Genomic DNA, 54,881 nt, shown 5'->3' with positions numbered 1-54,881 from the left:
ACCTCGATGGGGGTGCCGTCCGCCCGAACAGCGCCTGTCATGCCGTGACCTCTTTCCGCGTCTCCTGCGCCGGAACCTCGGGCGCGCCGTCGTCCTCGTCGTCCGTTCCCGGCAGCACCGGGAGCGTGAAGTAGATCGACGTGCCTTCCTCGACCTCGAGGTCCAGCCAGATCCGTCCGCCATGATATTCGACGATCTTCTTGACGATCGCCAGTCCGATGCCGGTGCCCTCGTACGCGTCCCGGGCGTGCAGGCGCTGGAAGATCACGAAGACCTTGTCGGCGAACTCGGCCTCGATGCCGATGCCGTTGTCCCGTACGTTGATCCGCCATTCCTTGCCGTCCCGCTCGGCGCTCACCTTGATCACCGGCGGCACGTCGGGGCGGCGGAATTTCAGCGAGTTGCCGATCAGGTTGACGAAGAGCGTGGTGAGCAGCGGCTCCTCGCCCTCGACGATGGGCAGGTCGGTCCAGACGATCTCGGCGTCCTCGCCGGCCCGGGCCTCGAGCTGCGATTTCACCTCGGGCAGGACCCGGCCCAGGTCGACGTCGGTGAAGCCGGCGGTGAGGCGGCCGATGCGCGAGAAGGCGAGCAGGTCGTTGATCAGGCGCTGCATGCGCTGCGCGCCGTCGACGGCGAAGGCGATGTATTGGTCGGCGCGCTCGTCGAGCTGGCCCGAGTAGCGGCGCTGGAGCAGCTGGCAGAAGCTGGCGACCTTGCGCAGCGGCTCCTGGAGGTCGTGCGAGGCGACGTACGCGAACTGCTCGAGGTCGCGGTTGGAGCGGGTCAGCTCCTCGGCCTGGATCTTGAGTTGATCGTTGATCCACTCGATCTGGCTGCGGGCCTCGCGGACCTCGGCCAGCTCGGCCGCGATCTTCTGCCGCATGCCGTCGACGTCCTCGGCCAGGCTGGCCAGCTCGGGCGAGCCGGTGCTGACGATGTGCTTGTCGTAGTCGCCGTCGGCCACCTGGCGGACCTGACCGGCCAGCTCGACCACGGGCCGGGTGACCAGGCGGTCGAGCAGCAGCAGGAGCGCGGCGCCGGCCAGGATGATGATCGCCGCGGCGGCGATCTGGATCGCCACCATGCTCTGGCTCGAGTCCTTGGCCGCGGTGGCCGAGCGCTGGCGCAGCACCTGGATGTCGTCCTGCATGGTGGCGATCGACGCCCGCAACTGGTCGAACTGTGTCGTCGAGGCCGCGTTGATCTTCTCCTGGCCCGCGTCGGCGCCACCGGTCTCGATCGCCTGGATGACCGGGAGGGCGATCTCGTCGTGCCACGTCTGGGCGCGCTGAAGCACCACCTGCAGCGACTCGCGGATGGCGGTGTCGTCGGAGTGCAGATAGCCCTCGAGGCGGGCGACCAGCCGCTGCTCGTCGGCCACGCCGGTCGTGTACGGCTCGAGGTTGGCCTTGTCGCCGGTGATCGCGTAACCGCGGATGCCGGTCTCCTGATCGACGTACGCCGTGTTCAGCGCCTCGCCGGCCGCGCGCATCGGGCTGGCCCGGTTGAGCACGTCGTCGAGCTGGCGGTTGTTCTCCGTCGCGGTGACCGCGGCCAGCACGGCCAGCCCGGAGAGCAGGATGCCGACCGCGATGCAGAGGGCGACGACCCGGCGCCGCAACGTCCAGGTACGCACGCTCAAGACGCTCACCGCCCACTCCCCTGCGAGATCAGCAACATCGCCACGTCGTCGGCCAGCGGGCCGCCGTTGGCCTGCTCGGCCCGGCCCACCAGCCACGCCGGGAGCGCGGGGAGCGGCACCTGCCGGGCCGCGTCCTCGTCGAGCAGGCCACAGAGCCCCTCCACGTCGAGCCGCTCGTTCCCGGCGCCGGTGTGGCCCTCGATCAGGCCGTCGGTGTACATCAGCAAGGACCAGTCATCTCCGGAGAACTCGATCTCGGTCGCGGGCGTCGGCCGGGGGCTCACGCCGAGGACGATCCCGGTGCGGGCGTTCACCGGAACGGCCCGCCCGCCCGAGAGCAGCACCGGCGGCGGATGGCCGGCCAGCCGCACCACGGCCTTGTTGCGGGAGAGGTCGAGGGTCACCGCGGCGCAGGTGGCAAAGACCTCACGGGCCCGCCGCTCGCTCATCAGCACCTGCTCCAGCGAGGCCAGGATCTGATCGTCCGGCACGCCGGCCAGCACGAGCGCCCGCCACGCGACCCGGAGCTCGACGCCGAGGGCGGCCTCGTCGACACCGTGCCCGCAGACGTCGCCCACGATCACCTGAAGCTTGTCGGCGCCGACCTGCACGACGTCGAAGAAGTCGCCGCCGAGCAGGCCCATGGCCCGCCCGGAGCGGTAGAAGGTGTGCACCGAGACCTGGTCGGTCGACATGAGCGGCTGGGGCAGCAGACCGCGCTCGAGGCGGGCCGACTCGGCCTGGCGCAACTCCACCTCGCGCAGCCGCTGCGCGTTCTCGTCGGCGCGCTTGCGCTCGACCGCGTACCGCAGGGCGCGGGTCAGCAGGACACCGTCGACCTGGCCCTTGACCAGGTAGTCCTGGGCGCCCTCGGCCACCGAGGCGACACCCAGGTGCTCGTCGGAGCGGCCGGTGAGCACGCAGACCGCGGCGCTGCCGGCCACGGCCAGCAGCTTGCGCAGGCCGTCGATGCCCTCGGCGTCGGGCAGGCCCAGGTCGAGCAGCACGCACTGGACGCCGCGGAGCATGCCGCGGGCCTCGCGCAGGCTGGTCGCCACCCGCAGGTCGAACGGGGCCTCGGCCTCGTCCAGCAGCTCACGCACCAGGAAGGCGTCGCCCTCGTCGTCCTCGACCAGCAGGATGCGCAGGCGCTCCTGAGGCACGGGACTGCTGGTGCGGGCGCGCGGCGCGACGGACCGCTCAGTCATGCCCCACCCCGATCGTTCCCTCCCCGCGCCGACCCGCTGATCGTGTACCACCGGATGGCCGGGCACAACACCGAGGAGGTCTCACATGGCCTCCTCGGCCGCCACGCGCCGGGCGTGGTGGGCGATGACCTCACCAAGGATGCCATGGAGCCGTCCGCACTCCCGGCAGTGCAGGTTCTCGTCGAGCCGGCGGCTGCCGCACTCGACGCAGGTGCCCCGGTCGTCGGGATCGCGATAGGCCTCGAGCGCCCGGCACATGGCACGGATCACGTGATCGCCGACCGTGAAGGTGGCCTCGCCGAGCGCGGTGCGCACGCCGACCACGGCGACCGGCGCGGTCCCCGGCTGAGGGTCATAGGGTGCGACCCGGTCGATGAACTCCGCGACGACGGCGGCGGGGTCGAACGGCGTGCTCACCCCGACAACGCTAGGCCACGCCCCAAACGATCTTCCCACTAGGCGGTGCCGTGCTCAGGCGTTTGCTAGGTGTGTTCCCATTCAAGCGGTAGTGCGCACGGCCGATAGCCATGACCCTGCGCTATTAGAGTGATCTGACCGACGATCTTGGCCATCCTCCGCCGCACCCAGGCGGCATCCCGGTGAATGTTGCCCCGTGACTAGCATTGCTTAATGACTAGTGGCATCATCCTGGCATGACGTGGAAGCCGGACAGCGAGAAGGTGCTGGTGTCGCACACCGGTCACCGGCTCGTGCGCCGGACCGCGTTCAAGTTCGCTCTCGACCTGACCGATGAGCAGGAGAGCCGGTGCCGGCAGTACGCGGGTGCGGCCCGGTTGGCGTACAACCACCACATCGGCCGGGTGAAGGCGAATCTCGGCCAGCGGGCGGCGGAACTGTCCTACGGCATGACGGCTACGGAGATGACGCCGGCGGTGTCCTGGTCGAAGGTGGCGTTCATCAACGAGATGAACGCGTGGAAGAACGGCAAGGCACCGGATAGCCCCACCAGCGACGGCACCGGCGAGCGTGGGCTGCTGTGGCGTGACTCGGTCTGCGCCGATGTGTTCGAGTGTGCCAGTGTGGACGCGGCCGAATCGCTCGGAAATTGGAAGTCGTCGAAGGCCGGGCGGCGTAAAGGCCGCAAGGTCGGGTTTCCGAAGTTCCGGGCCAAGCGCAAGGACAAGCCCCGCTTCCGGCTCCGATCGAAGAGCAAGCCGGGTGAGACGGCACCGGTGCGGGTGACCGGGCCGAAGCGCATCCGTTTCTCCAAGCTAGGTGAGATGCGCGTTCACGGCTGTACGAAACGGCTGCGCCGCATGATCACTCAGGGCCGGTTCCATGTGTACTCGGTGTCGTTCTCCTGTGAGGGGGGCCGATGGTGGGCCTCGGTCGAGGGTGTCGCCGCGGTTTTCAACCGGGCTCGGCGCACCGCCCGGCCGATGGCCGGGGTGGTCCGCTGGGACAAGCCTGCCGGCCTGGACCGGGGCGTGAAGGACCTGGCTGTGATCGCTGACGTCGAGGGGAACGTGCTGCACGTCGAGAGCGGGGTGAAAGCTCTTGCAGCAGCGCTGACCCGGCTCAGGGCCGCGAACAAAACCCTGGCGAGAACCAAACCGGGATCATCCGGCCGGGCGAAAGCTAAACAGCGCCTTACGAGGATCCACGCCTGGATCGCACAACTGCGAGCGCACAGCTTGCACCAGTTGTCGTGGTGGCTCAGTCACCACCTGTCGGCCCTGACCATGGAGACGCTGAACATCACCGGTATGGCAGGCTTGCGATCCCTCGCCCGGCGTGTCGCCGATCAGGCGATGGGCCAACTTGGCACTCAGATCCGGTATAAAGCCGACTGGTACGGGCTGGACCTGGTTGACGCGGACCGTTGGTATCCGTCGAGTAAGACGTGCTCGGGCTGCGGCCGGATCAAGCGGGATCTGCGGCTGTCCGAACGTGCCTACCGGTGCCCGATTGCCAACGGCGGTTGCGGCCTGGTCCTTGATCGGGACGTTAACGCCGCGATCAACGTGGCCCGGTGGCCGGCCAAAAGACCACCTCAGCCAATCCGGGCCGGGGCATAGCAGGAAGCAGACAGCACCCGCATGCGGCGGGGAAGAGCCGATCGTCACCCATATAGCCACGCAGCCAGCGTGAGTCCGGGCCCTGGGTCGGAACCGGTAGAAGACCAACCCCAGGGCGGGACGGCGGCCGGACGGTCAACAAGCACCCGTGCGCATCATGCGCCGCGGTCAAGGAAGACCGGTGTGAACCGGAAGGACCACACGCAGTTAGATGTCACCCATGCGTGCACCCGCCCTCGCCGATCCCGCTCGCCGGGCATCGGCCGCCGTGATCGCGATCGTCGTGTTCGTGCTGGCCGGCTTCGCGGCGGCCCGGGCGGTGCGGCCGCCCGAAGCGCGGTCCGCGTCGGCGCCGGCCGGGGAGTTCAGCGCCGGCCGGGCGTTCCAGCAGGTCGAGATCATGGCCACCAAGCCTCACCCGGTCGGCAGCGCCGCCCAGGACGAGGTGCGCGAGCGCCTGCTGACCACCCTGCGGGAGCTGGGGCTCACGCCCGAGGTGCAGGACACGGTCTCGGTGCAGGGGGCCGGGCTCTCCTCCAGCGCGGGAGGGACGAGCTTCGCCCATGTACGCAACGTGGTCGCGGTGATCCCCGGAACGGCCTCCACCGGGCGGCTCTTCCTGGTCGCGCACTACGACTCGGTGCAGACCGGGCCGGGCGGCAACGACGACGCGGCCGGCACCTCGGCCATCCTCGAGACGGCCCGCGCCCTGATGGCCGGGCCGCGGCCGCGCAACGACGTCGTGCTGGTGCTGACCGACGGCGAGGAGGCCTGCCTGTGCGGGGCCAAGGCGTTCGTCGATCAGCATCCGCTGGCCCGTGACGGCGGCATCGTGCTCAACCTGGAGGCCCGCGGCAGCTCGGGCCCGGCCATCATGTTCGAGACCACCGACCAGAACAGCCGGCTGGTCGACGTCTACGGCACGGCGCCGCGCCCGGTCGGCACGTCGTTCGCGGTGGAGATCTACCGCCTGATGCCGAACGACACCGACTTCACCGCCTTCAAGGACGCCGGCTTCGCCGGACTGAACGCGGCCTACATCGACGGCGCCGCCATCTATCACGCCCCGACCGACGTGCCCGGCGCGATGGATCAGGACAGCCTGCAGCATCACGGCGACAACACCCTCGCTCTCGTCCGTGAGCTGGGCGATCGCGACCTCACCACGCTGGGCAGCGGCCAGGACGCCACCTACTTCCCGGTGCCGGGCCTGCTCGTGCGCTACCCCGGCGCCCTGGTCTGGCCGCTGGCCGTGCTGGCGCTGCTGGCGGTGGGCGCCCTGGCCTGGCTGGCCCGCCGCCGCGGGCTGATCACCGGTCGCCGGCTGGCCGCCTCGGCCGGGCTCACGCTGATCCCGCTGCTGCTGGCGCCGCTGCTGGCCCAGGTCCTCTGGTGGCTGCTCACGCTGATCCGGCCCGGCTACGCCGAGCTGCCGATCGATCCGTACCGCCCGGGCTGGTACCGGCTGGCCGTCGTGGCCCTGACCGCGGCCGTGCTGTTCGCCTGGTTCGCCCTGTTCCGGCGAAAGGTGGGCCCGGCCGCGCTGTCGATCGCCGGGCTGGCCTGGCTGGCCGTGCTCGGGGTGGTGCTCGCCGCCGTCACGCCCGGGGGTTCCTACCTGGCCGCGCTGCCCGCCCTGGCCGGGGCGATCGCGGGGCTGGTCGCGGTCTACGCCCGGCCCTGGCTCCAGGTGCTGGCGGTGACCGCGGGCGGGGTGGTCGCGGTGGTGATCCTGCTGCCCACGGTGGTCATGCTCTTCCCGGCGCTCGGCCTGCGGCTGGGCGCGGCCGGCGCCTTCCTCGCCGTGCTGCTCGGACTGGCCCTGCTGCCGGTGATCGACCTGATCCACCCGGTTCCCGGCGGCCGCCGGGGTGTCGAGGCGGCCCGCGACCGGCGGCTGGGCGCGCTGCCTACCGTGGCCGCCGCCCTGGCCGTGATCGTCTTCACCGTGGTCGGCCTGTCGGTCGACCGGTTCGACGCCGAACATCCGGCGCCGACCCAGCTCATGTACGCCATGGACGCCGACACCAACACCGCCCGGTGGATCAGCGACGAGCCGAAGACACAGGAATGGACGAGTCAGTACGTCTCCGGTGACCTTCACCGGGTCGACGACACGCTGCCGTCGTTCGGCGCCGAGGAAGTGCGCACCGGCCCGGCCCAGCCGGCTTCGCTGCCCGCGCCGAAACTCACCCTCACCGGCGACACCCGATCGGGCGACCAGCGCGTGATCAAGCTCCGCCTGGAGCCGCAGCGGCAGGCCCGGCTCGTCACCCTGCACGTCGGCGCGGACACCCCGGTGGTCTCGGCCGCCGTCGAGGGCCGGCCGGTGCCGATCGACAAGCCGGCCTCCGACGGGCCGTGGGGCTTCGGTTTCGTCTTCCACGCCCCGCCCACCGAGGGCGGGGTCGAGGTCACGATGACCGTGCGGGCCGCCGGCCCCATCAAGTTCCGCGCGATGGACGGCAGCGACGGCCTGACCGCCCTGCCCGGCTTCCAAACCCGGCCGGCCGAGGTCGGCGCGGTCGGCTCACACACCAGCGAGCTGCTCGCAGTGGCGAAGACCTATACGTTGTGACCATGGAGATCGTCCCGTCCGGGCCGGCGGACGCCGCTGAGCTGCGCAAGGTGTACACGGAAGCGTTCCGGGAGCAGTGGCGCGACGACACGCTGCCCACGCATGCGGCCCGGGCCGGCTTCAAGTGCCGGGCCGCCTGGGACGGCGACGAGATGGTCGGCTTCACCTACGGATATACGGGCGACTTCGGCCAGTGGTGGACCGACCACATCGCCGCGCGGGTGTCGCCCGAGCTGTCCCGGGAGTGGCTCGGCGGGCATTTCGAGCTCGTCGAGCTGGCCGTGCTGCCCTCCCACGAGCGGCGGGGCCTCGGCACCGCCCTGCACGACGCGCTGCTGGACGGGCTGCCGCACCGGGTCGCCCTGCTCACCGCCACCGACGACGAGAACGCGCCGGCCCGGCGGCTCTATGACCGCAAGGGCTGGCGCGTCCTGGCCGGCGAGGTCTTCGACGGGGCGGTGCTCATGGGGCTGACCCTGCGTTAGCGGCCCCGGCCGCGACGGCCGGTGGGCGCGTCGTGGCGGAAGTGCACGAAGAGCCGGCCCCAGTTGTCGCCGTCCTTCTCCACCCGGTGGTAGAGCTGCTTGATCTCTTTCTGGTCGAGGAATCGGAGCACCTTTTTCTTCAGCGCCCCGCTCCCCTTGCCCGGGATGATCTCGACCATGGCGGCCTTCTTCTGGATGGCCTCGTCGATGACGCCGCGCAGCGCGCGGTCGATCTCGTTGCCCTTGTTGAAGATGTCGTGCAGGTCGAGCTTCAGCTTCACGTCGAAGATCCTATTTCTCGGGGCCGGACTTGCCGAGCCATTGCTCCACCCGGCCCACGGCCTCGGCGTAGTCGGACTGCTGCTTCATCGCGGCGGCCAGCCGCAGGTGGGGCAGGGCCTCACGAAAGCGGCCGGCCCTCTCCAGGGTCCGGCCGAGCACGTGGTGCGCGTAGTGATCCGATGGATCATGCTCCACGAGCTCTCTGAGCTGCTTCTCCGCCCCGTTCAGCTGGGCCGAGTTGAAATAGGCCCGGGCGAGCAGAAGACGTACGGCCGAATTGTGCGGCTCGGCCTCGACTATCGGCTCGAGCAGGCGCGCGGCCCCGAGCGGGTCGCCGGACTCGAAGTAGAAGGTCGCCTTGCGGTAGTCCTCCAGAAGATCCACGTCCCACGCTCCTCTGCGCACGCGCCTTCATCAACGCTTGCACAACACAGGCCGAACGGCGAGTGTTCCGATGATCCAAGCTTCCCGACAAAACGGCGCATATAGCAACTCAGCCGTCAGACAATGCCTGCGTGGGGGACTTTCCGAGTCAGTTCGTGTCCGCGCCGGCCCGTCCACGATTCGGGCGGCTCAAGGCGATCGTCGTGGGTGTCTTCGCGATCTCCATGTGCCTGCTGCTGGCCGGCGGCACCTCGACGCCGGCGGTGAACTCGCCCGCGTTCCTGATCTCCGGGATGCGGGAGATCCCCTCCCCGCCGTCGGGCAGCTCGTGGGCGCCGGCCCCGCGCGAGGCCGGCGGCCTGCGGATGGTCGCCGGCGCGGACGGGCAGGCCTTCCAGCTGCATACCGCGGGCGGCGACCGCACCTTCCTGCCCGGTGTCGACCTGAGCGACACCACTCCCGGCCATTTGCCCGGCGATCCGGCCATCTCGGCCGCGCAGTACCGGGCCTGGTTCGCGGCGATGGGCTGGCTCGGCATCCGGGTGGTCCGCATCTACAAGATCCATCCGCCGGCCTTCTACGAGCAGCTGGCCGCGTACAACCAGGACAACCCGGAGCGGCCGCTCTACCTGGTGCAGGGCGTGTCGATGACCGACGAGTCGTACATCGGCAAGAAGAACCTCTTCGACGCCCGGGTGACCACGACGTTCCGGCAGGAGCTGGAGGCCGCGGCCCGGGCCGTCTCGGGCGACTTCAGCCGCTCGACCCGGCCCGGCCGGCCCGGTGGCGTCTGGAACACCGACGTCACGCCCTGGCTGATCGGCTGGATCATCGGGGCCGAGCTCGACCCGCGGGCCGGCGCCGCCTCCGACCAGCGCAACGCCTCGGTGAAGCGGTACGCCGGCAAGTACTTCCGGAACACGCCGAAGTCGACGCCGACCGAGCGCTGGTTCGCGGCCCGGATGGACGAGCTGGCCGGATATGTGGCCAAGAAGGGCGTGAGCCAGCCGATCGCCTTCGTCAACTGGGCCACCACCGACCCGCTGCGGCATCCGGCCGAGCCGCTCGACCAGGAGGACCTGCTCCAGATCGACGCCAACCACGTGCTGCCGACGGCGGACTGGCCGGCCGGCACCTTCGCCAGCTACCACGCGTACCCGTACTATCCGGACTTCCTGCGCTACGAGCCCGATCTCAACAATTTCGAGTACGACGGGCAGGCCGATCCGTACGCGGGATATGTGACAGCGCTGCGCAAGCACCACACGACGATGCCGACCATGATCACCGAGTTCGGCGTGCCGTCGTCGATCGGCTCGGCCCACACCGGGCCACTGGGCCGCTCGCAGGGCGACCACAGCGAGCAGGAGGCGATGCGGATCAGCGCCGGCCTGCTGCGGATGATGAAGAACCAGGGCCTGGCGGGCGGTTTCCTGTTCGGCTGGATGGACGAGTGGTACCGCTACACCTGGAACACCGTCGGGCACCAGGACGGCGCGCGCCGCCAGCTGTGGCACGACCCGCTCACCAACGAGCAGCACTTCGGGGTGCTCGCGATGGATCCGGCCGGAGCGCGGGACGCGGCCGAGCAGCGACTGCTCGACAGCGGCGACGCCTGGCCGGCGCGCGAGGTCAAGGCCACGACCGACGAGGCGTACGTGACCCTGGACGTCAAGCTCGCGAAGTCGCCACCGGGATCGATGATCGTCGGGTTCGACGTGCTCGACGCCATCACCGGGCCGCCGATGGCCGGCAGCACCGACCGGCGCCCGGACGCGGTCTTCGCGCTCAACCTGGTCGGTCACACCGGGCAGGCCTATCTGCGCGACCAGCTCGACCCGCTGAAGCTGGACTTCGCCGTGCCGGACTCGGCACGCGGGCCGGCGCCGCAGGGCTGGAAGCCGTTCGAGCTGATCACCAACCGGGCCCACACCGTGCCGACGACCAAGGCCAAGCAGCCGATCGAGCTCCAGAACGCGGGGCTGCTCGTGCACGGCAGCTGGGACCCGTCGGACGAGAAGGCGGACAGCCGGGCGCTGTGGCACCTCGACGACGACCGGCTCACCGTTCGCGTGCCGTGGGCGATGCTCGGTTTCGCCGACCCGTCCACGCGCCGTGTCGCCGTACCCGAGAAGGGGAATTTGACCTTGGAGACCAGCCCGGGAGTGACCGTGTCGCTGACGGCGTCGGGCACCGAACAGGCGATCGGGCAGGTCAAGTGGCCGAACTGGAATCGGCCGAACTACACGGAGCGGTTGAAGCAGGGCGCGTCGCAGCTGCGCGACGCGGCGTTGTCGGCGACGAACGGCTGACCAGCAGCATCGACAGGCCGGCGGCGACCATCAGGGCACCGATCGCCACGAGCAGCAGCGTGGGGTTCCCGGCCGTCCGCCGGGCCGGACGACCCGCGCCCCAGCAGTAGACCTCGCCGCTCTCGGTCAGCGCGCACGTCCGGTCCCCGTCGGCCACGAGCTGGACCACCCGCTGGTGGAGACCGACCTCGACGACGTCGTCGCCTTCGCCGGCGGCCGACGCGGGCGCCGCCGACAGGGTGAGCGCCGCGGCGACGGCCAAGATCACAAGTATCCGTCGCATGCAACCATTATGGGCGTTTTATACGCTTTCGGGGGCCTTCGACACGCCTCGACCGGCCGCGGCGACCTCGGCCAGCACGGGAGTGGCGGTGATGGTGTCGGCCGCGGTCACCGTCGCGTAGCCGGCCACCTCGCTCGCGGCGTACCGTGTGGTGCCGAGCGTGGTCGGCCCGAACGCCGCGGTCAGCGCCAGAGCCGTGCCGAGGGCCAGGAAACCGGTGCGCCGCTGCCATCCGAGGTGCTTCATCGTCTGCGTCATGAGGACCACGATCTAGGCGTACGGTGTCTGTCGGCTGTGCGAAATTCATGCGTTTCCTGTGGGTACGGGTCACAGGTGGTACACAGGAATCAGAAAGCCGGCGCAAAGCGTGGCCCGCGAAAGTAGGGGCATGACGATGGCGAACGCAGATTCCAGCACCGAGCTCCGGCGTCCCGACGGCAGCCCCGTCCGGGTTCTCGTGGTCGACGACGAGCCGACCCTGGCCGAGTTGCTCTCGATGGCGCTGCGCTACGAGGGCTGGGACGTCAAAAGCGCCGGCGACGGGCTCTCCGCCGTCCGGACCGCCCGCGACTTCCGCCCGGACGCCGTCGTCCTCGACATGATGCTGCCCGACATCGACGGGCTCGAAGTCCTGCGCCGGCTGCGCGGCGAGTCGCCCGAGGTGCCGGTGCTCTTCCTGACGGCCAAGGACGCGGTCGAGGACCGGATCACCGGGCTCACGGCCGGCGGCGACGACTACGTGACCAAGCCGTTCAGCCTGGAAGAGGTGGTCGCCCGCCTGCGCGGGCTGATGCGGCGGATGGGTCACTCGCCGATGCGTACGGACTCGCAGCTGATCGTCGGCGACCTCTCGCTGGACGAGGACAGCCACGAGGTGCGGCGCGGCGGCGACCTGATCACGCTGACCGCGACGGAGTTCGAGCTGCTGCGCTATCTGATGCGCAACCCGCGGCGGGTGCTGAGCAAGAGCCAGATCCTCGACCGGGTCTGGAACTACGACTTCGGTGGCCAGGCCAACGTGGTCGAGCTCTACATCTCGTACCTCCGCAAGAAGATCGACGCGGGCCGCTCACCGATGATCCACACCATGCGCGGAGCCGGGTATGTCCTCAAGCCCGCGGACTGAGCATCCTGCTCGCTGGCGTAGTCCCCGGGGCTGGCCGCTGCGCACCCGGATCGTCGCCATCATCATCACGCTGCTCACGATCCTGGGTCTCGCGGTCGGCACCACGGCGTACGTCTTCCTGCACGACCAGCTCTACAGCCAGGTCGACACCAAACTCGAAGGCACGAACAGCCAGTTCCGGGCCAAGCCCAACAACGGGAACTTCGACCCGGACAGGTTCAACGACCGCAGTACGCCATACCCCGGCCAGGAGTCCGGCTCGATCACCGTCTACTACGAGGACGGCGAGTTCACCTACGGTGGCAAGGTCCTCGCCGGCCGGGACTCGAACGGCATCCCCAGCATCTCCTGGGACCCTCTGAGTGATGCCGCGATTAAGGAGCTCAAATCGGTCGCGGTCGGCGACAAGGTCAACATCGACGTCGACGGGCAGGGGTCCTTCCGCGCCACCGCCAGCGTGGAGCCCGACGGCGCCGTCCGGGTCACCGCGCTGTCGCTCAAGACGGTCAACGACACGCTGCTGCGGATCGCGCTGGTCACCGCCGGGGCCATCCTCATCGCGATCGGCGTGGCCGGGTGGGCGGGTGCGTTCATCGTCAGACGCACCCTCGCGCCGCTCGACCGCGTCGCCGCCACCGCGACCAAGGTCTCCGAGCTCAAGCTCGACCGCGGCCAGGTCGAGCTGGCCCAGCGCGTCCCCGAGCAGGACACCGACCCGCGCACCGAGGTGGGCCAGGTCGGCGCCGCCCTCAACCAGATGCTCGACCACGTCGGCAACGCCCTGGAGGCGCGGCACGCCAGCGAGATGCAGGTGCGGCAGTTCGTCGCCGACGCCAGCCACGAGCTGCGCACGCCGCTGGCCGCCATCCGCGGCTACGCCGAGCTCAGCCGCCGCAGTCGCGCCCCGATCTCCGAGGAGATCTCGCACGTGCTCAACCGGGTCGAGTCCGAGGCCAAGCGGATGACCCTGCTGGTCGAGGACCTGCTGCTGCTGGCCCGCCTCGACGCCGGCCGCCCGCTCGCGCACGACCCGGTCGACCTCACCATGCTCGTGGTCGACACGGTCAGCGACGCGCACGCCGCCGGTCCCGGGCACTACTGGCAGCTCGACCTGCCCGAGGAGCCGGTCATCGTCTACGGCGACGGCGCCCGCCTGCACCAGGTGCTGGCCAACCTGCTGGCCAACGCGCGCACCCACACGCCTGAGGGCACGGCCGTCACCGTGGCCGTCACCACCATGCCCAACGCGGCCGTGATCCACGTGATCGACAGCGGGCCCGGCATTCCGGCCGAGCTCCAGCCGCACATCTTCGAGCGGTTCGCCCGCGGCGACAGCTCACGCTCGCGGGCCGCCGGCAGCACCGGGCTGGGCCTGTCGATCGTGCACGCGGTCGTGACGGCCCACCGGGGCAAGGTGGCCGTGCAGAGCGAGCCCGGCCGCACGGTGTTCAGCGTCATGCTCCCGTACGACGCGCCCCAGCCCGCCGTCCCACCTGCTGAGCAGCAGTTCGCTCAACTGCCCAGCTGACGCGCTATGCTGTCCGACGTGTCTCGTTGGTATTCGTGGTTTATGGGGCCGGCTCCCGCCGGTGCCTCAGCCATGCACTGAGACACCACGCCAGAGCCGGCCCGGGCAGCGACTTGACGTCGCTGCCTTTTTGTTTGCCGCCGGCTCGCTCCTGGGCCGGCCCCCGCTTCCGCCGCCTAGGAGAAAACATGACTGCCCCCGAGGTTCAGCGCGTCCGCGACCAGCGCATCGAGAAGGTCGTCCCGCTGATGAGCCCGGCGCTGCTGCACCACGAGCTGCCGCTGACGTCCGACCTGCACGACACCGTGCTGGCCGGCCGCAAGCAGGTCGAGGACGTGCTGAACCACCGAGATCCGCGCCTGCTGGTCGTGGTCGGCCCGTGCTCGGTGCACGACCCGGCCGCGGCCGGCGAATACGCGTCGCTGTTGGAGAAGGAAGCGCAACGGCTCAGCGACGACCTGCTGATCGTGATGCGGGTCTACTTCGAAAAGCCGCGCTCGACCGTCGGCTGGAAGGGCCTGATCAACGACCCGGCCCTGGACGGCACCGGCGACGTCGGCACCGGCCTGCGGATCGCCCGGCGGCTGCTGCTGGAGATCGTGGGCCGCGGCCTGCCGACCGCCGTCGAGTTCCTCGACCCGATCACCCCGCAGTACTACGCGGACACCGTCGCGTGGGGTGCGATCGGCGCCCGTACGGTCGAATCGCAGGTCCACCGCCAGCTCGCGTCGGGCCTGTCCATGCCGATCGGCATGAAGAACCGCCCCGACGGCAGCATCGCCACCGCGATCGAGGCCATCCAGGCGGCCGAGGTGCCGCACGTCTTCCCCGGCATCGACTACTCGGGCACGCCGGCCATCCTGCACACGACCGGCAACCCGGACACCCACCTGGTGCTGCGCGGCGGCGGCGGAAAGCCCAACTACAGCGCGGCCGATGTCGCCCACTCCCTGGAGCTGCTGCGCGCGGCCGGCCTGCCCGAGCGCCTGGTGATCGACTGCTCGCACGGCAACAGCGGCAAGGACCACCTGCGCCAGCCCGTCGTGGCCGAGGACGTCGCCGGTCAGATGGAGGCGGGCCAGCGCGGTATCAGCGGCGTGATGCTGGAGAGCTTCCTCGTTCCGGGCCGCCAGAACCTCGGCGGCGAGCTGACGTACGGCCAGTCGGTCACCGACGCGTGCATGGGCTGGGAGCCGACCGTGGGTGTGCTCGAGCGCCTCGCCGCCGCCTCCGCCAAGCGCCGGGCCGCCTGACACTCACAGGCGCCTTACAGGAAGGACATAAGGGCGCGACAGGGGCAGCGTCGACAGTGGCGAGGTATTGATCCTCCTTCCGTGGAGAGCCTCGATGACTTCGACGTTGCCCATCCCGCCGACGGTGGCGCCGCAGCCCCCGCCTTTGCAAGAAAGGTCCCGCCTCCGGCGGGTCTACCTCGGCCCGAACGGCGACCCGATCTGGGCGCGGCCCTCCCTGCTCGGCCTGCTGCTGGTCACCGGCGTCCTCTACATCTGGGGCCTCGGCAAGAACGGCTGGGGGAATGCGTTCTACTCGGCCGCCGTGCAGGCCGGCACCAAGAGCTGGGAAGCGTTCTTCTTCGGCTCCTCCGACGCCGCCAACTCGATCACGGTCGACAAGACGCCGGGATCGCTGTGGTTCATGGAGATCTCGGCCCGGATCTTCGGTGTGAACTCGTGGAGCATCATGGTTCCGCAGGCGCTGATGGGCGTGGCCAGCGTCGCGCTGGTCTACGCCACGGTGAAGCGCTGGTACGGACCGGCGGCCGGCCTGATCGGCGGCGTGGTGCTCGCCTTCACCCCGATCGCGGCGCTGATGTTCCGCTTCAACAACCCCGACGCCATGCTGGTGCTCTGCATGGTGGCCGGCGCGTACGCGACCGTACGGGCGATCGAGAACGGCTCCACGAAGTGGCTGATGCTCGCGGGCGTCTTCGTCGGCTTCGGCTTCCTGGCCAAGATGCTCCAGGCGCTGCTGGTGGTCCCGGCCTACGGCCTGGCCTACCTGATCGCGGGCCCGCCCAAGCTGGGCAAGCGCCTCTGGCAGCTGCTGGCCGCGGTCGGCGCACTGGTCGTCTCGGCCGGTTGGTACATCGCGATCGTCGAACTGGTGCCGGCCTCGCACCGGCCGTACATCGGCGGCTCGCAGAACAACAGCATCCTGGAGCTCGCCCTCGGCTACAACGGCCTGGGCCGGCTCAACGGTGACGAGACCGGCAGCGTCGGCGGCGGCGGTGGCGGCATGGGCGGCGGCGGGATGTGGGGCGAGACCGGCATCCTGCGCATGTTCGACAGCTCGCAGGGCGGTCAGATCTCCTGGCTGCTGCCGGCGGCGCTGATCGCGCTGGTGGCCGGCCTGGTCATCACGGCCCGCCGTCCGCGCACCGACCGGCAGCGCGCGGGCCTGATCGTGTGGGGCACCTGGCTGCTGGTCACGGGCCTGGTCTTCAGCTTCATGCAGGGCATCTTCCACGCCTACTACACGGTCGCCCTGGCGCCGGCGATCGGCGCGGTGATCGGCATGGGCGTGGCGCTGCTCTGGAAGCACCGCGCGAACGCGATCGCGACGATCACCCTGGCGGCGACGGTCGCGGTGAGTGCCTGGTGGTCCTTCCACCTGCTGTCGCGCAGCGCCGACTTCCTGCCCTGGCTGCGGTGGGTGGTCCTGATCGGCGGCCTGGCCGGTGCGGTGGCGCTGCTCGCGGCCCTGCGCCTGCCGGCGCGGATCGCCGCTCTGGCGGCCGGTGTCTCTCTGGCCGCGGTGCTGGCCGGCCCGGCGGCGTACGCGGTGCAGACGGCCTCGACCGCACACACGGGTTCCATTCCGTCGGCCGGCCCGTCCACCGGTTTCGGCGGCTTCGGCGGCGGCGGTCGCGGCGGCCGTGGCGGCTTCCCCGGCGGCGGCCAGGGCGGTTTCCCCGGCGGCGGTTTCCCGGGCAACGGCAACGGCACTGGCGGTACGGGCAATGGCGGCACCGCCCAGGGCGGCTTCCCCGGCTTCCCGGGCGGCGGCGGTTTCGGCGGCCAGAACGGCACCGGCCAAAACGGCACCGGCAATGGCGGCACCACCGGCAATGGCGGCACCGGAAACGGCGGCGCGCAGGGCGGGTTCCCCGGTGGCGGCAACGGCGGTGGGATGCGCGGCGGCGGTGGCGGCATGGGCGGCCTGCTCGACGCGGCGACGGTCAGCGACGAGATGAAGGCGCTGCTCGAGGCCGACGCCGACAAGTACACCTGGGTGGCGGCCGCGGTCGGCTCGCAGAGCGCCTCCGGCTACCAGCTGGCCACCGGCGATCCCGTGATGGCGGTCGGCGGCTTCAACGGCACCGACCCGTCCCCCACGCTGGCGCAGTTCCAGCAGTACGTGGCCGAAGGCAAAATCCACTACTTCATCGGCGGCGGCGGTTTCGGCGGCCGGGGCGGCAGCTCCAGCGGCAGCAACTACTCCTCGCAGATCTCCGAGTGGGTAGCGGCCAACTACACGGCCAAGACCGTGGGCAGCACGACGGTCTACGACCTGACCCAGCCCACCACCTCCACCACTGCTTGATCCAACCCCGGAAGGACGGGCGGCTCCCCCTCGCGGGGAGTCGCCCGTTCCCTTTTGGACTTCGGTCTTTCCGACTCACAGTGCTGCCACAGGAACGGCACAAAGGGCGCTCAGCCGCCACGATCATGGTTGTCGGCATGAGCCTTTCGACGCAGCCCTCGCCTGACGCAGCCACGACCCACGTCGATGCTCCGGTGCTCGACGTCGTCGTTCCGGTCTACAACGAAGAGGTCGACCTCGGGCCGTGTGTGCAGCGCCTGCACGCCTACCTGCGCGCCTACTTCCCGTACCGCTTCCGGATCACGATCGCCGACAACGCGAGCACCGACTCGACGGCCGACGTGGCGCAGTGGCTGTCGACGGAGCTGCCCGAGGTGCGCTGGGTGCACCTGCCGGAGAAGGGCCGGGGCCGAGCACTCAAGTACGTGTGGACCCATTCCGACGCGTCGGTGCTCGCCTACATGGACGTCGACCTCTCGACCGACCTGGGCGCGCTGCTGCCGCTGGTCGCCCCGCTGATCAGCGGCCACTCCGACCTGGCGATCGGCTCGCGGCTGGCCCGCGGCTCGCGAGTGGTGCGCGGGGCGAAGCGGGAGTTCATCTCCCGCAGCTACAACCTCATCCTGCGCGGCACCCTGTCGGCGCGCTTCTCCGACGCGCAGTGCGGCTTCAAGGCGATCCGCGGCGACGTCGCCGAGCGGCTGCTGCCGATGGTCGAGGACACCGGCTGGTTCTTCGACACCGAGATGCTGGTGCTGGCCGAGCGGGCCGGCCTGCGCATCCACGAGGTGCCGGTGGACTGGGTGGACGATCCGGACAGCCGGGTCGACATCGTCTCGACGGCGATGGCCGACCTGAAGGGCATCGTCCGCCTGCTGCGCGCTTTCGGCTCGGGCAAGCTGCCCCTGGCCACCCTGCGCGAGCAGCTCGGCCGCAACCCGCTCCCGGTCGAGGGCGTGCCCACCGGACTGACCGGCCAGCTCGTCCGCTTCGCGGGCGTGGGCGTGGCCAGCACCCTCGCCTACCTGGCCCTTTACGCCGTCCTGCGCACTTTCGCCGGCCCACAGTGGGCGAACTTCGTCGCCCTGCTGGTCACCGCCGTCGCGAACACGGCCGTCAACCGCCGCCTGACCTTCGGCGTCCGCGGCAACGACGGCGCCTGGCGCCACCAGGCCCAGGGCCTGATCGTCTTCGGCGTGGGCCTCCTGCTGACCAGCGGCTCCCTGGCCCTGCTGAACACCGCGGCACCCGGCCACTCGAAGCCGCTGGAGCTCTTCGCCCTGATCGTGGCCAACCTGCTGGCCACAGCGGTCCGCTTCCTGATGCTGCGCGTCTGGGTCTTCCGCTCCCGAGCCCGGGCCTGAGGACCTGCCGGCCGGGCCGTCAGATCGGGGGCAGGCGGCGGTGGCGTGGTTTCCGCTGGGTGATGGCGGCGATGACGACCGTCGTCGCGAAGACGGCGGCGACCGCGGCGCCGATCCACCAGCCGAGGACGCCGAGGGTGATGGCGGCAATCCACACGACCACCGCGGTGAGGATCAAGGTCAGGGGTGGTCGTCTCGACCGCGGCGGGTCGAGCTGCCCGCTGCTCATGCGGGCGCAGAACTCCGGATCATCCTGGTGCAGCTGGCGCTCCAACTGCGCCAGTCGACGGCTGTCTTCCCTGCTCAACATGACGCCACCTCCGCCTCGGCCAGCGGCCCTGATCGAACGGCACGCACTCCGATCAATGCCATTGTTACTCAGATGTTGCCTTCCGGATACCTCTTGATTCTGGCGCGCCCCGCTGATCCGCATATGACCAGGCCAAAGAGATCCAATAAGGCACTCGCGCGCCGCCGGAAGACCGAGATCCGGGAGCCCGAACCCACGACGTGGGATCACTCGAAGGCGACGGTCGCTTCGGGAACCTCGCGGGCGCGAGCCACCTCGGCCGACTCGGCCTCGATCTGCCTGCGGCGGCCGGCCGGCAGTTTGCCGAACGCCGTGACCGTGAGGTCGACCCGTTTGCGGCCGGCGAGTTTGGCCCGCCAGACGCCGGCGATCTCACCGTCGATCAGGATCGCGCCCGGGTTGCCGAGACGGCGCCACACTTCCTTCTGCTGGTCGCGGTCGGGCACGAGCACATCACGGTCGCGGGACTGGAGCAGCGCGTCCATCGCCGGGACGAAGCGGACACCCTCGGGCCGCGACGCTCCGGCGAGATCGTCGGCGGCGCCGGCGGGCAGCCACTTCCTCTTACCGTCCACGGTGACCTCGGCCAGCCGCTTCACCGGCCAGGCCGATTTCATCTCGGCCGTCGAACTGCCCAGATATTTACCGACCTCGAGCGGCGTCGCCGGGCCCAGGAACCGCAGGTAGGTCAGGATCAGATCGCCGATGCCCTCGTTCTCCTCGGGGCGCGGCGGCGCCGACGGGATCGGGCCGAGCGTCGCGTCCTTGCCCCGCGACTGCACCTCGACGCCGCCGGGCAGACCGGAATGCTGCCAGACGTTGCCCGCGATGTGTCGCGCCTGGCAGCTGCGGCACTCGTAGGTCAGCGCGCGCGGCACCCGTTTGCTGACCTCGGTGCTCACGTCGCCGCGCGGCATCGACTCGTGGACCACCTCGCGGAACGCGTCGGCGGTGGCCCGGAAGGCCTCGAGGCCCAGCTTCATGCCGTCGGGGATCTGGCCGCTCTGTATGCGTGAGGTCGCGTCGGCGTCGCTGATCGGCCACAACTGTTTGACCAGGGCCGCCAGGTCGGCGCGGCGATGCAGATGAGGGGCGCCGCGGGCGGCCCACACGGTGATCAGCCGGTCGTCGGTGAGCGGGCCGCTGGTGCGCGCGGCCAGCGCGACCCGGGCCGAGCCGGGCGTGTATTCCTGCACGCCGAGGTCGAGGACGGGCAGGTCGGCCGGGCGCATCTCGACACGCTCGGCCAGACCGAGAGCGGCGATGCGGTAGGCCATCACCTGTGCACGATCGACGCTGACCATGGCGAACCTCCAGGAAGCTCAGGTGCGACGACCGTACCGCCGGGCTGCGACATTTTTGAGCCGTTCGCGGCGGGTGCCGGCCTGCCCTTCGACGAGTTCCCAGGTGTCGAGGCGGCTGGAGCCGTACGGGCCCTCTTGAAGGATCGGCGGTTCTCCGGTCAGCCGATAGCCGCAGCGCTGGGCCACGGCGGTGCTGGCGGTGTTGCGCGGGTCGATGCGCAGCAGCAGCCTGCTCAAGTTGAGCGTGCTGCGTGCGTACGACGAAAGCAATGAGAGGGACCCCGACGCCAGCCCGCGCCGGCGATGATGCTTGCCCACCAAATAGCCCAGCTCAGCCTCTTTGAGGCCGAGGTCGACGCCGAAGAGCAGGACCTCGCCGAGCGGCCGTCCGCCGTCGGCGGTGATCGCCAGCTGGATGCGCGAACCGCCGACGCGGCCCTGGTGGGAGCGTTTGAGATAGGCGATGCCGGCCTCGACGTCGAACGGTGACGGCATCGGTGTCCACCGGGCGATCTCGGGCTCGTCGAGCATCTCGATCAGGTCGTCCAGGTCGTCGGAACGCCATTCGCGCAGCACGATGCCGTCTCCCGTCAAGGTGAGCGGGTAGGGAAGACGGCCGGCCATGATTTCGATCCTGCCCGTAAGGGGCCGGTTGCAGCCAGTCTCGATCCATATCTGGCTCATGAGTGATTGCTCATGTCGCGAACGCTGGCGGATCTTGTGGAGATGTGGTGTGCGTCGTCGTTTCCGGCCCCGCACCCCTCTAGCGTCAAGATCATGAAAGCGATACGCGCCTGGCTGCTCGTCTTCGTCATCGGCCTGGTGCTGAGCGGGGTGACGGCGTTCCCGCTGGTCACCGAGGTCCGCGTGCTCACTGACGTGCTGCACGCGGTGCCGGCGCCGGACGCCCTGGTCGCGTGGATCGACCGGGTGCGCGAAGGGCTCGAGGCGACCGGGACGAATTACCCCTTCATCGCGTACGGGACGGACTGGCTCGCCTTCGCCCATCTGATGATCGCCATCGCGTTCTGGGGACCGTGGCGCGATCCGGTCCGCAACATCTGGGTGATCGAGTGGGGCATGATCTGCTGCCTCGCGATCATCCCGCTCGCCCTGATCGCCGGGCCGATCCGTGAGCTGCCGTGGTGGTGGTTACTCATCGACATGTCGTTCGGCGTCTTCGGGATCATCCCGCTGATCGTCGTGCGACGGCTGATCAAGCGGATGGCCACGGATTCTGCACGCTCAGTGCCCAATGTGGACGTTGGCGTGTGAGGTGATCTCCGAAGTCGTACGGTAATCATCGTGGACGCTACTTCGGCCCGGCGCGGGGAGACGTACGGCGGGCGGTCGCGCGCGCAACGTGCCTCCGACCGCCGGGAGCGGATCGTGGCGTCGGCGGTGCACCTGTTCGGCACGCGCGACTACGACGACGTGACGGTCACCGACGTCTGCTCCAGGGCGAAAGTCTCCAAACGGTACTTCTACGAGCATTTCCGCGACCGCGAGGACCTGGTGATCAAGGTGCAGCGGGAACGGAACGAGTGGCTGCTGCGCGAGGTCGCGGCGGCCGCCCCACCGAGCCCGGCCGGCTTGGCCGACGTGTTCCGCCCGGCGCTGCGCACGCTGGTCGGCCTGCTGCGCGACAACCCGGAGACCGCTCACGTCATCTACATCAACGCGCCGCGGATGGAGACCCGCCGGCGCGGGGTGCTGCACGAGGACGCCCACTTCGTCGGGCTCATGCTGCGCCCGCTGATGACCCCGAAGGACCAGGTGGCGTACGACCGGACGCTGCTGGCCCTGGTCGCCGGCGTCAGCGAGGTGATCATCGACTGGCTCACCCACGGCATGCCCGGCGACCCGGACCAGCTCGCCGACCACTTGACCACCATCGCGGTGGCGCTGGCGGGAAGCCTTTAGAGCGTCCGGCTTTCGTGTCAGCTCGGCTTGCGGCCGACGATGACGGTGCGGGTGGTGCGGACGACCAGGTCGTCGCGGGTCTTGACGCCGGCCACGATCGCTTCCAGGGCTTTGAGGTCGTCGGCGGAGAGGCGGTCTTCCAGGCGCTGAAGGCCGCGGCCCAGGGAGATCTCGGCGTAGCGGCCGGCGGCGGCGGGCAGGGGCGGGCGCAGGTCGATGTCGAAGCGGCGGTCGGCCTCGACGGTGAAGCCGGCCTCGGCCAGCAGGGCCGGCCAGTCGGCGTGCATGTGCAGGCCGTGCTCGGCGCGCATCTTGTCGAGCTCGGCGCTGAGGCGGCCCTCCAGCTCGGCCTCGGGCCCTTCGGGCAGGAAGCTCGGGAACGACTCGAGCTCGGCGACCACGAGGTGACCGCCGGGACGCAGCGCTGCGAGGGCCTGCCGCAGTCCGCGGACCGGGTCGGCCAGGTGGTGCATGGAGGCCGAGGCCCAGATCAGGTCGGCCGGGCCGAGGTCGGGCCAAGGCTGGTCGAGGTCGGCCCGGACGGTACGGATGCGGCTGTCACTGGCCTGGATGTGGGCGAGCATCTCGTCGTCCATGTCGACGGCGACCACCTCGGCCCCGGGCAGGGCCCGCAGGAGCGCGCGGCTGCCCACGCCGGTGCCCGCGCCCAGGTCAATGATCTTCGGCCGGGCCGGGGCCAGCGAGCCGACCCAGGCGATGACCTCGTCGTGATAGTCGCGCAGCACCTCGGCGTCGAGGTCGAGCAGCTCAGCGAAAGCGGTATGTGCCATGTCTCGAAGGTAGCCGCTCCTTGCGTCTGCGACATAGCATCTTGCGTATGACGCAAGACGGTGAGCTGGACGCTCTGGTCCGGCAGCGCATCCGCGGCCTGCGGATCGCCCGCGGCTGGTCCCTCGACGAGCTGGCGGCCCGCTGCTACCTGAGCCCGTCCACGCTCAGCCGCATCGAGACCGGTCACCGGCGGATCGCCCTCGACCAGCTGGCCCCGATCGCCCGTGCCCTGAGCATCACCCTCGACCAGCTCGTCGAGTCGGGCGCCGACGACGACGTGGTGATCCGCCCTCACCGCGACGAGACCCGCGGCATCACCACCTGGTTGCTCTCGCACGAGAGCAACCAGACGGTGGCCAAGCTGCGGGTCACCCGCACCATGCCGAAGGACCTCCGCGTCCACCCCGGCCGCGACTGGTTCACCGTGCTCTCCGGCACGATCATCCTGCGCCTGGGCGAACGCACCATCACCGTCCGAGCCGGCGAGGCCGCCTCGTTCTCGACGATGGTCCCCCACGCCTTCGGCGCGCTGGACGGCCCCGCCGAGGTCCTGTGCGTCCTCGACCACGAGGGCGAGCGCTCCCACCTCCTCGATCACCATGAGCACCACTGAGACCACCGCGCCTCGGTGACCTAGGCGGCCTCGGTCTCGGGCCGCGTGCGGCTGTCCGCCCGGGGACCGCGGGTGGAGATCTCGATGCCCGTGGCGCGGAGGCGCTCCACGAGGGCGTCGCCCAGGGCGGTGGCCGGGGTCAGGACGCCGCCCTCGCCCTCCGGCCGGTCGACGGCCAGAGCCAGGGCGCTCTCGCCCAGCATGATCGCCGTGCCGCCGTAGCCGGGATCGCTGTGAGCGCGGAACCGGGCCGTGTAGTGAGCGCCGGTCGTCGTGCGGGCGAAGACGTCGCAGGTGAAGTGGCCTTCTTCCGAGGACGGCCCCTCCCCCGGCTTCGGCAGCACCCGGTCGATCACATATCGGGTCGGCGGCAGCATCAGCCCGGCCACGAGGGCCCCGAAGCCCACCTTGACCCCGTTCGCGACCACCGGCGACAAGAGCGGTGAGGCTCCCACGCTCATCAGCTCCCGGTAGCGGAACCCGCGCCCGTACGCGAACCCCCGCAACGCGTTGGTGCGCCGCACGACCCGCGTGTTGTAGGACGCCATGAAGAACGGCGCGAGCGTGCCCCGCAGCGAGGGGTGCACCCGGTCGCCCCGCACGGTGGCGACGTCGGACTGCCGGCCGAGGTCGGGCTCGGCCGCCCGGTCCGGGCTCAGCGAGTACGGGCTGGCCGCGATCCGCCTCTTCGCCGGATCCCGCTTGATCGTGTCGAGCTGGTGCCGCAGCGAGTCGATCGTGCCGCCGCTGACACCGCCGCGGAAGCTCGTCACGACCATCGCGGTGTCGGTGAGCTCACCCGCGCCATCGGCCCGAACAGCCTCGTTCACCACGTGCACCCCGAGGTCGGACGGGATCGAGTCGAACCCGCACGAATGCACGATCCGGGCTCCCGTGCCACGAGCCACCTCGTGGTTGTCGTCAATGCTCTGACGTGCGAAAAGAACCTCCCCGGTCAGGTCGAGATAGTCGGTTCCGGCCTTGGCGCAGGCGTCCACCAATGGCTTGCCGTATTTCGCGTACGGCCCCACGGTCGTGACGAGAACCCGCGTCGCTTGCGCGACCTGGGCCACCGCTTCGGCGTCGCCGGCGTCCGCGACCAGGATCGGCCAATCGACGCCGAGCCGGCGTTTCACGGCTTCGAGTTTGCTTTCGGAGCGCCCGGCCAGCGCGATCCGAAGGCCATCGGGGGAATGCTCGGCCAGATGCCGCGCCACCAGCACACCGACGAAGCCGGAAGCGCCGTAGACGACGATGTCGTGCTCGGTCATGGTTGCCAATTCTCCAACAAGCCCCCTGAATGCGCGCGACACGATAACGTCGGTCTCGCCTATTCCTATAAGAATCCGGCTGGCGCCCTTTCACGGGCGCCGCCGGTCCGTGCGGGCGGAACGCCGAATCCTGCCGCTGCCCGGCGGAACACATCATTACGGCATGGAGCGGGGGACCCGAGTTCTTCGGCGCTTTGGCGCGCCTCGGGGTGAAGCCGCGCACGCGCGGCCGGGCACCTCAGCCCGAACCCGACAGCTGACCTCGTAGGCGTGGAGGGTTCTCTGTCATGGCACACATGTGCAAACCTGCCCGCGTAACCCTGGGCCTGGCCGCCGCAGCTGCCACTCTGGCCGCCCCTGTTACCCCGGCACTCGCTTCACCCTCACCGGTCACGCTGGCGAAGGGCGGCTCCGTCAACTGGGACGCCATCGCCGAGTGCGAGTCCGGCGGCAACTGGGGCATCAACACCGGCAACGGCTACTACGGCGGCCTGCAATTCAGCCGCAGCACCTGGCGCTCGCACGGCGGCCACCGTTTTGCTCGCACCGCCGACCAGGCATCACGCGCGGAACAAATCCAAATCGCCGAGCTGGTACGCCGTTCCCAAGGCCTGGGCGCGTGGCCGACTTGCGGCCGAAAAGCTTCTTCTACCCGGCAATATCGGGGCACAAACACAGCCGGTCTCGCGATCACTCGCAAATCCACTGCCAAGGCTCCTTCCACAGCGTCATCCACAGGTCGTTACTACGTAGTGCGGCCCGGCGACACCCTCGCCTCAATCGCCGCCAAGGCGAACGTGGAAGGCGGCTGGCGAGCCCTATATCGCCTGAACCGTGCCGCTTTGAACAGCCCGCACCGCATCTTCCCGGGCCAGCCGCTGGCGCTGTAAAAGAGTCGTCCCCAGCGCCGGCGATCTGACGGAATGCCTGATTGCCGGCGCTGGGCTCACGACCGCGGGGTCTGGAATTCCGGCTGGTCGAGAACGCGCAGCCAGCTGCCATCGGGCTGGCGGCGAACCACCTGCGCCCGGGCGCCGGAACCGTCTCGGGGTGGCGTCGAGGTCAGAGCCAGATCGCCGCTCAGCAGGGTGGGCAGCGGCTCCTCGGGCTCGACGGCGGGCATATGCGGCAGCGCCTCCTCCCACATGCGCCGGATCGCGGCACGGCCGACGGTCTGGCGGCCAGGCGGGTACGCCATCACGGCGTCCTCCTCGTAGAGCAGGGCGAGACCCTCGGCGTCTTTGGCGTTGGCGCGGTCGACGAACAGGCGGGTCAGGTCTTCGGGGCGCTGGGCCTTCTCTCGTTCGGTCATGCGTTCAGCCTTCTCGGGGCGGGATGAGAAGTCCAACTCATGGTTTTCATGAGAGCTAGAATCCGCAATTATGGAGCTGCGGCAGCTGGAATACTTCGTCACGGTCGCCGAGGAGGCCAACTTCACCCGGGCCGCGGAGAAGGTGCACATCAGCCAGTCCGGGGTGAGCGCGCAGGTCAAGGCGCTGGAGCACGAGCTCGGGGCGGAGCTGTTCGACCGCTCGGGGCGGGTCGCCCGGCTCACCGAGGCGGGGCTGGCCGCGCTTCCGTACGCCCAAGCCGCCCTGGACGCCGCAGCCGACCTGCGCCAGGCCGTCGACGAGGTGAAGGGCCTGGTTCGCGGCCACGTGACGGTCGGGATGGTGACCGGCTGCGAGGTCACGCCGCTGTTCGCGGGGATCGCCGGCTTCCACGGCGAGCACCCGGGCATCGAGATCGAGCTGACCGAGAGCGACTCCGCCGACCTGGTCGCCGGCGTCCGGACCGGTGCGATCGACATCGCCCTCGTCGGCGTCGCCGGAGAGCCGCCCGAGCACCTGGTCGCCCACATCATCGTCAGTGAAGGGCTGGTCGCGCTCTTTCCCGAAGGCGAGGCGAGCGATCGCATCTGTTTGGCCGACCTCATGGCGTACCCCATAGTCACGCTGCCGCCAGGCACCGGAATCCGAGCCGTTCTCGACGAAGCCTGTGTGGCGGCCAGGTTGATCCCCGACGTCGCGCTGGTCGCGTCGGCGCCCGGGACCGTCGTCGAGCTCGCGTCGCGCGGCATGGGGGTGGCCGTGCTGAGCGAGTCCATGGCGACCGCGTTTCCGCACCTCAAAGCCGTGCCGATCGATGACGTACGGATACCGGCGCTCCTCGCCCTGGTGTGGCGAAAACGGACGAGCGTAGCGCTGGCCGCGCTGCTTCCGCACCTCCAGCGCGCTTTCGCTGTGGACAACCACGCCCCTGTGGATAACCAGGAGACCTTGTCAGCCGAGCTGGATAACGTCTCCGCATGACTCAGACACCGCTTCGGCAAAGGCTCCGAGAGGCACTTCCGGCCGCGATGAAGGCACGCGATCGCCCAGCTGTCACGGCTCTGCGGGCGACGCTGGCGGCGATCGACAACGCCGAGGCCGTCACGACCGAGGGAGGTCCGCCCGAGAGCCTGGCCATCGAGACCCTGCCCGTGGGCGTCGGCGCGACCGAGGTCGCCCGCCGGGTGCTGACCGAGGAGGACGTGCGGCGGATCGTTCGAGCGGAGGCGGACGATCGGGAGCGCGCCGCGACCGAATACGTGGAGCTGGGCCGTCCCGAGCGGGCCGAACAGCTACGTGCGGAGGCCGGCGCCCTGCTCGCCCACCTCTGAAAAGGCCTGGATGCGCGCCGCGGGCACGCGCAGTGCCGCCAACTGCCCCGACGCCGAGTCCACCATGGACTGGGGACCCGAGATGTAGAAGTCGTGATGTGACCAGGGGCCGTGCGCGGAGACGGCCTCCGCGATGTCCGCCGTGGTGCGCACGATCGTCAGCCAGGGATGGCGATCGGCGAGCCGGTCCAGCGACCAGCGGTCGTAGAAAGCGCCGTCGTCCCGCTCCGCGCGGAACAGATGGATCCACCTTGTGCGGTTGTACCTTGACAATTCATCGATGAGCGCCTTGGCCGGCGCCAGCCCCGTGCTGCCCGTGATGAAGACCAGATCTCTTCGGGAGTACGGGTTGAGCACCATCGAGCCGCGCGGCGTGCCCAGCCTGAGCGTGTCGCCGGGCTTGAGCCTTTCGACCAGGGCGGCCGACACGCCGGCGGGCGATCCGGCGCGCACGTGGAACTCGAGCACCCGGTCGCGTCGTGGAGCGTTCGCCATGGAGAACGGCGACGTCTGCCACGGCCGGTACGGGCACTCGATCTCCACGTGCTGACCGGCCCGGAACGGGAGCGCCCGGCGGGTGCGGCACGTGAAGACCACGACATCGGAACCGCGGCGCTCGTGGGTGAGCACTTCCGCGGGCCACCACTGTGCGGCCGTCACACCGGAAGCGTCACTGATCGTTTGCCCCGGCGCGACGGACAGGGAGTGCGAAACGCGAGACCCTATGCGGCCAGGTCGGACAATTCCACGTTCGGGGAGGCCAGCCGGGCCCGGTCGACAGTGGCGCCCGACCGGATCAGCGCGTCGATCTGGTCGGACACGTCCCAGATGTTGACGTTCATGCCCGCGGCGACCTTGCCGTCGACCAGCCAGAACGCGATGAACTCGCGGCCGGCGAGGTCGCCGCGCACCACCACCTCGGCGTCGGCCGGCGCGGAGCCGGTGTATTCCATGCCGAGGTCGTACTGGTCGGTGAAGAAGAACGGCAGCCGGTCGTAGACGACGTCCTCGCCGAGCATGGCCCGGGCCGCGACCGGGCCGCTGCGGATCGCCGTGTCCCAGTGCTCGACGCGGATGCGGCGGCCCAGCAGCGGGTGGTCGATGTTGGCGATGTCGCCGGCCGCGAAGATGGCGGGGTCGCTGGTGGTCAGCTTCGACGAGACCAGCACGCCGTTGTCGACGGCGAGGCCGGCGTCGGCGGCGAGCGCGACGTTCGGGGTCACGCCGATGCCGGCCACGACCACGTCGGCCGGCAGGGTGGTGCCGTCGGCCAGGCGGACGCCGTCGGCCGTCACCTCGGTGACGTGGGTGTTCATGCGCAGGTCGGTGCCGTTCGCCCGGTGCAGGTCGGCGAAGACCTGGGCGATCCGGTCGCCGAGGATGTGTTGCAGGGGCAGGGCCGACGTGCCGACGACGGTGACCTGCGCGCCTCGGCTCCGCGCGGCGGCGGCGACCTCGAGGCCGATCCAGCCGGCGCCGACGACCACGAGGCGGGTGTCCTTGGTGACGGCCTCGTCGATGCGGTGCGAGTCGGCCAGCGTACGCAGCAGGAGGGCTCGCTCGCCGCCCGGCACGTCGAGCCGTCGTGGGGACGAGCCGGTGGCCAGGAGCAGTTTCTCGTAGTCGACCTCGTCGCCGTTGTCGAGCCGCACCGACTTGGTGGCGCGGTCGAGTGCGGTCGCGGTGACGCCCAGGCGCAGGTCGACGTCGTGCTCGGCGTACCACTCGGTGGAGTGGACGAAGACGCTCTCCGGCTCGTCGTTGCCGAGCAGCAGGCCTTTGGAGAGCGGCGGACGTTCGTACGGCCGGACGGTCTCCGCGCCGATCAGCGTGACCGGGCCCTCGAAGCCGGACTCCCGCAGGGTCTCCACCGCCTTGGCGCCGGCCAGGCCGCCGCCCACCACGACATACGTCATGGCCCCATCATTCACCCGATCGGCGGCCCCGCCTATGACGCGAGACTCGGCCGCGAAAATTTTGCCGAACCGCTTGGCACTCGCCGGGTGACAGTGCTAAAAAATGTCTTGTCGGTGCTGCTCACGAGCTCACCGGCCTCGGCAGAACTGATCTGAGCCGAGCGCCACGCGCTCGCCGGACTGGCCGGCGAGCCATCTGTAGGAGGTGGTTTTCCGTGGTGCTGACTTTCGATCCCTTCCGCGAGTTCGACCGTCTCGCGGGGCAGATGCTCGGTGGCGGCAACTCCATCGCGATGCCGATCGACCTCTACCGTTCCGGTGACCATTTCGTGCTGCACTGCGACCTCGCGGGCATCGACCCGGGCTCGGTCGACGTGGGTGTCGACGGGCGGGTGCTGACCATTCGCGCCGAGCGTTCGCCGCGCACCGACGAAGAGGTGCAGTGGGTTCGCCGCGAGCGCGCCACCGGCACGTTCGAGCGGCGGCTCACCCTGGGCGACGGGCTCGACCTCGACCGGATCGAGGCGACCTGGCAGGACGGCGTGCTGACGCTGAGCATTCCGATCGCCGAGGCGGCCAAGCCGCGCCGGATCGCCATCAACACCTCGCCCGCCGTGGGCGACCGCGCGCTCGAAAGCGCGTAACTCGTTCTGCCTTCAGGGCCCGGTGGGCGATGCGCCCGCCGGGCCCTCGGCCATTTTCTCCACGGCCGCCAGCAGCAGGTCGACGCCGAACGCGAAGTACCGCTCCGGGTCGGCGGCCTCCGCGTACGTCTCACCGAATCGGACCATCATCGGGAACTGGTCGGGCGGCAGGCACACCAACTCCATCCGGCGCTGTCGCCGCCACTCGGCGATCTCCTCCGGGCTCGCGTGCGGCGGGCCCTCCGGCTGCGCCTGGAGCAGGCCGATGACGCCGTGCATCAGATATGACGCGATCCAGTAGCCCTCCTGCACCGTGAAACCGGCCCGCGTGAGCAGCATCAGCGCGTCGTTCGAAGCGCGGGTGAAGCTTGCCGTGCGGGACTTCTCCACCAGGGCCAGCAGGTCGGGCAGGATCGGATGTTTCCGCATCACCGCGAGCAGCGCCTCGACCATCGCGCGCACCTGTTTCTGCCACGGGTCGTCGGCCTCGCGATCGGCCCGGACCGTGGACAGCGCGTGGTCGGCGATGCCGAGCAGCAGCTCTTCCTTGTTTTTGAAATGCCAGTACAGGGCCATCGGCGTGACGCCGAGCTCCTGAGCCAGGCGGCGGATCGTCACGGCCTCCAAGCCGTACTCGTCGCCGATCTGCAGGGCCCGCTCGGCCACCGCGGTCCTACTCAGTTTGTCCCCAGCCACTTGACAACCATACAACGTACAGGTGTCATGTACGAGGTACATGTACGCCGTACATGTACCTCGTACGGGAGGGCGGCAATGGACAAGAACCGCAGATGGTGGGCGCTCGTCGCGGTGGCGCTGGGCACCTTCATGACGTACCTCGACAACAACGTGGTCAACGTGGCGCTCCCCTCGATCCAGCGAGATCTCGGGCTCTCGCTCGAGGGCCTGGAATGGATCGCCAGTGCGTACGTCCTGGTCTTCGCGGGCCTGCTGCTCGCCGGCGGGCGGATCGCCGACGTGCTCGGGCAGCGCGGGGCGTTCTACGCGGGGCTCGCGATCTTCACAGTGGCGTCGGTCGGCGCCGGGCTCGCCCAGAACCAGGAGATGCTGATCGGGGCGCGAGCCGTGCAGGGCGTGGGGGCGGCGCTGCTGACGCCGGCGGCGCTGGCGCTGCTCACCTCACTGTTCCCCGACCCGCGCGAACGCGGCACGGCCATCGGCATCTGGGGTGGCGTGGGGGCGCTCGCCCTGGCCTTCGGTCCGCTGACCGGCGGGTGGCTCAGCGAACACGTGTCCTGGGGCTGGATCTTCCTGATCAACCTGCCGATCGGGATCGCGACCTTCGCGCTGGCCGCCTGGAGCATCCCTGCCGTGGGGCGAGGTGCCACGCGGGGGCTCGATCTGCCGGGTGTGATCACGTCGTCGCTGGCGCTTTTCACCTTGACGTACGCGCTGATCGAAGGAGAGTCGCAAGGCTGGACCTCCCCGGGGATTCTCGTGGCGTTCGGCGCCGCCGCGCTCTCGGCGATCGCCTTCGTCGTGATCGAGAGGCGCTCGGCCAACCCGATGATCGATCTGGCCGTCTTCCGGCTGCGGGTCTTCAGTGGAGGGCTGCTGGCCATGGGGCTGTGGGCGTTCGGCGTCTTCGGCATCTACTTCTACATGGCGATCTACATGCAGAACGTGCTCGGCTTCTCGCCCACCGCGGCCGGGGCCGCGTTCGTGCCGATGGCGCTGGTCATGGCGGTGATGGCAACGGTGGCGCCACGGCTCGAGGCGCGATTCGGCGCGGGGCGGACGGTCGCGGCGGCGTTGGCGTTGATGGCTGCTTCCGTGGCGGGCATTTCCTCGTACGGCGAAGGAACCTCGTATTTGGCGCTTTTGCCCTGGTTCTTGGTCTATGGGGTCGGTGGCGGTCTGCTGGTGCCGCTCAACAACGTGATCGTCGGGACGCTGCCGCAGTCGCAGGCGGGCATCGCGAGCGGCATGCTGAACGTGTCGCGTGAGGTCTTCGGGCTGCTCGGCATCACGATCCTCGGCGCGATCCTGACGAACCGGTCGAACGCCGCCACCGGCTCCGAGCTGCACCGATACCTGGCCGGCTACCAGTTCTCGCTGGTGGTCGCGGCGATCCTGGTCGCGGTGGGCGTGCCGATCGCGCTGTGGACGCTGCGCACGGTGAAGCCGGCCGCCGACAAGGTCGAGGAAAAGGTGCCCGAGCTGGTCTAATCGTCGGTTGTGACGACCAGGGAACCTCGCCTAGAAATCGAATACTGCACCCAGTGCCGCTGGCTTCTGCGAGCGGCCTGGACCGCGCAGGAGCTCCTGACCACCTTCCAGAAGGAGCTGGGCGAGGTGGCCCTGGTCCCCGGCACAGGCGGCATCTTCGAAATCAAGCTCGGCGACGAACTGCTGTGGTCCCGCAAGGAAAACGGCGGTTTCCCCGAGCTCCCCGACCTGAAGCGCATGGTCCGAGACCGCATAGCCCCAGGCAAAAGCCTCGGCCACACCGACCGCGCGGCGGAGCCGACCCCTTAATTCGTCCGGGGAATGCGGCGCCACCACCACGCTTCATCGCCATCGCCACCGCCGCTGTCACTTGTGGCGGCGGCGAAGCGCCGGTCGATCTCCTCCACCGCGCCACGAATCTCGTCCGGCATGTCGACGGCCAATTCGTCGCGGGTCTGAAGATCCTGTCGGTAGTACTCCTCGGGATACCAGCCGTCCGGCGGCCAGCCCTGCTCGAGCCGCGTCACCATGCCCTCCCAGGCGCCGAGCCGAGCGGCGACCTCGTGGTCGACTCGGCCTCGGAGCGAATCGGTGATCGGAGTCGGCATGCGGTGCTCGCGGATCACCTCGGGAATGGCCGCCACGCGCAGACCCGGCAAAGCTGGAAAAGGCCTTTCAACGGCGTCGATTGTGTACGCCGGCGCGTCATCCGCCTCAAAAATCCGTGCCCGCGTCTTCGTTCCGTCCGGCGCGACAAGCCAGAAAGCGCTGGGCGGAAACGGCTGCGCCTGAAAGGCGACAACCGTCCGCAGACGGCCGGCCAGCCACACTCCGGCCGCGGCCTCGGGTGGCGGCTCCGGAACCGCCTCGCTGACGTAGATGTCGAGGTTCCAATGCAGGTCACCGGTCAAAGGCGTCAAGGTGCAGATGACCGGCGACTCCCATCGCCGGTCCTCATCACCGTCGTCACCGACATCAACCGACCCGGCCGGCAGCGACAGCATCTCGGCGAGCGCTTCGGCGAGCCGGCCACGGTCCAGATCGCCATAAATCCAAAACCCGTAATTCACGGCTCGTACGTCCCGTCGTAGATCGCCTTGGCCTTGGCCACCGCGTCCGGATTCTGGGTGAACCGCGGGTTCCTGCTGAGCTGCGGGGACGCCGACAGATCACCACCGGCGCGCGCTATTTCCTTGAGCGCCGCGTATTCGTTGCGGTCGAAGCGCTCGGCGCCGATACGACCACGCTGCCCGCCCGCGGCAACATCCGACTGCGCGTCCGCGAAGCTGGCCGGATCTCCACCATGTCTCCGCGGCGGGCGCGACGGCCCTGAGTCGCCCTCGGATCCGTCACCGTGTGGACGGGGCTTCGACGGCACGGTTACATCGACCCCTCCCTGACGCATCCACGGCCATGAGTGTAGGCCGCGGAGCCAGCGGTCCGGTCAACTGCGGCGGCGGCGCAAGACGACGGCCACGCCGCCGGCTACCAGGAGGGCGCCGGCGATGGCGGCGATCAGCCATGGGGTGGTGGAGGAGCTGTCGGCGCCTTCGTCGGAGACCAGGGCGGCTGGGGGTGCCGAGGTCGGCGCCTCCGTGGTCGGCGCCTCGGTGGTCGGTGTCGGCGAAGGTGCCGTGGTCGCCGGGGCGGGGGCGGTGACGGTGAACTTGTAGGAGCCCTTTACCGGGTGGCCGTCCTTGGAGACGACGTCGTAGGCGACCGTGTATTCGCCGTTCGCGAGTGGGGCGAAGGTGATGGTGCCGGTTGCCCCGTCGATTTTGGGGGCCGAGGCGGTGACCGGGGTGGCGCCGGTGATGGTGATTTTCGTGGCTGTGGGGTTCAGCTTTTGCAGGAAGCGGAGCTTCACGCTTTCCGGGGCCTTCTTCAGCGTGGCGTTCTTGGCGGGGGTGGCCTCGGCCAGCGAATTGTGGGCCCACGCGGGGGCGCCGGGCAGCAGGACCGCGACGGTGGCTACGAGGGCCAGCGCCAGGCGAGAGGTGAGACGGCTCATCGGTCGGAAGTCCTTCTGCTAGGGCTGCGTCTTCGTAGTTTTACGGATGGTCCCCGGGTAGTCGTTCACCGCAGTGGGCTAGTTCCCCGCGTACGCCCGAAGGCGTAGTTGAAGTGCCGCTCGGGGGCGGATTTCTGAAACGGCCGCTGGTCGAAGTATCGGTCGCATGAAGATGCTTACGGTTTTCGGGTTGCTTGTCGGGGCGGTGGGGATCTCGCTGCTGTGGGCCGGTGGGGTGGAGTTCCCGGTGGCGGTGCCGCCGGGGATCGTCATTCTGCTCGTGGGGGCGGGATTCGTGGCGTGGGCTCCGTGGCGCTGGGCGCCGGTGGCCGGTGTGGTGCTCGGTGCCTTCATCACGGTGGGGTTTCTGATCAGCGGGACCGGGTTCGACAATCTCAGCGGGGACTCGGGCGCGCTCGTTGCTGTGGGGCAGGCGATTCAGCTCATCGGGGTCTGGGTGGCGGCGATCGCCGGAGTGCTGGCGTTGCGGAGGCCGGCCACTACGGGTGTCTGATCAGGGTCGTGCGGGGGGATCTCACCGATCCCGGGCATCGGGTGACGTCCATACGCTCCGAAGGTGCAGGTCGTCGACGAAATCCTGGGGGCTCTCCCGCCCGTGCTGGTGCTGGTGGTGGTGGCGGCGCTGGTGGCGGGAGAGGCGGCGTTCGTCGCGGGGCTTGTGCTGCCGTCGGCCACCGCGCTGGTGGCGCTGGGGCTCCTCGCCAACGAGGGGGTGGTGGGTGTCGTCCCGGCGCTGGCCAGCGCGGTGGTCGCGGGGCTGATCGGTGGCAATTTCGCCTACTTCGCGGGGCAGCGGAAGCCGCCCAAGGAGAACAAGAAGGCGGAGCGGCTCTTCGAGCGGTTCGGCGGCCGGGCGGTCTTCCTCGGGCAGTGGGTGGTCGGGGCGAGAACGCTGGTGCCGCGGCTGGCCGGACGCAAACGGGTGCCCTATCGCCGCTTCGCGGCATTTCATACGCCGGCGGTCGTTCTGTGGGCTACGTGGCTGGTGGGTGCGAGCTATCTTGCCGGGGCCTCGTACGACGTCCTGGCCGCCCGCGCCGGACGAGCCGGCGGCGCGCTGGCCGTTCTGACCGCGCTCATCGTCGCCCTCGTGCTCGTGGGGCGGTGGTTCGGCCGCCACCCGTCGCGGCTCTCGGTGCCGGGTTTCCATGTTCGCAGCCCGTTGCTGGTCAGCCTGGGTCTGCTCGCGGGGGCGGCATTCCTGCTGGTCGTGGCGATTCCGCCGATCGTGCGGTTCAGCGGCCTCTCCGAGGCGGACGAGGCGGTCGCTCGATGGGCGCGCGGCGAGTGGACCTCGGACGGCTATCTCTTCGCGCGCGATCTGGCCACGTCGGTGAGCCCGGAGGCGCTGCTCGGCGTGGCCGCGGCGATCTCGGTGGGCGGCTGGTTGTTCGGGCATTGGTGTCGCGGCACGCGGCCCGATCTGCCGGGATTGTTCCAGTGTCTCGCGCCGGTGCTGCCGATGGTGATCCTCTCGCTCACTCTCGAACTGCTCAATCCCGTCGACTGGACCCGGCCCGACGCTCTCGTTCTGCCGTCACTCGGCGAGTTCGACGGGCCGTTACCCTCCGCTTCGGCCGGCTCCGCGCTGGCCACGATGGCGGCCGGCGAGACCGCGCGCCTGGCCGCCGTGATCGGCCTGCTCACGTGGCTCGTCATGCAGAGGATCCGATTCCGGCATACGCAGGTGGCACTGTGGACGATCGCGGCGATCGCCGTCACCGTCTGCGCCGGGTCGTGGGTCTATCTGGGCTGGAGCCGGCTCAGTGAGACGGTCGCCGCCGTGCTGCTCGGCGTGGCCTGGGCGGCGCTGAACGCCGGAATCTGGTCGACCCGCCAGCCGATCACCGAAAACCGTCGGACCCTTGCTCTAACGTGACGCCCGTGAACCTGATGGACCGGGCCCGCGCGGCCGTCGACGCCTTGGAGCGGCTCGTCGGCGGCCTCGGCACGGCCATCCTCGCCATCGGCACGCTCATCTGGGTGGCGGCGGTCGCGGTCACGAGCCTGATCGGGGTCGGCCTGCCGTTCGTGCACAGCGCGGCCCGGGCCGTGCGGGCCGCCGCGGACCGGGAGCGGGCGCGGCTCTCCCGCTGGGGTCCCGAGATCATCGAGCCCGATCCGCTGCCGCCGGGGTTGCGCGCCGCCCGCGATCCGGTGGTGTGGCGCGAGTTCGCCTGGGTCGTCGTCCACTCCACGTGGGGCATGGTTCTGGGCATCCTGGGCATCAGCCTGCCGCTGTACGCGGCGCAGGATCTGACCTTCCCGCTGTGGTGGACGCTGGTGCCGCCGGGCACGGGTCCGGGCCTCGTCTTCTGGTACGTCGACGGGCTTTTCGGCGCATTGCTCGTTTGCTTGTACGGGGTTTTCTGGCTGGCCGTCTGCGTCTTCGGCCACCCGGTCCTCGCCCGCGTACAGGCCTGGCCCGGGCGCAGGCTGCTGGCCCCGCCGGCCGGCGCCGACCTGTCCCTGCGGGTGGCCCAGCTGACGGCGACCCGGGCCGCCGCGCTGGACGCGCACGCGGCCGAGCTGCGCCGCATCGAGCGGTCGCTGCACGACGGCGCGCAGAACAGGCTGGTCGCCGTGACCGTGCTGCTCGGTGCGGCCCGAAGACAGGTGGCCCGCGACCCGGAGGGTGCGGGCGAGCTCCTCGAGCGGGCGCAGGGCGCGGCCGAGCAGGCGCTGGCCGAGCTGCGGACGGTGGTGAAGACGATCCTGCCGCCGGTGCTCGACGGGCGCGGGCTCGACGGGGCGCTCAAGGCGCTGACCGCCGACAGCGGTGTGCCCTGCAAGCTCGAGATCGACCTGCCCGGCCGGTGCGCCGCGTCGGTCGAGGCGACCGCGTATTTCGTGGTGGCCGAGGCGCTCACAAATATCACCAAGCACAGCCGGGCGACCAGCGCGAAAGTGTCGGTGAGCCGGGAGAAACGGAACCTGCGGATCCGGGTCGAGGATGACGGCCGGGGCGGGGCCGACGAGGCCGACGGGTCGGGCATCAAGGGCATCCGGCGGCGCGTCGAGGCGTACGACGGGACATTGACCATTCAGAGCCCGCCGGGCGGGCCGACGACGATGTGGGTGGAGCTGCCGTGCGGATCGTGATCGCCGAGGACGACCCGTTGCTGCGGGAAGGCCTGGCGTTGTTGCTGCGCGCCGAGGGGCTCGACGTGGTGGCCACGACCGATTCGCCGGAGCCGTTTCTGGAGGCGGTGGACAAGCACGAGCCGGATGTGGCGATCGTCGACGTCCGCATGCCACCGACGCACACCGACGAGGGCATCGTGGCCGCGGTCGAGGCGCGGCGGCGGCAGCCCGAGTTGGCGGTGCTGGTGCTGTCGGCATACGTGGAACAGGCCTTCGCCACCGATCTGCTGGCCGGCGGGGCGGCCAAGCTGGGCTACCTGCTCAAGGAGCGGGTGGGGCGGGTCGAGGAGTTCCTCGTGGCGCTGCACCGGGTCGCGGACGGCGGGACGGCGATCGACCCCGAGGTGGTCGGGCTGCTGCTGGCGCGGCAGCGGCCGGAGAGCTCGCTGGCCCGGCTCAGCCCGCGCGAGCGCGACGTGCTGGCGCTGATGGCCGAGGGGCTCGGCAACACGGCGATTGCCGAGAAGCTGGTCGTCACCGAGGGCGCCGTGCACAAACACATCCGCAGCATCTTCGCCAAGCTCGACCTGCCCCCGGACGACCGCGCCGACCGCCGCGTCACCGCGGTCCTCCGCTACCTCGAAGCCGCCCGTTAGCGGTCGGGGTATAGCCAGCTATACCTCGAAGAGAGTAGTTAGCCATATCGATCATTCGAGGCCGCCGAAATAGCGTTTTCGGCATGGACGCAGTCATCAGGATCGAGCAGCTCACCCGGACATATGCCACGGACGGGCAGAAGGTCACGGCGCTGGCCGGCGTCGACGCCGCCTTCGCGCGAGGCACCTTCACGGCGGTCATGGGGCCGTCCGGGTCGGGCAAGAGCACCCTGCTGCAGACCGCGGCCGGGCTCGACCGGCCCAGCTCGGGGCGCGTCTGGATCGGGGACACCGAGCTGTCGAAGCTCAACGAGACCAAGCTGACCGAGCTGCGGCGCGACCGGATCGGGTTCGTCTTCCAGGCGTTCAACCTGATCGGCGCGCTGACCGTCGAGGAGAACATCCTGCTGCCGGGGCGGCTGTCCGGTCTGCTGCCTGATCCGCGCTGGGTGTCCGAAGTGGTCGAGCGGGTCGGTCTGACGCAGCGGCTCCAGCATCGGCCCGCGCAACTGTCCGGCGGTCAGCAGCAGCGCGTCGCCATCGCGCGCGCTCTCGCCGTACGGCCGGAAGTGATTTTCGCTGATGAGCCGACCGGGGCCCTGGACACGACGTCGGCCGGCGAGGTGCTGTCGTTGCTGCGGTCGGCCGTGACCGATTACCGGCAGACCGTCGTGATGGTCACGCATGATCCGGTGGCCGCCTCGTACGCCGATCGCGTGCTCGTGCTGGCCGACGGGCGGATCGTGCACGACACGCCCCAGCCGGGAGCCGACCGGATCGCCGAAATGCTGGCCTCGCTGGGCCGCCGGCTCGTGGCCGTGGAGGGCTGAGGAGTGCTGAAGCTTTCGATTCGCCTGCTGCGCGCCCGCCTCGGCACCTCGGTCGCCACCCTGGTCGCCCTCGCGGCCGGCGTCATGATCCTGATGACCCTGTCCGTCTTCATCGTCTCGGCCGCCGTCTACAAGCCCGATCCCGGCCGCTACGCCGCCGTGGACGTCGTGGTCGCTCACCGCCAGGTCGAGATCGTCACCAAGGAGTTCGACGGCGAGACGTCGGTGACCACCGCCGCCCTGCCCGAGGGGACCGTGCCCGCCGACCTCGGCGACAAGCTGCGGGCCCTGCCCGGCGTCACCGAGGTGCAGGTGTTCCCCGGCCCGGCCAAGGATCGGGTCGCGGCGTTCGGCGTGAAGGGCGACGCGGTCAAGGCCGTCGAACGCCTGGCGAAAGAGAACGGCGTCGAGGCGTACGCGGGAGACGATCGCGGCTTCGCCGACCGCTCCGAGGCCGGGGACGCGCGGTCGTTCCTCATGGAGGCCGGTTCCGCGTTCGGCGGTTACGTGGTGCTGCTGATCATCTTCGTGGTCACCGGCACGGTCGGCCTGGCCGTGCGGCACCGCCGGCGCGATCTCGCACTGCTGCGGGCGATCGCCGCCACCCCGCGCCAGGTGCGCAAGCTGGTCATGGCCGAAAACGCGGTCCTGGCCCTGGCCGCCTCCGTGGTCGGCGTGCCGGCCGCCCTGCTCGCCACCACCTGGGTGCACGACCAGTTGGTCAGCCGCGGCTTCGTGCCCGAGGGCTTCCCGATCACGGGTCAGCCGCTCGCGGCGGGGATCGCCGTCGTCCTCATCCTGCTCGTCGCCGTCGTCGCGGCCCGCATCGCCGCCCGCCGGGTCAGCCGGATCAAGCCGGCCGAGGCGCTCGGCGACATCGCGGTCGAGCCGTCACGCGGCGGCAAGGTGCGGTTCGTGTCCGGCGTTCTCACGCTCGGGGCCGGTGGGGCCGCGACCGTGTTCGCGCTGGGTGCGACCGGGATGGCCGCGCAGGCGTCGGCGATCGGGCTGCTGTATCTCTACGTGATCGCGGTCGCCCTGCTCGCTCCGTGGATCAACGCCCTTGCTGCTCGTGTGCTCGGCCCTGTCCTGCGTACCACCTGGGGTGTCTCCGGAGGTCTGGCCGTGGCGAACCTGCGGGCCAACGCCCGGGGCTCGGCCGCCGTGCTGACCGCGCTCGTGCTGGCCGTCGGGTTCGGAGGCTCGGTCTGGTTCCTGCAGAACAACCTGCAACGGCAGACCGTCACGCAGAGCCAGGACGGCATGAAGACCGACTACGCGCTGGTGGGCTCGATGCCGGCGGGGACGGCCGAGAAGATCCGCCGCACGCCGGGGGTCGAGGCCGCGACGGGTGTGCGGAACACGTCGGTGGTCGTGCCGATCTTCGACGGTGGCGAGGCGGCCACGGCCAAGGCGGTCGACACGGACGGGCTGAGCTCCACGATGGATCTCGGCGTCGACAAGGGCAGCCTGGACCAGCTGAAGGGGAACAGTGTGGCGGTGTCACAGCTTCGGGCGGATTCGTCCGGGTGGAAGCTGGGTGACGGCGCGAAGATCTGGCTACCGGACGGGCGTCAGGTCACGCTCAAGGTCGTGGCGATCTATGACCGTGGGCTCGGGTTCGCCGACGTGCTGCTCCCCCGCGATCTCGTGGCCGGGCCGGACGATCAGGTGCTGGTCCGCGGCACGGCCGTGCGGATTCCGGGCGCCACGCTCGTCCCGGCGTCCGAGCTGACCGGGCAGCTGAGCCGCGATCTGGCGCTCAGCGCCTGGCTGAACAAGCTGCTCATCGGAGTGATGGTCGGCTACGCGGCGCTGGCCGCCGGCAACACGATGGTGATGGCGGCGCTGGCTCGCAAGCGGGAGCTGGCCGTGCTGCAATTGGCCGGCGTGACCCGCCGGCAGGTGCGGCGGATGGTGACGGCGGAACAGGTCGGGCTTCTCGGCGGCGCCCTCACCATCGGTGCCCTCATCGCGGCAGTGACGCTCACGGCGGTCGTGAACGCGCTGACCGGAAGCCTGCTCCCCTACGTACCACCGATGGGCTGGGTCGTCGTTCTGGGTGGAGCGACGGTGTTGGCGCTGGTCACCACCATTTTGCCGGTACGGCGGCTGCTTCGTGTCCCGGCCGTTCATAACGCTGGGATAAAGGAGTAGACACGTGTGACCTGCGTTTCTCCAGTTTGAAGATCAGGCCCATCCCATTAGGTTAGGCTCACCTTTCCCTTCCACTGGAGTTTCTGATGCGTCTCCCGCTTGGCCGGCTCCTGCCGGTCGCCATCCTGAGCGCCGCGGTCGCCCTGGCCGGCTGCTCGACGACCGGCACCGAGGACTCCTCCGAGCCCGCCGCGACGTCGTCGGCCGCCGCGCAGTTCCCGGTCACGATCCCGACCGCGTTCGGCGACATCACGGTCCCCAAGCAGCCTTCTCGGGTGGTCGCGCTGGGCTGGAGCGATGCCGATGTCGCTCTCTCGCTCGGCGTGCAGCCGGTCGGGGCGAGCGACTGGCTGGCCTTCGGCGGCGACGGGCAGGGCCCGTGGAACGCCGGCAAGTACACGACCGCGCCGACCATCCTCGGCACGCTCGAGCTCGACATGGAGAAAGTCGCCGCCCTCAAGCCCGACCTGATCCTCGACACCCGCTCCAGCGGCGAGAAGGCCCGGTACGACCAGCTGGCCAAGTTGGGCGTGCCGGTGGTCGACGTGCCCAAGGGCGGCGAGATGTACCTGACGAGCTGGGAGCAGCAGCTCGACATGATCGGCAAGGCGCTCGGCAAGCAGACCGAGGCGGCCAAGCTCAAGACCGACCTGGACGCCAAGTTCACCGCGGCCGCCCAGGCCAACCCTTCGTTCAGCGGCAAGACGGTGAGCGCCATCGCCCGGACCGGTGACGGCTGGGGCGCGTACGTGACCGGCGACGGGCGGGTCGACTTCCTGCAGAAGCTGGGCTTGAAGAACGCCCCGAAGATCGAGGCGCTGAAGAAGGACAGCTTCTACATCCCGCTGTCGAACGAGCAGCTCGACCTGGCCGACGCGAACGTCACGGTGGTCTTCCTGATTCAGGCCACCCTCGACCAGGTCAAGAGCGACAAGATCTTCCAGGCGGTCCCGTCGGTCAAGGCCGGCCACGTGGCCTACATGGACGACAAAGACATCTCCAACGCGTTCTCGAGCAGTTCGGTCGCCGGCCTCTCGTACGCCGTCGACAAGGTCACCCCGCTGCTGGCCAGCGCACTCGGCTGACCTGTGCCGGAGGAACCCCGCCACCGCAGGGCCACCGTGCTCACCACCGGACTGGTGGTGATCACGGTGGCCCTCGCCGGTGCCGCCCTATTGAGCCTGGCCGTCGGCGCCCGCGACATCCCGTTCGGCACGGTGATGCACGCGCTGGTCAACCCGTCCGACTCGCGCGACGACCTGATCATCACGCAATCACGCATTCCCCGTACGCTCGTCGGGCTGCTCGCGGGAGCCGCGTTCGGGCTGGCCGGGACGCTGATCCAGGGTGTCACCCGCAACCCGCTCGCGGACCCGGGAATCCTCGGGGTCAACGCTGGAGCGGGTCTTTTCGTGGTCATCGCGATCAGCATCTTCAGCGTCACGACCCTGACGGGATACGTGTGGTTCGGCTTCATCGGGGCGGCCATCACGTCGGTGCTGGTCTACACGATCGGCTCGGTGGGGCGCGGCGGGGCGACGCCGATCAAGCTGGCTCTGGCCGGGGCGGCGGTCACCGCGGCCCTGACGTCGTTCACGACGGCGGTGCTGCTCAACGACGTGGACACGTTCGATCAGTTCCGGTTCTGGCAGGTCGGTTCGCTGGCCAACCGGGGCTCGGACGTGGTCGTACAGTCGCTGCCGTTCCTCGCTGTCGGCGCGGTGTTGGCGTTCGCGTCGGCTCGAGCTTTGAACGCGCTCGCGCTCGGCGATGACGTGGCCACGTCATTCGGTCAGAACGTGCTGGTGGCGCGGCTCGTCGCCGGGTTGGCGATCGTGCTCTTGTGTGGCACGGCGACGTCGATGGCGGGGCCGATCGTGTTCATCGGGCTGATGATTCCGCACGTGGCGCGGGCGATCACCGGGCCGGATCACCGGTGGATGCTGCCGTACTCGATGCTCCTGGCGCCGCTGCTGTTGCTGCTGGCCGACGTGATCGGCCGGGTCGTGGCGCGGCCGGGCGAGGTGCAGGTGGGCATCGTGACCGCGATCATCGGCGCGCCGGTGTTCGTGATTCTGGCTCGGCGCAGAAGGCTGGCCGAGCTATGAGCATCGTTGCCACGACCCGGCGGCGCTCCGCTTCTAGAGCGCGGCGCGTCTCTTCGGTGCTTTTTGTCGCCGTGGTCGCGATGTTCGCGCTCACCCTCTCCTACGGCGAATTCCAGATCTCGCTGCCGGACGTGGTGCGGTCGCTGCTGGGGCTGCCGACGCCGGCCGGCGTGGACTACATCATGCACTCGCTGCGGCTGCCCCGAGCGTCGGTCGCGGCGCTGGCCGGGCTGGCGTTCGGCCTGGCCGGGGCGATTTTCCAGCAGCTGCTGCGCAACCCGCTGGCCAGCCCCGACGTGATCGGGGTGGCGCAGGGAGCGACCACGGCGGCGGTGCTGGCGGTGATGGTGGGCGGCTTCTCCGGGGTGGCCGTCTCGGCCATCGCCCTGACCGGCGGCCTGGTCACGGCCATCGCGATCTACCTGCTTTCGTGGCGCAACGGGGTCGGCGCCTACCGCCTGATCCTGGTCGGGATCGGGGTGGGGACGGCGCTGACCAGCGTCACGTCGTTCATCCTCACCCGGTCGGACGTGAAGGTGGCGGCCGAGGCGCTGATCTGGCTGACGGGAAGCGTCAACGGACGTACGTGGTCGCAAATTGTGCCGTTGTTTGTCGCTCTTATCGTTTTGCTGCCTCTCACACTGATCCTGGGACGCGCTTTGTCCGGAATGCAGCTGGGCGACGATCTAGCACGTGCTTTCGGCGTACGCGTCGAGACTTGCCGCCTCGCCCTGCTGCTTACCGGCGTGTGCCTGGCCGGCATGGCAACCGCGGCGGCCGGCCCGATCGCCTTCGTCGCCTTCATGTCGGGGCCGATCGCGGTGCGGCTGGTCGGCGGCGGCCGCCCGGTGCTGCTGCAGGCCGGACTGGTCGGAGCCTTGTTGGTCCTGGTCGCCGACTTCGCCGGGTCGCACCTGCTCGGCTCCCGCGTCTACCCGGTCGGCGTCGTGACCGGCGTCATCGGCGCCCCGTACCTGCTGTGGCTGCTGGCCACATCGAACCGCACCGGCCGAGGAGGCTGACCGCTTTGCAGGCCCCATCCACACTTGCAGCTTCGGCACTGTCCCTCGGTTACGGCGACCGCGCGGTCGTTCAAGACCTGACCCTGCCCATCCCCACCGGCAAGGTCACCATCATCATCGGCCCGAACGCCTGCGGGAAGTCCACGTTCCTGCGGGGCCTGGCCCGCTTGCTACCGCCGTCGTCGGGCACGGTCCTGCTGGACGGCAAGTCGATCCAGGAGACCCCGAGCCGCGAGGTGGCGCTGCGGTTGGGCATCCTGCCGCAGGGCCCGATCGCCCCCGACGGCATCACGGTGACCGACCTGGTGAGCCGCGGCCGGCACGTGCACCAGGGCTGGTTCCGCCGTTGGAGCAGCACAGACGACGACGCGGTGGAGCAGGCGCTGACCGCGACGGGCACGCTGGAGTTGGCGGCCCGCTCGGTCGACGAGCTGTCGGGCGGCCAGCGCCAGCGGGTGTGGATCGCGATGGCCCTGGCCCAGCGAACAGGCGTGCTCTTGTTGGACGAGCCGACGACGTACTTGGACGTGAGCCACCAGGTAGAAGTCCTGGACGTGCTGACCGACCTGAACGAGGCCGAGGGCACCACCATCGTGATCGTCCTGCACGAGCTGAACTTGGCGTGCCGCTACGCCGACCACTTGGTCGTCATGAAGGACGGCGCGGTGGTGACGGCTGGCGCTCCGACGGAGGTCCTCACCGAGGAGGTGGTCACCGACGTCTTCGGCATCCGCTGCCGAGTAGTCCCCGACCCGGTCTCCGAAACCCCGATGATCGTCCCGATCGGCCGCCACCGAACCGCGTCATAAGTAGTACGCGTGGGCGGTCGCGGGCGCACATCCCGCCCGGCGGTAGATGCGCATGAGGGCGACGACAATCTCGATGAACAACGGAATGTCGACGCCCTCCGCGGAGCCGGAAGGCTCGCCCACGGCCGCGTCGAACAACAAGCTTCCCAGCGGGCGCCCGCTCTCATCAGACGGCCGGATTCGCTGGGCCCGCACTTCGAACGCCACAAAGCCGGCCTGCCGATCGGCTTCCCACCGGTAGAGCACCACATCGCCGTTGACGTCACCCTGAGCCCAGATGCCGATCGAAGCTGACATCGCCGACTCCCCTTCATGTAGCGATCGCCGACCGACGCTTTGACATTCATCCATATCATCGGCGCGTGGCTCGTTCTCACTCCTCACAGCCGAAGCCTTCCACCGGAGGCGGCAGTGGTGGCGGCGGGGATCCACCCCGGCGGCGAACGGCTGCCGGCGGCGCCGACGATGGAGGCAGCGTCGCCGCCGCCCAAGAGAAGGTCGCCCGGGCCGCAAACTTCGGCCGACCCGGTGCTTCGGGCCGGCCCGGCGCTCCGGGGGCGAGTGCGGTCAAGGGTCCGGCGGCGAAAATTCCGTTGAAGCCGCCCAATAACCGGCACAATGTCAACAGCATCCGGCCCCAGAGCCCGCCGAAGAACAAGAACACGATCGTCTTGCCGGGCACGGATGTATTGGGTGACCTGGCGGAGATCTCCGCCGGCCGCGGCACTTGGATCGAGCAGGCCAACCAGTACGAGGTGAATGGTCGGCGGTACATCGTCGAGTCGACCGGAACCGTCATCCCCGTGTCAGGGCCTGGTTTCGTCAACCTGTCGCGGCCCGAATATAGGGTCCTCAAGCAGCTGATCGGATCGGGCGGCGACATCGACGCGGCGCGAGAGGCGTTGCGCCGTGATCCGAGCATCAGCGAGGCCGATTGGCAGCCGGCACTCGACGTCTTCAAGCACCACAAGAGTTACAGGGGCGAGGCATGACCTACGGAATCTACTTCGACAGCGAGACGCCGGCGGAAGACCTCCGTCAGGCGTTGCACGCCGTTTACAACGTGCCGCTGGAGCTGATCTACGTGGGTCCGTACGAGCTGCTCAACGACTATCCCGGCCCCGATCCGATCGTGCTGATCACCCCGGCCGAGGGCCGGTTCGGGCACGAGCTCAGTGCGGGTGACAAGCTGCGGGAACTCACCAAGGCCAGCGAGCTGGAACTCGCTCAGGCGATCTGCCGTGTCGCCCGGAGCTGGGCCCTGCTCGATGACGGCAGCGTTGCGCCGGACTACTGGTATCTCGTAGCCGCGGACGGCAGCTATGGACGCGTGCAGACCGATCCGGATCGCGACGAGCTCAGCGTCCTCTACGCGCTCGAACCCATTGCCGGTGAGCCAGATCTGCCCGTTGTTTCGCCGCCCGACTGGGCCCAGCACTGAGGAGTCAACCCTGACGATCGTCGGGGGTGGGGATTGCCGTTCGGGGCGGGTTTTCGGCTGTTCTTGTTTCTACGGTCGGTCTCCATGAAACGAGGAACTCTGGGGTTGTTGGTTGCGGTTGGCGGCCTGGGATCGGTGGCCTTGCTTTCTCCGGGCGGGGTGGGCCAAGCCGGGCCGGTGCACGTTACTGACGGCGTTTCGGTGGCTGTGTATCGAGCGGTTGCCGGAGCGTTGGCGGGCGCGCCGTCGTGGGTTGGGCCGGTGCTCGAGGTGGCTACCGATGGCACTCTGGTGCTTCTCGGTGTGCTGCTGGCCGGGATGTGGTGGATGGCGATGCGCCGCCGGGACGTACGAATGGTTGCCGGGGTCGTGTTGACCGGTCTGGGCACCGTCGTGGCGTACGGCATCAGCGAAGCGGTCAAGCTTGTGGTTGATGAGGAACGGCCGTGCCGCGCATTGCTTACGGGAATCGAGGTCATCGCCGAATGCCCGGCGGGCGGGGACTGGTCGTTTCCGAGCAACCACGCCACCCTCGCCGCGGGGCTGGCCGTGGGGGTGGCGATGCTGCGACCGCGCCTTGCCGTGCTCGCGTTGCCCCTGGCTGGAGTGGCCGCGCTGCTGCGGGTGCTGGTAGGGGTTCACTATCCGCACGACGTTCTGGCCGGTGCCTTGCTCGGGGGCACCGTGGTGGCGGCAACTCTGCTCGGGCCTATGTCGTCACTGTTGCGCAAGGCCCGCTTCGTGGGCGACCACCGCGGCCGCGGCCCGGTTGTCCACACCGAGCCGGGCCAGGATGGAGCTGACGTGGGCTTTGACCGTTCCTTCGACCACGTGCAGGCGCCGGGCTATCTGAGCGTTGGACAGGCCGCTGCCGAGGAAGGCCAGCACCTCGCGTTCCCGAGGGCTGAGGGAGTCGACCAGATCGCGGGCGGTGGAACGCCGGGTGGCCAGGGTGTCCGCGCCCGTCGCGGCGAGGTGCGCTACGACGCGGGCGGCGACTCTCGGTGACAGGTAGGCGGCGCCGTCGGCCACTGCCCGTACACCAATAATCAGCTCTTCCGGCTCGCCGGATTTGATCAGGAAGCCGGCGGCTCCGCCGCCGAGCGCCCGCAGGATGTAGTCGTCCTCGCCGAACGTCGTCAGGATGATCACCCGGGTGGCCGGCACCGTGCGGCGGAGCTCCGCCAACGCGTCGATGCCGTTCATACCGGGCATCCGGATGTCGAGGACGGCCACCTCGGGCCGGTGCCGTCGTGCCAGCTCGACGGCCTGGTGTCCGTCGCCGGCCTCCCCGACGACGTCGATGTCGGCGGCGGTGGTCAGAATCGCGCGGAGGCCGGCGCGGATCATCGGCTCGTCGTCGGCGATCAGTACGCGGATCATCGGCGGCTCACGGGGTGACCGTGTCCCTGGACACCAGCACGCCGTCGCGGAAGCAGAGCCGGTAGGCGTCCCCGGAGCGGTCGTCGAAGCGGTCGGCCGTCATCGCGTAGTACTCGCACCTCAACCCGTCTTCGGTCGGCTCGGCGGTCAGCGGTCGGTGGCGGGTCTGCCGGGACGGCAGCAGAGACTCCACCTCGGAACGATCCTGCCCGACGCTCAGGCGGGCGTAGTCGCCCGGATCCAGGACCGCCCGCGACGCGGACAGCGTCTCCCAGCCGGCCAGGGCGCCGCTCAGCACGGCGCCGGTGACCAGCGGCACCATCACTGCGATGGCCAGGGACCGGCTCACCCGGCGCCGGGCGCGGCGATGTTCCTGCGGGAGCTCCCGGTCGATCCAAGGTGTCGCCGGCGGTGGTACGGGGGTGTGCGGGATCCGCGCGGTGACGGCGAAACCTTCGTTGCGCGGCCCGTACTCGAAAGTGCCTCCGACCAGCCACACCCGTTCGGCGAGGCCGACCAGGCCGTGCCCGCCGCCGCATGGCCGGGGCTGCCGGGCGACCGGGCTGTTCTCCACCACGATCGTCGTCTCGGCCGTCGCATGCGTTACCGAGATGATCGCCGCCGCTCCGGGCGCATGCTTGGCCACATTGGTCAGCGCCTCCTGCGCGACCCGATGCAAGGCCCGCTCGGCCATCGGCGGCAGATCGTCGGCCTCGCCATCGACACGCAGATCCACGGCCAGCCCCGACGCGGACGCCGCGGCGGTCAGCGTCGCAAGATCAGGGCCGTGTACGTCGGTAGGGGCGCTGTCGGTCTGCTCGCGCAGAACGCCGATCACCTCGCCGAGGCGCTCCACCGCGGCGGCGGCCCGGGCTCTGATGTTCGCGGCCCCCTCGCGATGCTGCCCGTCAAGGCCGGGCGCGAGTTTGAGCGCGCCGGCGGACAGGGCGATCAAGCTGAGATCGTGACCGAGCAGGTCATGCATGTCCTGGGCGATCCGTGCGCGTTCACGCAGCCGCGCCTGCTCGGCGATCAGCTGGTGCTCCCGCTGCGCCTGCTCGGCCCGCTCCCAGCCGGCCGGGGCGAGATCCTGATACTGCCGCCAGAACCGTCCCGCGAACCACGGCGTCATCGCGCCGGCCACGATCACGATCAGGAACCGGCTCGCCAGCGACAGCCAGCCGGGCACGACCGAGAACACCACTACACCGGCCGAAAGCACTGCGACCAACGTGAAAACCGCTGGGCCCGTACGCCCCGGGCGCCGTCCAACCAGGAACGCGGTGACCACGGTCGGCAGCAACCAGCACCAGCTCACCATGCTCAGACCAGCAAAGATGACGACCGCCGCTACCTGGATCGTTGCGCGCTTCACCGAGGCGACGCTACGGGCTGCGGCGGCCGCCCGGCACTGCCGAAAGACAAAGATGCGATACGGTTCCAGCCGATCTTGGAGCTCGTTCCTCAGCATCCGGGAAGGCCATCGATGAAGCGCAACCCGGGAGTCCTGGACCTGTTGGTGCAGGCTCAGCGGCGACGTCAACGCGAACAGCAGGCCCAGCAACGTGCGCAGGCGGCGGCTTTGCAGGAACAGCAGAAGGCGCACCGTGCCGCACAACGCGCCGCCGCTCAGGGGCACAAGGCCGCGATGGCGGCCTACCAGACCGCACGAGAGAGCGAGGCCGCCCAGCAGACGGCCGAGCTTGAACGGCAAATCGCCTCGCTCAGCCGGATTCTCGTCGACGGCGCTGCTCTGCCGCCGCTTCAGCCCGCCCATTTGAAAGCCGCAGCGCCGGTGGTTTCCTTCAATCCCGGGCCGCTGGCGCATCCCGTACCCATGCCTGATCCAGCTCGCTATCAGGTCCCGCCGCTGCCCGCGCTGCAATCGCTCAATCCCACGGCCCGGCGAGAACACGCGGACCATGTCGCCCGCGCGCGCAGCCATTTCGAGCACGACTGGCACGCGGCGCAAGCCGCCGAGGCCGACCGTTGCCGGCGACTGGACGAACTGCACCGTCAACACCAGGCATGGCTCCATGACCAACAGCGACAAGTCGCCGAGCGAAACGCCTGGGCTGATGGCCTGCCTCCGCGACTACAGGCCGGCGATCCCGACGCCGTTGGGGGCTACTTCACCGCGGTTCTCTATGTGAGCGCGGGATGGCCGCTTCAGTTCCCGCGGGCCGCACGCACCGAATGGGATCGCACCGCTCGCCAGCTCATCGTCGACTGGCAACTACCCAGCTTCGAGACGGTTCCGGACGCCACCCGTGTCCGGTACGTCAAAAGCAGCGACGAATACAAGCGCATCGCGATGGCCGCCGGCCCGCGAGCCGCTCTCTACCGCGATGCGTTGTGCCAGAGCACTTTGCGAGTGGTCGCCGACCTGTTCCGCGCCGACCACTTCGGAAACCTGGCTTCGTTGTCGTCAACGGCTACGTCGTGGCCCGCGACCCCGCAACCGGACAAGACGCCGACCACTATTTGGTAAGCGCCATGATTCGCCGGGAAGACCTCACCGGCGTCCATCTGACCGAGGTCGACGCCGCCGCATGTCTGCGCCAGCTTCGCGCCCAGGTGTCCGCGCGACCTGAGCGGCTCGAAGCGGTCCGGCCCGCGCGCCGAGTGCACCATTCGGCCGCACCACTCGACGACGACCGGGCCGGCCACGACCTGTACCAGATGGACCCGGAGCGCTTCGAAGACTTGGTAGCCGACCTTTTCCGCGCGCGTGGACTGCAAGTGGTGACCACTGCTCGCAGCGGCGACGGCGGAGTGGACGTCGAGGCGCAGGACCCCGACCCCATAACCGGCGGGCTCATCGTGATCCAGGTGAAGCGATACCGCGCGACCATTACGCCCAGCGTCGTGCGCGACCTTTATGGCACCGTGCAACATCGTGGGGCGACCAAAGGCATTCTGGTGACGACCTCCGGATTCGGACCAGGCTCATACGAGTTCGCCGGCGGCAAACCCCTCACGCTGATCAGCGGTGCTGAACTGGCCGACCTTTTGGCCCGCCACGGCATTTCGGGCCACCTCGGATGAAGGGCCCGGCCGTGACGGCCGGGCCCCTCATCGTCCCCCAGATCAGCAGTAGAGGCTGCCGCCCGGCGTGACGCCGAGGATGGCGGTGAAGCGGTTGTAGGCGTCGACGCGGCTCTGGACCTGGGCCGGGTTGCCGCCGTTGCACTCCAGAGAACCGTTGATGGAACGGATGGTCTCGCCGAAGCCGCGACCATTCACCATGGCGTCGTGCGGGGTCATGGTGCCGGGGCCGCGCTGCGTCATCCAGTACCAAATGGCGGTCTGGTAGGCGACGGACGACTCGTTCTTGACCCGGTCGGGGTTGTTCAGCAGGTCGATACCGAGGGCGTCGCCGGCCGCCTTGTAGTTGAAGTTCCAGCTCAGCTGAATGGGGCCGCGGCCGTGGTAGGCGCTTTGACCGGCGGGGCAGCCGTACGACTGGCTGCGGTCGCAGTAGAGCGGCCAGTTCGCCTGGTTGATCTCCTCGACGTAGACGAGGCCGCCGGACTCGTGGTTGACGTTGGCGAGGAAGGCCGCGGCCTCCTGCTTCTTGACCGTGTCACTCCCGGTGGTGGTGAAGGCCGGGAACTTCTTAATAGCGTCGACCAGGCCCGAGTACGAGTAGAACGCGATCCGGTTCGGGAACATCTGATTGAACTGGGCTTCGCTGACCGGGAAGGACCCGCTATTCGACGGTGGCGGAGTCGTGGTGCCACCCCCCGAGCAACTGAACGGCGACCAGTACCAGGTGCTGATGACCGGATCGTAGCCCGGGTTCTCGTGCGAGGCCTTGTAGTACTGCCCGTTGGTGTACTTCACGATCGCGCCGGCCGCGTAGTACTGCCCGGCAACCCAGTTCGGGTAGTTACAGCTGCCGCCGCCGGTGGGAGGCGGCGTCGTACCGCCGCCGCAGGCGCCATTGTCGGCCCACACACCGGAGCCACCAGTGCTGGGAGCTTCGCCCTGGGTCCACCACTTGGCGGTCCAGTTGTGCCCGTTGTAGGAGGCCCGCTGATTACCGGTATAAACCGCCGAGCTGCTGTACGCCGCCACGCAGGCCTCAGCCGCATTGGACGCCGTCATGGGGATAACCGCGGCAGCAGCACCGGCAAGCGCAACACCAACCGCCGCCACGATCGACAAAAGCCGTTTCCTGGGCATGACAAACCTTCCGTACGTCGGGGAACGTACTGGCGCGAGGGGGATGAGTAGTACATCGACTCAACTAGATCCCACTCACGGAAGTCAAGCCATCTGTAAACAAACCTCAAAGTTTGCCCGAATCGCCTCACCAGGCAGGTACCTGAACGGCTACGGCCGAATTTTCGCCGCCGAACCGTGGGCGGCCTCGACCGTGTAGCGACGGGCCGAATCGGCGAGCTTGTCGCGCGCCGCTTCCGCGAGGTCGATGTCGAGGACGTCGGCCAGTCGCGTCAGGTAAATCATGACGTCGCCGATCTCGGCTCGTACCCGCGGCCCCAACTCGGGATCCTCCATGACCGCCAGCGATTGCTCGGGGGTCAGCCATTGCAGCTCGGCCAGCAATTCACCGACCTCGCCGGCGAGAGCCATCGAAAGGTTCTTCGGGGTGTGGAACTGCTCCCAGCTCCGCTCAACCGCGAAAGCCCGTACGCGCTCGGTCAGATCGCCGAGGTCCCCATTCGTCGCCACTCGCAGCAGCGTACGCGGCTCTTGACCGGCCTCTGCGACGATCGGTCCATGAAGCTGCTGCCGACCACGACCAGCAACGACGAGGGACGGCGCACCGCCCCCGTCGCGGTGCTGCCCATCGGGAGTTTCGAGCAGCATGGCGACTACTTACCCCTGGCTACCGACACCGTGATTGCCTGCGCGATCGCGGAGCGGCTGGCGGCGACATACGACCTGTTGCTGCTTCCGCCGGTGACAATCTCCTGCTCACACGAGCACAGCGCCTGGCCCGGCACGGTGAGCATCCGCCACACCACATTGACGGCGATAGTCACCGACGTACTCGCCTCGCTGAGGCGGTCGGGAATCAGCAGGCTTGCTCTGGTCAACGGTCACGGCGGCAACTACGTGCTGAGCAACGTCGTTCAGGAAGCCAATGTCACCGAGCCTGTGATGACCTTGTTTCCGGCCCGGGACGACTGGACCAGCGCTCGCAAAGCGGCCGGTCTGACGAGTGACGACCATGCCGACATGCACGCCGGAGAGCTGGAGGTCTCGGTGCTCCGGTACGTCGCGCCCGAGCTGATCCGCGAAGGAGTGGCGACATCTGATCACCTCGCCGACGATCGGAGACTATTGCTCGTACGGGGCATGGCGGGCTACACGCAGACAGGCGTGATCGGAGTTCCGTCCGCAGGCTCAGCCGACAAGGGGCGATTGGTCCTCGACAGCCTCGTTGGCGCGTTCAAGGAACACCTGGACGCGCTTACCGTGAGCCGCTGATGCCGGGAAATCCATCGGCGACCTGGCGGGAGGCAACCCGCCTGGTGGCTGTTGACCTCGAGGGCAGCGGTGCTCAGGACGGCGACGACGAGGACATTCTTGAAATTGCTGTCGTACGGCTCGTCGAGGGCCGCCCGGAGGTAACTACCGCCTACGCGACCCTGATCGATCCGGGACGACCCATCCCCGCGCGCCCTTGGATTTCGCCTGGCTTAGCGGGAGACGCGCTCGCCGGCGCGCCCCGGCTGGATGTCGTTGCGCCTCAATTGGCTGGTCGTCTCGATGGCGCCTACCTGGTCGGGCACAACGTAGGGGTGGACTGGCGGCTGATACATCGCCGGATTCCGCAGATTCATATCGCAGGGCTTATCGACACCTACCGCATGGCCCGGGCGCTTCCCGGCGCCGGCGGGAAGGGGTTGGCCGATCTCCTTGACCGCTACCGGCTGACGGATGCGGTCAGTGCCGCCGCGCCGCGCAGTCGGCCGCACCGCGCGCTCTGGGACGCCGTTGGTGCGGCCTTTCTTCTCGACGTTCTCGTTCGGCAGCGGTGGAGCTATGAACCCCGCCTCGAGGAGATACTTGCCGTGACCGCGCCGAAGGCAGAGCCGGAGCCGCCGGCGACGTTATTCGATTGAGGACAGTTGGGCTACTGCGGTCGAGGGTTATGCTGCCGAGGGTGACAGAGGGATCGCTGGGCGTCGCTGTCGTTGGGTTTGGGTGGATGGGGCGCGTCCATACGCAGGCGTATGCGCGGGTGGCTCATCACTTCGCTGATGTGCCGGGTGTGCGGCTGGTTTCGGTGGCGGATGACGTGCCGGGGCGGGCTCAGGCGGCTGCGAACCGGTATGGCTTTGGGAAGTCGACCGAGACCTGGCGGGACCTTGTCGATGACCCGGAGGTTGAGGCCGTCAGCATCACGGTGCCCAACTTCCTGCATCGGGAGATAGGGGCTGCGTTCGCGGAGGCGGGGAAGCACATCTGGATTGAGAAACCGGTCGGGCTCAGTGCTGACGACGCCCGGGCGATTGTTGGCGACGTCCAGGTCACTGTGGGGTTCAACTACCGGAATGCGCCGGCCGTTGAGCGGGCCAAGGACATCATTGCCAGTGGCGAGATCGGGGACGTCACTCACGCGCGGTTTCGGTTTCTCAGTGACTATGCGGCTCACCCTGACGGGGCGTTGAGTTGGCGGTTTGAACGTGCGCGCGGCGGCAACGGGGTGCTCGGGGACCTTGGGGCGCATGGCGTCGACTTGGTGCGATACCTGCTCGGGGAGATTGACTCGCTGGTCGCCGACACCGCCATCTTCATTCCTGAGCGGCCGCGGCCGGCCAGAGCCACGGCGGGGCACGAACGAGGTAGCGGTGAGCCGGGGCCCGTGGAGAACGAGGACTACTTCGGCAGCCTGCTACGAATGGCGAATGGGGCGAGGGTGACGCTCGACTGCAGCCGCGTCGCGGTGGGGGAGCAGAA

At 69.5% G+C, this 54,881-nt stretch carries 60 protein-coding genes, 1 pseudogene and 1 riboswitch (2 of these 62 only partly in view); of the genes and pseudogenes, 36 read left to right on the top strand and 25 right to left on the bottom strand.

Annotation, left to right across the window (positions count from 1 at the left end):
* The 4 genes from CRP55_RS37185 to CRP55_RS37170 form a co-directional block, all read right to left on the bottom strand.
* Positions 1-41, bottom strand: the beginning of a protein-coding gene (locus CRP55_RS37185; protein ID WP_097326671.1) for a response regulator. 415 nt of this gene lie to the left of the window's left edge; the window shows 41 of its 456 coding nt (coding positions 1-41); the start codon lies at positions 39-41; its stop codon lies beyond the left edge, outside the window.
* Positions 38-1,654 carry a sensor histidine kinase gene (locus CRP55_RS37180; RefSeq protein ID WP_438865840.1) on the bottom strand — a complete coding sequence of 539 codons (1,617 nt, stop codon included), beginning with the start codon at positions 1,652-1,654 and terminating at the stop codon, positions 38-40. Before CRP55_RS37180 ends, CRP55_RS37185 begins: the two co-directional genes overlap by 4 nt.
* Entirely contained in the window at positions 1,651-2,853 is a 1,203-nt protein-coding gene (locus CRP55_RS37175) for a PP2C family protein-serine/threonine phosphatase (RefSeq protein WP_097326670.1), read from the bottom strand. The genes CRP55_RS37180 and CRP55_RS37175 overlap by 4 nt, the downstream gene beginning before the upstream one ends.
* A gap of 81 nt (positions 2,854-2,934) precedes the next feature.
* The gene (locus CRP55_RS37170) at positions 2,935-3,270 is read right to left on the bottom strand and encodes a hypothetical protein (protein ID WP_097326669.1); all 336 of its coding nucleotides are present in this window, start codon (positions 3,268-3,270) and stop codon (positions 2,935-2,937) included.
* Positions 3,271-3,506: 236 nt separating this feature from the next.
* On the opposite strand from CRP55_RS37170, the gene CRP55_RS37165 reads away from it, so the two are divergent.
* The 3 genes from CRP55_RS37165 (at position 3,507) to CRP55_RS37155 (ending at position 7,955) form a co-directional block, all read left to right on the top strand.
* Positions 3,507-4,892 (top strand): RNA-guided endonuclease TnpB family protein, encoded by a 1,386-nt coding sequence (locus CRP55_RS37165; RefSeq protein WP_097326668.1) that lies wholly within the window; start codon positions 3,507-3,509, stop codon positions 4,890-4,892.
* A 220-nt stretch (positions 4,893-5,112) separates the two neighbouring features.
* The gene (locus CRP55_RS37160; RefSeq protein WP_097326667.1) at positions 5,113-7,470 is read left to right on the top strand and encodes a M28 family peptidase; all 2,358 of its coding nucleotides are present in this window, start codon (positions 5,113-5,115) and stop codon (positions 7,468-7,470) included.
* Between the two features lie 2 nt (positions 7,471-7,472).
* Positions 7,473-7,955, top strand: coding sequence for a GNAT family N-acetyltransferase (locus tag CRP55_RS37155; RefSeq protein WP_097326666.1), 483 nt, complete (start codon positions 7,473-7,475; stop codon positions 7,953-7,955).
* On the opposite strand, the gene CRP55_RS37150 is transcribed toward CRP55_RS37155, so the two are convergent.
* Together CRP55_RS37150 and CRP55_RS37145 are read right to left on the bottom strand one after the other, a co-directional pair.
* Positions 7,952-8,236 (bottom strand): Smr/MutS family protein, encoded by a 285-nt coding sequence (locus tag CRP55_RS37150; protein ID WP_097326665.1) that lies wholly within the window; start codon positions 8,234-8,236, stop codon positions 7,952-7,954. The two genes, CRP55_RS37155 and CRP55_RS37150, sit on opposite strands and share 4 nt — an antisense overlap.
* A 10-nt stretch (positions 8,237-8,246) precedes the next feature.
* The gene (locus CRP55_RS37145; protein ID WP_097326664.1) at positions 8,247-8,621 is read right to left on the bottom strand and encodes a tetratricopeptide repeat protein; all 375 of its coding nucleotides are present in this window, start codon (positions 8,619-8,621) and stop codon (positions 8,247-8,249) included.
* 131 nt (positions 8,622-8,752) lie between these two features.
* On the opposite strand from CRP55_RS37145, the gene CRP55_RS37140 reads away from it, so the two are divergent.
* Positions 8,753-10,933 (top strand): hypothetical protein, encoded by a 2,181-nt coding sequence (locus tag CRP55_RS37140; RefSeq protein WP_097326663.1) that lies wholly within the window; start codon positions 8,753-8,755, stop codon positions 10,931-10,933.
* Here the strand turns inward: CRP55_RS37140 and CRP55_RS37135 are convergent.
* Positions 10,836-11,216 (bottom strand): RCC1 domain-containing protein, encoded by a 381-nt coding sequence (locus CRP55_RS37135; protein ID WP_097326662.1) that lies wholly within the window; start codon positions 11,214-11,216, stop codon positions 10,836-10,838. The two genes, CRP55_RS37140 and CRP55_RS37135, sit on opposite strands and share 98 nt — an antisense overlap.
* Positions 11,217-11,234: 18 nt before the next feature.
* Positions 11,235-11,474 carry a hypothetical protein gene (locus CRP55_RS37130; protein WP_143235189.1) on the bottom strand — a complete coding sequence of 80 codons (240 nt, stop codon included), beginning with the start codon at positions 11,472-11,474 and terminating at the stop codon, positions 11,235-11,237.
* Positions 11,475-11,604: 130 nt separating this feature from the next.
* Here CRP55_RS37130 and CRP55_RS37125 point away from each other — a divergent pair, with 130 nt between their 5' ends.
* The 5 genes from CRP55_RS37125 to CRP55_RS37105 all read left to right on the top strand — a co-directional run bounded on the left by CRP55_RS37125 (position 11,605) and on the right by CRP55_RS37105 (position 18,798).
* A complete protein-coding gene (locus CRP55_RS37125) occupies positions 11,605-12,342 on the top strand; it encodes a response regulator transcription factor (RefSeq protein WP_097326660.1) in 738 nt (245 codons plus the stop codon).
* The gene (locus tag CRP55_RS37120; RefSeq protein WP_097326659.1) at positions 12,320-13,870 is read left to right on the top strand and encodes a sensor histidine kinase; all 1,551 of its coding nucleotides are present in this window, start codon (positions 12,320-12,322) and stop codon (positions 13,868-13,870) included. Before CRP55_RS37125 ends, CRP55_RS37120 begins: the two co-directional genes overlap by 23 nt.
* A gap of 188 nt (positions 13,871-14,058) precedes the next feature.
* Positions 14,059-15,123, top strand: coding sequence for a 3-deoxy-7-phosphoheptulonate synthase (locus tag CRP55_RS37115; RefSeq protein WP_097326658.1), 1,065 nt, complete (start codon positions 14,059-14,061; stop codon positions 15,121-15,123).
* 94 nt (positions 15,124-15,217) lie between these two features.
* Positions 15,218-17,434 carry a glycosyltransferase family 39 protein gene (locus CRP55_RS37110; RefSeq protein ID WP_097326657.1) on the top strand — a complete coding sequence of 739 codons (2,217 nt, stop codon included), beginning with the start codon at positions 15,218-15,220 and terminating at the stop codon, positions 17,432-17,434.
* 137 nt (positions 17,435-17,571) lie between these two features.
* On the top strand, positions 17,572-18,798 hold the full coding sequence (locus CRP55_RS37105; RefSeq protein WP_097326656.1) for a bifunctional glycosyltransferase family 2/GtrA family protein: 1,227 nt from the start codon (positions 17,572-17,574) through the stop codon (positions 18,796-18,798).
* 19 nt (positions 18,799-18,817) lie between these two features.
* On the opposite strand, the gene CRP55_RS37100 is transcribed toward CRP55_RS37105, so the two are convergent.
* From CRP55_RS37100 to CRP55_RS37090, 3 genes are all read right to left on the bottom strand, one after another.
* Entirely contained in the window at positions 18,818-19,108 is a 291-nt protein-coding gene (locus CRP55_RS37100) for a DUF3040 domain-containing protein (RefSeq protein ID WP_097326655.1), read from the bottom strand.
* A 206-nt stretch (positions 19,109-19,314) separates the two neighbouring features.
* Positions 19,315-20,412, bottom strand: coding sequence for a DNA glycosylase AlkZ-like family protein (locus CRP55_RS37095; protein ID WP_179855486.1), 1,098 nt, complete (start codon positions 20,410-20,412; stop codon positions 19,315-19,317).
* Positions 20,413-20,430: 18 nt separating this feature from the next.
* The gene (locus CRP55_RS37090) at positions 20,431-21,036 is read right to left on the bottom strand and encodes a GNAT family N-acetyltransferase (RefSeq protein WP_097326654.1); all 606 of its coding nucleotides are present in this window, start codon (positions 21,034-21,036) and stop codon (positions 20,431-20,433) included.
* A gap of 153 nt (positions 21,037-21,189) precedes the next feature.
* Between CRP55_RS37090 and CRP55_RS37085 the strand changes: the two genes are divergently transcribed.
* Both CRP55_RS37085 and CRP55_RS37080 read left to right on the top strand, forming a co-directional pair.
* Positions 21,190-21,687: a hypothetical protein gene (locus CRP55_RS37085; RefSeq protein WP_218854799.1), complete on the top strand. Its 498-nt coding sequence runs from the start codon at positions 21,190-21,192 to the stop codon at positions 21,685-21,687.
* A 30-nt stretch (positions 21,688-21,717) separates the two neighbouring features.
* Positions 21,718-22,335 carry a TetR/AcrR family transcriptional regulator gene (locus tag CRP55_RS37080; protein WP_097326653.1) on the top strand — a complete coding sequence of 206 codons (618 nt, stop codon included), beginning with the start codon at positions 21,718-21,720 and terminating at the stop codon, positions 22,333-22,335.
* 17 nt (positions 22,336-22,352) lie between these two features.
* Here CRP55_RS37080 and CRP55_RS37075 read toward each other — a convergent pair whose 3' ends face one another.
* A complete protein-coding gene (locus CRP55_RS37075) occupies positions 22,353-23,126 on the bottom strand; it encodes a class I SAM-dependent methyltransferase (protein WP_097326652.1) in 774 nt (257 codons plus the stop codon).
* Between the two features lie 47 nt (positions 23,127-23,173).
* Between CRP55_RS37075 and CRP55_RS37070 the strand changes: the two genes are divergently transcribed.
* Entirely contained in the window at positions 23,174-23,740 is a 567-nt protein-coding gene (locus CRP55_RS37070) for a helix-turn-helix domain-containing protein (protein ID WP_097326651.1), read from the top strand.
* A 20-nt stretch (positions 23,741-23,760) separates the two neighbouring features.
* Here CRP55_RS37070 and CRP55_RS37065 read toward each other — a convergent pair whose 3' ends face one another.
* The gene (locus CRP55_RS37065) at positions 23,761-25,011 is read right to left on the bottom strand and encodes a saccharopine dehydrogenase family protein (RefSeq protein WP_097326650.1); all 1,251 of its coding nucleotides are present in this window, start codon (positions 25,009-25,011) and stop codon (positions 23,761-23,763) included.
* Positions 25,012-25,122: 111 nt separating this feature from the next.
* A riboswitch (cyclic di-AMP (ydaO/yuaA leader) is annotated at positions 25,123-25,297 on the top strand.
* Between the two features lie 10 nt (positions 25,298-25,307).
* Here CRP55_RS37065 and CRP55_RS55860 point away from each other — a divergent pair.
* On the top strand, positions 25,308-25,901 hold the full coding sequence (locus CRP55_RS55860) for a LysM peptidoglycan-binding domain-containing protein (RefSeq protein ID WP_097326649.1): 594 nt from the start codon (positions 25,308-25,310) through the stop codon (positions 25,899-25,901).
* 56 nt (positions 25,902-25,957) lie between these two features.
* On the opposite strand, the gene CRP55_RS37055 is transcribed toward CRP55_RS55860, so the two are convergent.
* Positions 25,958-26,323 carry a YybH family protein gene (locus tag CRP55_RS37055; protein WP_097326648.1) on the bottom strand — a complete coding sequence of 122 codons (366 nt, stop codon included), beginning with the start codon at positions 26,321-26,323 and terminating at the stop codon, positions 25,958-25,960.
* A gap of 70 nt (positions 26,324-26,393) precedes the next feature.
* On the opposite strand from CRP55_RS37055, the gene CRP55_RS37050 reads away from it, so the two are divergent.
* Together CRP55_RS37050 and CRP55_RS37045 are read left to right on the top strand one after the other, a co-directional pair.
* A complete protein-coding gene (locus CRP55_RS37050; RefSeq protein ID WP_097326647.1) occupies positions 26,394-27,323 on the top strand; it encodes a LysR family transcriptional regulator in 930 nt (309 codons plus the stop codon).
* Positions 27,320-27,673 (top strand): GatB/YqeY domain-containing protein, encoded by a 354-nt coding sequence (locus tag CRP55_RS37045; RefSeq protein ID WP_097326646.1) that lies wholly within the window; start codon positions 27,320-27,322, stop codon positions 27,671-27,673. The genes CRP55_RS37050 and CRP55_RS37045 overlap by 4 nt, the downstream gene beginning before the upstream one ends.
* Here the strand turns inward: CRP55_RS37045 and CRP55_RS37040 are convergent.
* Complete coding sequence (locus CRP55_RS37040) at positions 27,635-28,333, bottom strand: FAD-binding oxidoreductase (RefSeq protein WP_179855485.1); 699 nt, start codon at positions 28,331-28,333, stop codon at positions 27,635-27,637. The two genes, CRP55_RS37045 and CRP55_RS37040, sit on opposite strands and share 39 nt — an antisense overlap.
* A gap of 62 nt (positions 28,334-28,395) precedes the next feature.
* The gene (locus CRP55_RS37035; RefSeq protein WP_097326645.1) at positions 28,396-29,589 is read right to left on the bottom strand and encodes an NAD(P)/FAD-dependent oxidoreductase; all 1,194 of its coding nucleotides are present in this window, start codon (positions 29,587-29,589) and stop codon (positions 28,396-28,398) included.
* A 215-nt stretch (positions 29,590-29,804) separates the two neighbouring features.
* On the opposite strand from CRP55_RS37035, the gene CRP55_RS37030 reads away from it, so the two are divergent.
* Positions 29,805-30,233, top strand: a complete 429-nt coding sequence (locus tag CRP55_RS37030; RefSeq protein ID WP_097326644.1) for an Hsp20/alpha crystallin family protein — start codon at positions 29,805-29,807, stop codon at positions 30,231-30,233.
* A gap of 12 nt (positions 30,234-30,245) precedes the next feature.
* Here the strand turns inward: CRP55_RS37030 and CRP55_RS37025 are convergent, their stop codons facing one another.
* Entirely contained in the window at positions 30,246-30,929 is a 684-nt protein-coding gene (locus CRP55_RS37025) for a TetR family transcriptional regulator (protein WP_245923616.1), read from the bottom strand.
* A gap of 78 nt (positions 30,930-31,007) precedes the next feature.
* Here CRP55_RS37025 and CRP55_RS37020 point away from each other — a divergent pair, with 78 nt between their 5' ends.
* Positions 31,008-32,423, top strand: a complete 1,416-nt coding sequence (locus CRP55_RS37020; RefSeq protein WP_097326642.1) for a DHA2 family efflux MFS transporter permease subunit — start codon at positions 31,008-31,010, stop codon at positions 32,421-32,423.
* Between the two features lie 9 nt (positions 32,424-32,432).
* Positions 32,433-32,732: an Rdx family protein gene (locus CRP55_RS37015; protein ID WP_097326641.1), complete on the top strand. Its 300-nt coding sequence runs from the start codon at positions 32,433-32,435 to the stop codon at positions 32,730-32,732.
* On the opposite strand, the gene CRP55_RS37010 is transcribed toward CRP55_RS37015, so the two are convergent.
* The 3 genes from CRP55_RS37010 to CRP55_RS37000 form a co-directional block, all read right to left on the bottom strand.
* Positions 32,729-33,334, bottom strand: coding sequence for a hypothetical protein (locus tag CRP55_RS37010; RefSeq protein WP_143235187.1), 606 nt, complete (start codon positions 33,332-33,334; stop codon positions 32,729-32,731). The two genes, CRP55_RS37015 and CRP55_RS37010, sit on opposite strands and share 4 nt — an antisense overlap.
* A 155-nt stretch (positions 33,335-33,489) precedes the next feature.
* Complete coding sequence (locus CRP55_RS37005; RefSeq protein WP_097326639.1) at positions 33,490-33,801, bottom strand: hypothetical protein; 312 nt, start codon at positions 33,799-33,801, stop codon at positions 33,490-33,492.
* 66 nt (positions 33,802-33,867) lie between these two features.
* The gene (locus tag CRP55_RS37000) at positions 33,868-34,434 is read right to left on the bottom strand and encodes a copper resistance CopC family protein (RefSeq protein ID WP_097326638.1); all 567 of its coding nucleotides are present in this window, start codon (positions 34,432-34,434) and stop codon (positions 33,868-33,870) included.
* A 166-nt stretch (positions 34,435-34,600) separates the two neighbouring features.
* Here CRP55_RS37000 and CRP55_RS36995 point away from each other — a divergent pair, with 166 nt between their 5' ends.
* The 10 genes from CRP55_RS36995 to CRP55_RS36950 all read left to right on the top strand — a co-directional run bounded on the left by CRP55_RS36995 (position 34,601) and on the right by CRP55_RS36950 (position 45,121).
* On the top strand, positions 34,601-34,948 hold the full coding sequence (locus tag CRP55_RS36995) for a hypothetical protein (protein WP_097326637.1): 348 nt from the start codon (positions 34,601-34,603) through the stop codon (positions 34,946-34,948).
* Between the two features lie 63 nt (positions 34,949-35,011).
* On the top strand, positions 35,012-36,334 hold the full coding sequence (locus tag CRP55_RS36990) for a VTT domain-containing protein (RefSeq protein ID WP_097326636.1): 1,323 nt from the start codon (positions 35,012-35,014) through the stop codon (positions 36,332-36,334).
* Between the two features lie 14 nt (positions 36,335-36,348).
* Positions 36,349-37,557 (top strand): sensor histidine kinase, encoded by a 1,209-nt coding sequence (locus tag CRP55_RS36985; protein ID WP_097326697.1) that lies wholly within the window; start codon positions 36,349-36,351, stop codon positions 37,555-37,557.
* Positions 37,545-38,195: a response regulator gene (locus CRP55_RS36980; protein WP_097326635.1), complete on the top strand. Its 651-nt coding sequence runs from the start codon at positions 37,545-37,547 to the stop codon at positions 38,193-38,195. Before CRP55_RS36985 ends, CRP55_RS36980 begins: the two co-directional genes overlap by 13 nt.
* 83 nt (positions 38,196-38,278) lie before the next feature.
* Positions 38,279-39,025: an ABC transporter ATP-binding protein gene (locus CRP55_RS36975; protein WP_097326634.1), complete on the top strand. Its 747-nt coding sequence runs from the start codon at positions 38,279-38,281 to the stop codon at positions 39,023-39,025.
* A gap of 3 nt (positions 39,026-39,028) precedes the next feature.
* A complete protein-coding gene (locus CRP55_RS36970) occupies positions 39,029-41,182 on the top strand; it encodes an FtsX-like permease family protein (RefSeq protein WP_097326633.1) in 2,154 nt (717 codons plus the stop codon).
* 86 nt (positions 41,183-41,268) lie between these two features.
* Positions 41,269-42,267 carry an iron-siderophore ABC transporter substrate-binding protein gene (locus CRP55_RS36965; protein WP_097326632.1) on the top strand — a complete coding sequence of 333 codons (999 nt, stop codon included), beginning with the start codon at positions 41,269-41,271 and terminating at the stop codon, positions 42,265-42,267.
* Positions 42,268-42,303: 36 nt separating this feature from the next.
* A complete protein-coding gene (locus CRP55_RS36960) occupies positions 42,304-43,290 on the top strand; it encodes a FecCD family ABC transporter permease (protein ID WP_097326631.1) in 987 nt (328 codons plus the stop codon).
* On the top strand, positions 43,287-44,312 hold the full coding sequence (locus CRP55_RS36955; RefSeq protein ID WP_097326630.1) for a FecCD family ABC transporter permease: 1,026 nt from the start codon (positions 43,287-43,289) through the stop codon (positions 44,310-44,312). Before CRP55_RS36960 ends, CRP55_RS36955 begins: the two co-directional genes overlap by 4 nt.
* 5 nt (positions 44,313-44,317) lie before the next feature.
* Complete coding sequence (locus CRP55_RS36950; protein ID WP_218854798.1) at positions 44,318-45,121, top strand: ABC transporter ATP-binding protein; 804 nt, start codon at positions 44,318-44,320, stop codon at positions 45,119-45,121.
* Here CRP55_RS36950 and CRP55_RS36945 read toward each other — a convergent pair.
* The gene (locus CRP55_RS36945; protein WP_097326629.1) at positions 45,116-45,418 is read right to left on the bottom strand and encodes a hypothetical protein; all 303 of its coding nucleotides are present in this window, start codon (positions 45,416-45,418) and stop codon (positions 45,116-45,118) included. The genes CRP55_RS36950 and CRP55_RS36945 overlap by 6 nt on opposite strands.
* A 65-nt stretch (positions 45,419-45,483) precedes the next feature.
* Between CRP55_RS36945 and CRP55_RS52435 the strand changes: the two genes are divergently transcribed.
* From CRP55_RS52435 to CRP55_RS56115, 3 genes and pseudogenes are all read left to right on the top strand, one after another.
* Positions 45,484-46,113, top strand: coding sequence for a hypothetical protein (locus CRP55_RS52435; RefSeq protein ID WP_143235183.1), 630 nt, complete (start codon positions 45,484-45,486; stop codon positions 46,111-46,113).
* Positions 46,110-46,562 carry a hypothetical protein gene (locus tag CRP55_RS36935; protein WP_245923615.1) on the top strand — a complete coding sequence of 151 codons (453 nt, stop codon included), beginning with the start codon at positions 46,110-46,112 and terminating at the stop codon, positions 46,560-46,562. The genes CRP55_RS52435 and CRP55_RS36935 overlap by 4 nt, the downstream gene beginning before the upstream one ends.
* A gap of 84 nt (positions 46,563-46,646) precedes the next feature.
* Positions 46,647-47,252 (top strand): annotated as a pseudogene (locus CRP55_RS56115) (phosphatase PAP2 family protein); the annotation flags it as partial.
* A gap of 27 nt (positions 47,253-47,279) precedes the next feature.
* On the opposite strand, the gene CRP55_RS36925 reads toward CRP55_RS56115, so the two are convergent.
* Positions 47,280-47,945 (bottom strand): response regulator, encoded by a 666-nt coding sequence (locus tag CRP55_RS36925; protein WP_097326627.1) that lies wholly within the window; start codon positions 47,943-47,945, stop codon positions 47,280-47,282.
* 7 nt (positions 47,946-47,952) lie between these two features.
* Positions 47,953-49,320 (bottom strand): sensor histidine kinase, encoded by a 1,368-nt coding sequence (locus CRP55_RS36920; protein WP_245923614.1) that lies wholly within the window; start codon positions 49,318-49,320, stop codon positions 47,953-47,955.
* A gap of 111 nt (positions 49,321-49,431) precedes the next feature.
* Between CRP55_RS36920 and CRP55_RS53490 the strand changes: the two genes are divergently transcribed.
* A complete protein-coding gene (locus CRP55_RS53490; protein WP_179855475.1) occupies positions 49,432-50,436 on the top strand; it encodes a hypothetical protein in 1,005 nt (334 codons plus the stop codon).
* 5 nt (positions 50,437-50,441) lie between these two features.
* Positions 50,442-50,993, top strand: coding sequence for a restriction endonuclease (locus tag CRP55_RS53485; RefSeq protein ID WP_179855484.1), 552 nt, complete (start codon positions 50,442-50,444; stop codon positions 50,991-50,993).
* 42 nt (positions 50,994-51,035) lie between these two features.
* Here CRP55_RS53485 and CRP55_RS36910 read toward each other — a convergent pair whose 3' ends face one another.
* Together CRP55_RS36910 and CRP55_RS36905 are read right to left on the bottom strand one after the other, a co-directional pair.
* Entirely contained in the window at positions 51,036-52,133 is a 1,098-nt protein-coding gene (locus CRP55_RS36910) for a glycoside hydrolase family 19 protein (RefSeq protein WP_097326625.1), read from the bottom strand.
* A gap of 150 nt (positions 52,134-52,283) precedes the next feature.
* Positions 52,284-52,643, bottom strand: a complete 360-nt coding sequence (locus tag CRP55_RS36905; protein WP_245923613.1) for a nucleotide pyrophosphohydrolase — start codon at positions 52,641-52,643, stop codon at positions 52,284-52,286.
* Positions 52,644-52,691: 48 nt separating this feature from the next.
* Between CRP55_RS36905 and CRP55_RS36900 the strand changes: the two genes are divergently transcribed.
* The 3 genes in view from CRP55_RS36900 to CRP55_RS36890 are tightly spaced (at most 44 nt apart) and all read left to right on the top strand, a layout consistent with a single transcriptional unit that may run on beyond the window.
* On the top strand, positions 52,692-53,405 hold the full coding sequence (locus CRP55_RS36900) for a creatininase family protein (RefSeq protein WP_097326623.1): 714 nt from the start codon (positions 52,692-52,694) through the stop codon (positions 53,403-53,405).
* A gap of 44 nt (positions 53,406-53,449) precedes the next feature.
* On the top strand, positions 53,450-54,043 hold the full coding sequence (locus CRP55_RS36895; protein ID WP_179855483.1) for a 3'-5' exonuclease: 594 nt from the start codon (positions 53,450-53,452) through the stop codon (positions 54,041-54,043).
* 41 nt (positions 54,044-54,084) lie between these two features.
* Positions 54,085-54,881, top strand: partial view of a Gfo/Idh/MocA family protein gene (locus tag CRP55_RS36890; RefSeq protein WP_245923612.1) — the 5' portion only. Its footprint extends 346 nt past the window's final position; the window shows 797 of its 1,143 coding nt (coding positions 1-797); its start codon is at positions 54,085-54,087; its stop codon lies beyond the right edge, outside the window.

Source organism: Paractinoplanes atraurantiacus, assembly GCF_900215205.1.
GTDB lineage: Bacteria > Actinomycetota > Actinomycetes > Mycobacteriales > Micromonosporaceae > Actinoplanes > Actinoplanes atraurantiacus.
The sequence above is the reverse complement of the archived record's forward strand: the minus strand, read 5'-3'. Positions and strand labels throughout refer to the sequence as shown.

Coding starts and splice junctions, on each gene's coding strand:
- CRP55_RS37175 (WP_097326670.1), bottom strand. CDS start 2,853: ATGACTGAGCGGTCCGTCGCGCCGCGCGCCCGCACCAGCAGTCCCGTG.
- CRP55_RS37165 (WP_097326668.1), top strand. CDS start 3,507: ATGACGTGGAAGCCGGACAGCGAGAAGGTGCTGGTGTCGCACACCGGT.
- CRP55_RS37160 (WP_097326667.1), top strand. CDS start 5,113: ATGCGTGCACCCGCCCTCGCCGATCCCGCTCGCCGGGCATCGGCCGCC.
- CRP55_RS37155 (WP_097326666.1), top strand. CDS start 7,473: ATGGAGATCGTCCCGTCCGGGCCGGCGGACGCCGCTGAGCTGCGCAAG.
- CRP55_RS37135 (WP_097326662.1), bottom strand. CDS start 11,216: ATGCGACGGATACTTGTGATCTTGGCCGTCGCCGCGGCGCTCACCCTG.
- CRP55_RS37130 (WP_143235189.1), bottom strand. CDS start 11,474: ATGACGCAGACGATGAAGCACCTCGGATGGCAGCGGCGCACCGGTTTC.
- CRP55_RS37125 (WP_097326660.1), top strand. CDS start 11,605: ATGACGATGGCGAACGCAGATTCCAGCACCGAGCTCCGGCGTCCCGAC.
- CRP55_RS37120 (WP_097326659.1), top strand. CDS start 12,320: ATGTCCTCAAGCCCGCGGACTGAGCATCCTGCTCGCTGGCGTAGTCCC.
- CRP55_RS37115 (WP_097326658.1), top strand. CDS start 14,059: ATGACTGCCCCCGAGGTTCAGCGCGTCCGCGACCAGCGCATCGAGAAG.
- CRP55_RS37110 (WP_097326657.1), top strand. CDS start 15,218: ATGACTTCGACGTTGCCCATCCCGCCGACGGTGGCGCCGCAGCCCCCG.
- CRP55_RS37105 (WP_097326656.1), top strand. CDS start 17,572: ATGAGCCTTTCGACGCAGCCCTCGCCTGACGCAGCCACGACCCACGTC.
- CRP55_RS37100 (WP_097326655.1), bottom strand. CDS start 19,108: ATGTTGAGCAGGGAAGACAGCCGTCGACTGGCGCAGTTGGAGCGCCAG.
- CRP55_RS37095 (WP_179855486.1), bottom strand. CDS start 20,412: ATGGTCAGCGTCGATCGTGCACAGGTGATGGCCTACCGCATCGCCGCT.
- CRP55_RS37090 (WP_097326654.1), bottom strand. CDS start 21,036: ATGGCCGGCCGTCTTCCCTACCCGCTCACCTTGACGGGAGACGGCATC.
- CRP55_RS37085 (WP_218854799.1), top strand. CDS start 21,190: ATGAAAGCGATACGCGCCTGGCTGCTCGTCTTCGTCATCGGCCTGGTG.
- CRP55_RS37075 (WP_097326652.1), bottom strand. CDS start 23,126: ATGGCACATACCGCTTTCGCTGAGCTGCTCGACCTCGACGCCGAGGTG.
- CRP55_RS37070 (WP_097326651.1), top strand. CDS start 23,174: ATGACGCAAGACGGTGAGCTGGACGCTCTGGTCCGGCAGCGCATCCGC.
- CRP55_RS37065 (WP_097326650.1), bottom strand. CDS start 25,011: ATGACCGAGCACGACATCGTCGTCTACGGCGCTTCCGGCTTCGTCGGT.
- CRP55_RS55860 (WP_097326649.1), top strand. CDS start 25,308: ATGTGCAAACCTGCCCGCGTAACCCTGGGCCTGGCCGCCGCAGCTGCC.
- CRP55_RS37055 (WP_097326648.1), bottom strand. CDS start 26,323: ATGACCGAACGAGAGAAGGCCCAGCGCCCCGAAGACCTGACCCGCCTG.
- CRP55_RS37050 (WP_097326647.1), top strand. CDS start 26,394: ATGGAGCTGCGGCAGCTGGAATACTTCGTCACGGTCGCCGAGGAGGCC.
- CRP55_RS37045 (WP_097326646.1), top strand. CDS start 27,320: ATGACTCAGACACCGCTTCGGCAAAGGCTCCGAGAGGCACTTCCGGCC.
- CRP55_RS37035 (WP_097326645.1), bottom strand. CDS start 29,589: ATGACGTATGTCGTGGTGGGCGGCGGCCTGGCCGGCGCCAAGGCGGTG.
- CRP55_RS37020 (WP_097326642.1), top strand. CDS start 31,008: ATGGACAAGAACCGCAGATGGTGGGCGCTCGTCGCGGTGGCGCTGGGC.
- CRP55_RS37000 (WP_097326638.1), bottom strand. CDS start 34,434: ATGAGCCGTCTCACCTCTCGCCTGGCGCTGGCCCTCGTAGCCACCGTC.
- CRP55_RS36995 (WP_097326637.1), top strand. CDS start 34,601: ATGAAGATGCTTACGGTTTTCGGGTTGCTTGTCGGGGCGGTGGGGATC.
- CRP55_RS36985 (WP_097326697.1), top strand. CDS start 36,349: ATGGACCGGGCCCGCGCGGCCGTCGACGCCTTGGAGCGGCTCGTCGGC.
- CRP55_RS36975 (WP_097326634.1), top strand. CDS start 38,279: ATGGACGCAGTCATCAGGATCGAGCAGCTCACCCGGACATATGCCACG.
- CRP55_RS36965 (WP_097326632.1), top strand. CDS start 41,269: ATGCGTCTCCCGCTTGGCCGGCTCCTGCCGGTCGCCATCCTGAGCGCC.
- CRP55_RS36955 (WP_097326630.1), top strand. CDS start 43,287: ATGAGCATCGTTGCCACGACCCGGCGGCGCTCCGCTTCTAGAGCGCGG.
- CRP55_RS36945 (WP_097326629.1), bottom strand. CDS start 45,418: ATGTCAGCTTCGATCGGCATCTGGGCTCAGGGTGACGTCAACGGCGAT.
- CRP55_RS36935 (WP_245923615.1), top strand. CDS start 46,110: ATGACCTACGGAATCTACTTCGACAGCGAGACGCCGGCGGAAGACCTC.
- CRP55_RS36925 (WP_097326627.1), bottom strand. CDS start 47,945: ATGATCCGCGTACTGATCGCCGACGACGAGCCGATGATCCGCGCCGGC.
- CRP55_RS53490 (WP_179855475.1), top strand. CDS start 49,432: ATGAAGCGCAACCCGGGAGTCCTGGACCTGTTGGTGCAGGCTCAGCGG.
- CRP55_RS53485 (WP_179855484.1), top strand. CDS start 50,442: ATGATTCGCCGGGAAGACCTCACCGGCGTCCATCTGACCGAGGTCGAC.
- CRP55_RS36910 (WP_097326625.1), bottom strand. CDS start 52,133: ATGCCCAGGAAACGGCTTTTGTCGATCGTGGCGGCGGTTGGTGTTGCG.
- CRP55_RS36900 (WP_097326623.1), top strand. CDS start 52,692: ATGAAGCTGCTGCCGACCACGACCAGCAACGACGAGGGACGGCGCACC.